The sequence below is a fragment of the Serratia proteamaculans genome (assembly GCF_949794035.1).
In the GTDB taxonomy this organism is placed as follows: Bacteria; Pseudomonadota; Gammaproteobacteria; order Enterobacterales; family Enterobacteriaceae; genus Serratia; species Serratia proteamaculans.
The window spans coordinates 916775-972182 of sequence record NZ_OX461105.1; the positions used below are offsets into that span (position 1 = coordinate 916775).

Annotated in this window: 56 protein-coding genes and 1 tRNA gene (2 of these 57 cut by a window edge); 36 read left to right on the forward strand and 21 right to left on the reverse strand. The window is 57.7% G+C overall.

Features of this window, described 5'->3' with window-relative positions; translation table 11 throughout:
• The 12 genes from QOT07_RS04215 to dkgB all read left to right on the forward strand — a co-directional run.
• Positions 1-910, forward strand: partial view of an AMP-binding protein gene (locus tag QOT07_RS04215; protein ID WP_283602605.1) — the 3' portion only. 464 nt of this gene lie to the left of the window's left edge; only the last 910 of its 1374 coding nucleotides appear in the window; its start codon lies off the left edge, out of view; the stop codon is at positions 908-910.
• Positions 907-1251, forward strand: a complete 345-nt coding sequence (locus tag QOT07_RS04220; protein WP_283602606.1) for a 3-hydroxyacyl-ACP dehydratase FabZ family protein — start codon at positions 907-909, stop codon at positions 1249-1251. The genes QOT07_RS04215 and QOT07_RS04220 overlap by 4 nt, the downstream gene beginning before the upstream one ends.
• A complete protein-coding gene (locus QOT07_RS04225; RefSeq protein ID WP_283602607.1) occupies positions 1242-2960 on the forward strand; it encodes a glycosyltransferase family 2 protein in 1719 nt (572 codons plus the stop codon). Before QOT07_RS04220 ends, QOT07_RS04225 begins: the two co-directional genes overlap by 10 nt.
• The gene (locus QOT07_RS04230) at positions 2957-3385 is read left to right on the forward strand and encodes an acyl-CoA thioesterase (RefSeq protein ID WP_099064977.1); all 429 of its coding nucleotides are present in this window, start codon (positions 2957-2959) and stop codon (positions 3383-3385) included. Before QOT07_RS04225 ends, QOT07_RS04230 begins: the two co-directional genes overlap by 4 nt.
• The gene (locus QOT07_RS04235) at positions 3382-3987 is read left to right on the forward strand and encodes a LolA family protein (protein WP_283602608.1); all 606 of its coding nucleotides are present in this window, start codon (positions 3382-3384) and stop codon (positions 3985-3987) included. Before QOT07_RS04230 ends, QOT07_RS04235 begins: the two co-directional genes overlap by 4 nt.
• The gene (locus QOT07_RS04240; protein WP_283602609.1) at positions 3977-6283 is read left to right on the forward strand and encodes an MMPL family transporter; all 2307 of its coding nucleotides are present in this window, start codon (positions 3977-3979) and stop codon (positions 6281-6283) included. Before QOT07_RS04235 ends, QOT07_RS04240 begins: the two co-directional genes overlap by 11 nt.
• Positions 6283-6855, forward strand: coding sequence for a DUF3261 domain-containing protein (locus QOT07_RS04245; RefSeq protein WP_099064974.1), 573 nt, complete (start codon positions 6283-6285; stop codon positions 6853-6855). The genes QOT07_RS04240 and QOT07_RS04245 overlap by 1 nt, the downstream gene beginning before the upstream one ends.
• Positions 6855-8021, forward strand: coding sequence for a beta-ketoacyl-[acyl-carrier-protein] synthase family protein (locus QOT07_RS04250; RefSeq protein WP_261415239.1), 1167 nt, complete (start codon positions 6855-6857; stop codon positions 8019-8021). The genes QOT07_RS04245 and QOT07_RS04250 overlap by 1 nt, the downstream gene beginning before the upstream one ends.
• Positions 8021-8494 carry a hotdog family protein gene (locus QOT07_RS04255; RefSeq protein ID WP_099064972.1) on the forward strand — a complete coding sequence of 158 codons (474 nt, stop codon included), beginning with the start codon at positions 8021-8023 and terminating at the stop codon, positions 8492-8494. The genes QOT07_RS04250 and QOT07_RS04255 overlap by 1 nt, the downstream gene beginning before the upstream one ends.
• Positions 8491-9222 carry a 3-ketoacyl-ACP reductase FabG2 gene (locus tag QOT07_RS04260; RefSeq protein ID WP_207976445.1) on the forward strand — a complete coding sequence of 244 codons (732 nt, stop codon included), beginning with the start codon at positions 8491-8493 and terminating at the stop codon, positions 9220-9222. Before QOT07_RS04255 ends, QOT07_RS04260 begins: the two co-directional genes overlap by 4 nt.
• A complete protein-coding gene (locus QOT07_RS04265; RefSeq protein ID WP_283602610.1) occupies positions 9219-10448 on the forward strand; it encodes a beta-ketoacyl-ACP synthase in 1230 nt (409 codons plus the stop codon). The genes QOT07_RS04260 and QOT07_RS04265 overlap by 4 nt, the downstream gene beginning before the upstream one ends.
• A 141-nt stretch (positions 10449-10589) precedes the next feature.
• Positions 10590-11393, forward strand: a complete 804-nt coding sequence (gene dkgB, locus QOT07_RS04270; protein WP_261427501.1) for a 2,5-didehydrogluconate reductase DkgB — start codon at positions 10590-10592, stop codon at positions 11391-11393.
• Positions 11394-11437: 44 nt separating this feature from the next.
• Here the strand turns inward: dkgB and yafC are convergent, their stop codons facing one another.
• Complete coding sequence (gene yafC, locus QOT07_RS04275; protein WP_099064969.1) at positions 11438-12325, reverse strand: DNA-binding transcriptional regulator YafC; 888 nt, start codon at positions 12323-12325, stop codon at positions 11438-11440.
• Between the two features lie 106 nt (positions 12326-12431).
• On the opposite strand from yafC, the gene QOT07_RS04280 reads away from it, so the two are divergent.
• Both QOT07_RS04280 and QOT07_RS04285 read left to right on the forward strand, forming a co-directional pair.
• Positions 12432-13607, forward strand: a complete 1176-nt coding sequence (locus QOT07_RS04280) for an MFS transporter (RefSeq protein ID WP_099064968.1) — start codon at positions 12432-12434, stop codon at positions 13605-13607.
• A 242-nt stretch (positions 13608-13849) separates the two neighbouring features.
• On the forward strand, positions 13850-14644 hold the full coding sequence (locus tag QOT07_RS04285; RefSeq protein WP_099064967.1) for an endonuclease/exonuclease/phosphatase family protein: 795 nt from the start codon (positions 13850-13852) through the stop codon (positions 14642-14644).
• Between the two features lie 76 nt (positions 14645-14720).
• On the opposite strand, the gene mltD is transcribed toward QOT07_RS04285, so the two are convergent.
• Both mltD and gloB read right to left on the reverse strand, forming a co-directional pair.
• Positions 14721-16109 carry a murein transglycosylase D gene (gene mltD, locus QOT07_RS04290; RefSeq protein WP_176979060.1) on the reverse strand — a complete coding sequence of 463 codons (1389 nt, stop codon included), beginning with the start codon at positions 16107-16109 and terminating at the stop codon, positions 14721-14723.
• A 71-nt stretch (positions 16110-16180) separates the two neighbouring features.
• The gene (gene gloB / locus QOT07_RS04295; RefSeq protein WP_283602612.1) at positions 16181-16936 is read right to left on the reverse strand and encodes a hydroxyacylglutathione hydrolase; all 756 of its coding nucleotides are present in this window, start codon (positions 16934-16936) and stop codon (positions 16181-16183) included.
• 44 nt (positions 16937-16980) lie between these two features.
• Here gloB and QOT07_RS04300 point away from each other — a divergent pair, with 44 nt between their 5' ends.
• Entirely contained in the window at positions 16981-17700 is a 720-nt protein-coding gene (locus tag QOT07_RS04300) for a class I SAM-dependent methyltransferase (protein ID WP_099064964.1), read from the forward strand.
• Here QOT07_RS04300 and rnhA read toward each other — a convergent pair.
• Positions 17697-18164 (reverse strand): ribonuclease HI, encoded by a 468-nt coding sequence (gene rnhA, locus QOT07_RS04305; RefSeq protein WP_099064963.1) that lies wholly within the window; start codon positions 18162-18164, stop codon positions 17697-17699. The genes QOT07_RS04300 and rnhA overlap by 4 nt on opposite strands.
• A gap of 72 nt (positions 18165-18236) precedes the next feature.
• On the opposite strand from rnhA, the gene dnaQ reads away from it, so the two are divergent.
• A complete protein-coding gene (dnaQ, locus tag QOT07_RS04310; RefSeq protein WP_099064962.1) occupies positions 18237-18977 on the forward strand; it encodes a DNA polymerase III subunit epsilon in 741 nt (246 codons plus the stop codon).
• Positions 18978-19123: 146 nt separating this feature from the next.
• A tRNA-Asp gene (locus QOT07_RS04315) sits at positions 19124-19200 on the forward strand.
• 46 nt (positions 19201-19246) lie between these two features.
• On the opposite strand, the gene QOT07_RS04320 is transcribed toward QOT07_RS04315, so the two are convergent.
• Complete coding sequence (locus tag QOT07_RS04320; protein WP_207976435.1) at positions 19247-20707, reverse strand: NCS1 family nucleobase:cation symporter-1; 1461 nt, start codon at positions 20705-20707, stop codon at positions 19247-19249.
• Between the two features lie 166 nt (positions 20708-20873).
• Between QOT07_RS04320 and QOT07_RS04325 the strand changes: the two genes are divergently transcribed.
• Genes QOT07_RS04325 through puuE form a run of 3 tightly spaced genes read left to right on the forward strand, consistent with a single transcriptional unit; the run spans position 20874 to position 23321 of the window.
• The gene (locus QOT07_RS04325) at positions 20874-21623 is read left to right on the forward strand and encodes a GntR family transcriptional regulator (RefSeq protein WP_283602613.1); all 750 of its coding nucleotides are present in this window, start codon (positions 20874-20876) and stop codon (positions 21621-21623) included.
• Positions 21620-22390, forward strand: coding sequence for an allantoin racemase (gene hpxA / locus QOT07_RS04330; protein ID WP_261415256.1), 771 nt, complete (start codon positions 21620-21622; stop codon positions 22388-22390). Before QOT07_RS04325 ends, hpxA begins: the two co-directional genes overlap by 4 nt.
• Entirely contained in the window at positions 22383-23321 is a 939-nt protein-coding gene (gene puuE, locus QOT07_RS04335; RefSeq protein ID WP_219015454.1) for an allantoinase PuuE, read from the forward strand. Before hpxA ends, puuE begins: the two co-directional genes overlap by 8 nt.
• A gap of 60 nt (positions 23322-23381) precedes the next feature.
• On the opposite strand, the gene QOT07_RS04340 is transcribed toward puuE, so the two are convergent.
• The 5 genes from QOT07_RS04340 to QOT07_RS04360 are packed head-to-tail and all read right to left on the reverse strand — an operon-like array spanning position 23382 to position 31418.
• Entirely contained in the window at positions 23382-25619 is a 2238-nt protein-coding gene (locus tag QOT07_RS04340; RefSeq protein ID WP_283604295.1) for a TonB-dependent siderophore receptor, read from the reverse strand.
• 36 nt (positions 25620-25655) lie between these two features.
• Positions 25656-26984, reverse strand: coding sequence for a lysine N(6)-hydroxylase/L-ornithine N(5)-oxygenase family protein (locus tag QOT07_RS04345; protein ID WP_283602614.1), 1329 nt, complete (start codon positions 26982-26984; stop codon positions 25656-25658).
• Positions 26981-28729 (reverse strand): aerobactin synthase IucC, encoded by a 1749-nt coding sequence (gene iucC / locus QOT07_RS04350; protein ID WP_283602615.1) that lies wholly within the window; start codon positions 28727-28729, stop codon positions 26981-26983. Before iucC ends, QOT07_RS04345 begins: the two co-directional genes overlap by 4 nt.
• The gene (locus QOT07_RS04355; protein ID WP_283602616.1) at positions 28726-29676 is read right to left on the reverse strand and encodes a GNAT family N-acetyltransferase; all 951 of its coding nucleotides are present in this window, start codon (positions 29674-29676) and stop codon (positions 28726-28728) included. Before QOT07_RS04355 ends, iucC begins: the two co-directional genes overlap by 4 nt.
• The gene (locus tag QOT07_RS04360) at positions 29673-31418 is read right to left on the reverse strand and encodes an IucA/IucC family protein (RefSeq protein WP_283602617.1); all 1746 of its coding nucleotides are present in this window, start codon (positions 31416-31418) and stop codon (positions 29673-29675) included. Before QOT07_RS04360 ends, QOT07_RS04355 begins: the two co-directional genes overlap by 4 nt.
• A gap of 137 nt (positions 31419-31555) precedes the next feature.
• Between QOT07_RS04360 and QOT07_RS04365 the strand changes: the two genes are divergently transcribed.
• Both QOT07_RS04365 and QOT07_RS04370 read left to right on the forward strand, forming a co-directional pair.
• Complete coding sequence (locus tag QOT07_RS04365) at positions 31556-32779, forward strand: MFS transporter (protein WP_283602618.1); 1224 nt, start codon at positions 31556-31558, stop codon at positions 32777-32779.
• 5 nt (positions 32780-32784) lie between these two features.
• Complete coding sequence (locus QOT07_RS04370; RefSeq protein ID WP_207976415.1) at positions 32785-33669, forward strand: siderophore-interacting protein; 885 nt, start codon at positions 32785-32787, stop codon at positions 33667-33669.
• A gap of 9 nt (positions 33670-33678) precedes the next feature.
• On the opposite strand, the gene QOT07_RS04375 is transcribed toward QOT07_RS04370, so the two are convergent.
• The 5 genes from QOT07_RS04375 to QOT07_RS04395 all read right to left on the reverse strand — a co-directional run bounded on the left by QOT07_RS04375 (position 33679) and on the right by QOT07_RS04395 (position 37789).
• On the reverse strand, positions 33679-33972 hold the full coding sequence (locus QOT07_RS04375; RefSeq protein WP_261283689.1) for a CopG family ribbon-helix-helix protein: 294 nt from the start codon (positions 33970-33972) through the stop codon (positions 33679-33681).
• Positions 33973-34199: 227 nt separating this feature from the next.
• Complete coding sequence (gene hpxZ, locus QOT07_RS04380) at positions 34200-34586, reverse strand: oxalurate catabolism protein HpxZ (RefSeq protein WP_261415267.1); 387 nt, start codon at positions 34584-34586, stop codon at positions 34200-34202.
• A gap of 2 nt (positions 34587-34588) precedes the next feature.
• Positions 34589-35989 carry an AtzE family amidohydrolase gene (locus QOT07_RS04385; protein WP_261415268.1) on the reverse strand — a complete coding sequence of 467 codons (1401 nt, stop codon included), beginning with the start codon at positions 35987-35989 and terminating at the stop codon, positions 34589-34591.
• The gene (gene hpxX, locus QOT07_RS04390; RefSeq protein ID WP_099064945.1) at positions 35986-36177 is read right to left on the reverse strand and encodes an oxalurate catabolism protein HpxX; all 192 of its coding nucleotides are present in this window, start codon (positions 36175-36177) and stop codon (positions 35986-35988) included. The genes QOT07_RS04385 and hpxX overlap by 4 nt, the downstream gene beginning before the upstream one ends.
• A gap of 25 nt (positions 36178-36202) precedes the next feature.
• The gene (locus QOT07_RS04395) at positions 36203-37789 is read right to left on the reverse strand and encodes a gamma-glutamyltransferase family protein (protein ID WP_283602619.1); all 1587 of its coding nucleotides are present in this window, start codon (positions 37787-37789) and stop codon (positions 36203-36205) included.
• A gap of 145 nt (positions 37790-37934) precedes the next feature.
• Here QOT07_RS04395 and QOT07_RS04400 point away from each other — a divergent pair, with 145 nt between their 5' ends.
• The 10 genes from QOT07_RS04400 (at position 37935) to QOT07_RS04445 (ending at position 46600) form a co-directional block, all read left to right on the forward strand.
• The gene (locus tag QOT07_RS04400; RefSeq protein ID WP_099064943.1) at positions 37935-38774 is read left to right on the forward strand and encodes a MurR/RpiR family transcriptional regulator; all 840 of its coding nucleotides are present in this window, start codon (positions 37935-37937) and stop codon (positions 38772-38774) included.
• Positions 38775-39060: 286 nt separating this feature from the next.
• Positions 39061-39783 carry a transporter substrate-binding domain-containing protein gene (locus tag QOT07_RS04405; protein ID WP_488175598.1) on the forward strand — a complete coding sequence of 241 codons (723 nt, stop codon included), beginning with the start codon at positions 39061-39063 and terminating at the stop codon, positions 39781-39783.
• A gap of 12 nt (positions 39784-39795) precedes the next feature.
• The gene (locus QOT07_RS04410) at positions 39796-40461 is read left to right on the forward strand and encodes an amino acid ABC transporter permease (protein ID WP_099064942.1); all 666 of its coding nucleotides are present in this window, start codon (positions 39796-39798) and stop codon (positions 40459-40461) included.
• Positions 40461-41117, forward strand: a complete 657-nt coding sequence (locus QOT07_RS04415) for an amino acid ABC transporter permease (RefSeq protein ID WP_085115321.1) — start codon at positions 40461-40463, stop codon at positions 41115-41117. The genes QOT07_RS04410 and QOT07_RS04415 overlap by 1 nt, the downstream gene beginning before the upstream one ends.
• Positions 41098-41841: an amino acid ABC transporter ATP-binding protein gene (locus QOT07_RS04420; protein WP_099064941.1), complete on the forward strand. Its 744-nt coding sequence runs from the start codon at positions 41098-41100 to the stop codon at positions 41839-41841. Before QOT07_RS04415 ends, QOT07_RS04420 begins: the two co-directional genes overlap by 20 nt.
• A 43-nt stretch (positions 41842-41884) precedes the next feature.
• Positions 41885-43126: a pyridoxal-phosphate-dependent aminotransferase family protein gene (locus QOT07_RS04425; protein WP_099064940.1), complete on the forward strand. Its 1242-nt coding sequence runs from the start codon at positions 41885-41887 to the stop codon at positions 43124-43126.
• Positions 43126-44382 (forward strand): allantoate amidohydrolase, encoded by a 1257-nt coding sequence (gene hpxK, locus QOT07_RS04430; RefSeq protein WP_283602620.1) that lies wholly within the window; start codon positions 43126-43128, stop codon positions 44380-44382. The genes QOT07_RS04425 and hpxK overlap by 1 nt, the downstream gene beginning before the upstream one ends.
• A complete protein-coding gene (uraD, locus tag QOT07_RS04435; RefSeq protein ID WP_283602621.1) occupies positions 44382-44882 on the forward strand; it encodes a 2-oxo-4-hydroxy-4-carboxy-5-ureidoimidazoline decarboxylase in 501 nt (166 codons plus the stop codon). The genes hpxK and uraD overlap by 1 nt, the downstream gene beginning before the upstream one ends.
• The gene (uraH, locus tag QOT07_RS04440; RefSeq protein ID WP_099064937.1) at positions 44875-45210 is read left to right on the forward strand and encodes a hydroxyisourate hydrolase; all 336 of its coding nucleotides are present in this window, start codon (positions 44875-44877) and stop codon (positions 45208-45210) included. Before uraD ends, uraH begins: the two co-directional genes overlap by 8 nt.
• Positions 45211-45247: 37 nt before the next feature.
• Complete coding sequence (locus tag QOT07_RS04445; RefSeq protein WP_283602622.1) at positions 45248-46600, forward strand: nucleobase:cation symporter-2 family protein; 1353 nt, start codon at positions 45248-45250, stop codon at positions 46598-46600.
• A 33-nt stretch (positions 46601-46633) separates the two neighbouring features.
• On the opposite strand, the gene QOT07_RS04450 is transcribed toward QOT07_RS04445, so the two are convergent.
• Both QOT07_RS04450 and QOT07_RS04455 read right to left on the reverse strand, forming a co-directional pair.
• The gene (locus tag QOT07_RS04450; RefSeq protein ID WP_099064935.1) at positions 46634-47407 is read right to left on the reverse strand and encodes an amidohydrolase; all 774 of its coding nucleotides are present in this window, start codon (positions 47405-47407) and stop codon (positions 46634-46636) included.
• A complete protein-coding gene (locus QOT07_RS04455) occupies positions 47395-48555 on the reverse strand; it encodes a pyridoxal phosphate-dependent aminotransferase (RefSeq protein ID WP_085115329.1) in 1161 nt (386 codons plus the stop codon). The genes QOT07_RS04450 and QOT07_RS04455 overlap by 13 nt, the downstream gene beginning before the upstream one ends.
• A 161-nt stretch (positions 48556-48716) precedes the next feature.
• Between QOT07_RS04455 and QOT07_RS04460 the strand changes: the two genes are divergently transcribed.
• Genes QOT07_RS04460 through QOT07_RS04470 form a run of 3 tightly spaced genes read left to right on the forward strand, consistent with a single transcriptional unit; the run spans position 48717 to position 50556 of the window.
• Positions 48717-49331: a methylthioribulose 1-phosphate dehydratase gene (locus tag QOT07_RS04460; RefSeq protein WP_207976401.1), complete on the forward strand. Its 615-nt coding sequence runs from the start codon at positions 48717-48719 to the stop codon at positions 49329-49331.
• Positions 49328-50017, forward strand: a complete 690-nt coding sequence (gene mtnC, locus QOT07_RS04465) for an acireductone synthase (RefSeq protein ID WP_099064933.1) — start codon at positions 49328-49330, stop codon at positions 50015-50017. The genes QOT07_RS04460 and mtnC overlap by 4 nt, the downstream gene beginning before the upstream one ends.
• Complete coding sequence (locus QOT07_RS04470) at positions 50014-50556, forward strand: 1,2-dihydroxy-3-keto-5-methylthiopentene dioxygenase (RefSeq protein ID WP_099064932.1); 543 nt, start codon at positions 50014-50016, stop codon at positions 50554-50556. Before mtnC ends, QOT07_RS04470 begins: the two co-directional genes overlap by 4 nt.
• Before the next feature lie 17 nt (positions 50557-50573).
• Here QOT07_RS04470 and mtnA read toward each other — a convergent pair whose 3' ends face one another.
• Positions 50574-51602, reverse strand: coding sequence for an S-methyl-5-thioribose-1-phosphate isomerase (gene mtnA, locus QOT07_RS04475; protein ID WP_099064931.1), 1029 nt, complete (start codon positions 51600-51602; stop codon positions 50574-50576).
• A gap of 144 nt (positions 51603-51746) precedes the next feature.
• On the opposite strand from mtnA, the gene mtnK reads away from it, so the two are divergent.
• Entirely contained in the window at positions 51747-52946 is a 1200-nt protein-coding gene (gene mtnK, locus QOT07_RS04480; protein WP_262261407.1) for an S-methyl-5-thioribose kinase, read from the forward strand.
• A gap of 84 nt (positions 52947-53030) precedes the next feature.
• Here mtnK and QOT07_RS04485 read toward each other — a convergent pair whose 3' ends face one another.
• From QOT07_RS04485 to fadE, 3 genes are all read right to left on the reverse strand, one after another.
• Entirely contained in the window at positions 53031-53183 is a 153-nt protein-coding gene (locus QOT07_RS04485) for a Hok/Gef family protein (protein ID WP_085115335.1), read from the reverse strand.
• A 344-nt stretch (positions 53184-53527) separates the two neighbouring features.
• On the reverse strand, positions 53528-53680 hold the full coding sequence (locus QOT07_RS04490) for a Hok/Gef family protein (protein ID WP_085115335.1): 153 nt from the start codon (positions 53678-53680) through the stop codon (positions 53528-53530).
• Positions 53681-53964: 284 nt separating this feature from the next.
• Positions 53965-55408 carry the 3' portion of an acyl-CoA dehydrogenase FadE gene (gene fadE, locus QOT07_RS04495; RefSeq protein ID WP_261415313.1) on the reverse strand. 1013 nt of this gene lie beyond the right edge of the window, so only the last 1444 of its 2457 coding nucleotides appear in the window; the start codon falls outside the window, past its right edge; the stop codon is at positions 53965-53967.

Here is a 55408-nt window from a genome sequence, read left to right on the forward strand (position 1 = left end):
TAAATCCGTTGCCTGTATGGACCATGAAAGCGAACTGCTGGCTGAAACCTGGCACGAGCCCTTGCAAGGTTGCTGCGTTATCGCGTCGGTGTCTCACCAGCATATGTATGGCCTGAGTTTTCGCCTGTTCCTGCCACTGGCTTTTGGCCTGCCGTTTGATGCGCAGTTAACGCAGTATCATGAACAGTTGATTGCCCGACACCAGGGCCGGCGTCTGGTTTTTGTCAGCAGCCCGGCGTGGCTTAAGCGTTTGGATAGCTGCCTGGCGCCGACCGAATGCGTTGAGGTATTTTCCGCCGGTGGCCCGCTATCTGGCGCCGAAGCCCAACTGTCGCAGCAGATGCTGGGCGGATTGCCGTTGGAAATATACGGCACGACGGAAACCGGCTCGCTGGCCTGGCGTAAGCAAGTTCGAGAGGCCGCACTGTGGCAGCTATTTGATGGCGTGACGCTAACGGTTAATGCAGACAGCAGTGTCAAGGTCGTGTCGCCACTGATCCCTGATAGCGGCGAACTGGTGTTGAGCGATATTATTCAGCTCGCCCCGGATGGCCGACAATTTCAATTAAACGGCCGCGCCGATCGTATTATCAAACTGGAAGAGAAACGCCTGTCGTTAAGCGAGATTGAGCGCCGGCTGACTTCGTTACCGGAGATCGCCGATGCCGCGGTGTTAACGCAGCAGCAAACAGGGCGCACGGTATTGGTAGCGGTGATCGTGTTGTCATCCTATGGCGAAACCCGCCGACAAAGCTTGTCCGAAGGGGCGTTAACCCGCGAACTGCATCAGGCGCTGCGGGGCTGGCTGGAGCCGGTGGCCCTGCCGCGCCGCTGGCGTATTATCGATGCCATTCCGCTGAATCCGCAGGGCAAGCGCGCCTATGCTGAACTACAGGAGCTGTTTTTATGATGCAACCTGAGGTGCTGCAACAGCAGGTGAGTGACGCCACCCATGCTAGCCTGCAGCTGCGTTTGCCCGCCGGGCTGTTTTGGTTTCACGGCCATTTCCCTGAACATCCGATCCTGCCGGGGGTCACGCAGTTGAACTGGGTGATGCAATATGCCCGGCAATTGCTGGCTATCGAGGCCGGGTTCAAAGGGATCGAAGTGATCAAATTTCAACAACCCCTGTTGCCGGAACAAACCGTACTGTTACAGCTTGAATGGCAGCCGGCGCGGCATAAACTGTTATTCAGCTACCGCGTGGGTGAAACGATCGCCAGCAGCGGTAAGATCTCATTATGTCAGTGAGCGCCCCCTTCACCCCCTGTCTCGTTATCCCTTGTTTCAATCACGGGCAGATGATGGCCGCGGTACTGAGTTCGTTAGCCGGTTATGGCCTGCCATGCCTGATCGTGGATGATGGTAGCGATATCGACACCGCCGGGGAACTCCAGCGGCTGGCTGCGGAGCTACCCTGGGTCAGGTTGCTGCGGCTGGAGAAAAACCAGGGGAAAGGGGCGGCGGTTATCGCCGGTCTGCAGTTGGCACAACGGCAGGGTTACAGCCACGCTTTACAGGTGGATGCCGACGGCCAGCATCAACTGAGTGATATCCCGGCCATGATCGACGAGGCGCGCGCTCATCCGGATTGTCTGATTTCCGGCCGACCCATTTACGACAGCTCGGTGCCAAAAGCTCGCCTGTATGGCCGCTATGTCACCCATGTCTGGGTATGGATAGAAACCCTGTCGCTGTCGTTGAAAGACAGCATGTGTGGTTTTCGCGTTTATCCGGTGGGACCGACGCTGGCGCTAACCACGCGCCATCCACTCGGCAAGCGCATGGATTTCGATACCGAAGTGATGGTCCGGCTGTACTGGCAGGGGGTCCCCAGCCGTTTTTTACCGACGCGGGTCACCTATCCGGCCGACGGCGTTTCTCATTTTGACGCGCTGCGCGATAATCTGCGTATCTCCTGGATGCATACGCGTTTGTTCTTTGGCATGTTGCCGCGTATTCCTCGCCTGCTGCGGCAACGCCAACGGTCGGCTAATTCACAACATTGGTCGGCGACCCAGGAGCGTCGTGGCCTGTGGGGCATCCGGCTGATGCTGCAGATCTACCGGCTGTTTGGCCGCCGGGTATTTCAATTATTGCTGTATCCGGTGATCGGTTATTTCTGGCTGACCGGGCGTCGCCAGCGCGAGGCATCGCGCGCTTACCTGCAGCGTCTGCGGCAGTTCGCCCAGAGTCGGCAGCAGCCGTTGCCTGCGCCGCTCAGCAGCTTCCATCACTTTATGCGTTTTGGCGAGGCGATGCTCGACAAGCTGGCGAGCTGGCGCGGGGAACTGAATGATATTCGGTTGGTGGATCGCGCTGGCTGTGAACGCCAGATAGCTTCCGGCAAAGGTACGCTGATCCTGGCTTCACACCTGGGGGATATCGAGTCCTGCCGTGCCCTGGGCGAGCTGGATTCCGGCGTAAAAGTGAATGCCCTGGTGTTTACCGAGCACGCCGAGCGCTTCAACCAGATGATGAAAGAAGTGAATCCGCGCGCCAATCTGAATTTGATCTCAGTGACGTCGCTGGGGCCGGAAACGGCCATGCGGCTGCAGGACAAGCTGGATGCCGGTGAATGGGTGGCGATCGTCGGCGATCGCACCTCTGCCGGTAAACATCAGCGAGGTGAGCAACCCCGCGTAGTATGGAGCCGTTTTCTCGGCCAACCAGCCCCTTTCCCGCAGGGACCCTTTGTCCTGGCTGCCGCACTGCGTTGCCCGGTATTTCTGATGTTCGGTCTCAAGCAGCAAGGGCGCCTGAACGTTTATTTTGAGCCGTTTGCCGATCCGCTGTTATTACCCCGTCAGCAGCGCCAGCAGGCGTTGCAAGACGCGGTGGATAGTTATGCCGCACGGCTGGAGCACTATTGCCTGTTGGCACCGCTCGACTGGTTTAATTTTTTCGATTTTTGGCAACTGGCGGCGCAGCCGTCAGCGCAACAGGGGCCTGAGACATGAAGCTAAAAGACGATCCGCGATTCTCCGTCAGTATTGAAATCGCTATCCCTTTCCATGATACCGATGCCATGGGCGTCGTGTGGCACGGCAACTACTTCCGTTATTTTGAGATCGCGCGCGAAGCGCTGCTCAAACAGTTCAGTTACGGTTATCGGCAGATGCAGGCTTCGGGCTATGTCTGGCCGATCGTGGATACGCGAGTGAAATACATCGCGCCGGTGCTGTTTGAACAGCGCATTATCGTTTGCGCCGAGCTGGAAGAATATGAAAACCGCCTGCGCATTGGCTACCGCATTCTGGATGCAGAGAGCGGCAAAACCACCACCCGCGGTCATACCATTCAGGTAGCGGTAGACGCTGACAGCAAAGAAATGTGTTTTGCCTCACCGCAGGTGCTGCTGGACAACATTGAGGGGGCGCAATGAAGTACGGGTTATGGGTTCTTATCGCCTTTTTCAGCCTGAGCGTCCAGGCGGTCACATTGCCGGAATTGCAACAGCGCTTTAGCCAGCAGCCGGTGTTGCGCGCCGAGTTTGAACAGCAGCGCAGCATCAGCGGCATGACGAAACCTTTGAGATCCAGCGGTGAGCTGCTGATTTCCCAGCAAAAAGGGCTTTGGTGGGCGCAACAGAAACCCTTCCCGCTGACCCTGCTGCTGGATGATAAGCGCATGGTACAAACCCTGGCAGGCCAGCCGCCGCAGGTGGTAACGGCGGACAACAATCCGCAAATGTTTCAGTTCAACCACCTGCTGACCGCGCTGTTTCACGCCGACAGCCAGGCGCTGGATCAAAATTTTGCTTTGCAGTTCAGCGAGTTGGGAAAAAACCAATGGCGACTGGTGCTGACACCCAAAACCACTCCTCTCGACAAGTTGTTCAAGCGAATTACCCTCAACGGTGCGCAATTCCTGGAAACCATTGATATCGATGATATGCAAAGTGATGCCACCCATATCCGCTTCTTTAACCAGCGTACGGCACCACAGACGCTGACCGCCGAGGAGCAACAGCGTTTTGCGTCCTGAATTGCACCGGCGGTTGGCGTTTGGCTGGCTGGCGATTTGCCTGCTGTTGCTGGCGGCTTTGTGCTGGCTGTTGCCGCGCAGCCAGATCAACAGCAGCGTATTGGCGTTATTACCGAAGCAGCAACTGGTGGGCGTGCCGGATGAGCTGGCCGAAGGTTTCAGCCGCCGGCTCGACCGCCAACTGATGTGGCTGGTCAGCCCGCCGCCGGGAGCAGATAGCGCTGCGGTGAACTGGTGGTGGCAACAATTACGCCAGATGCCGGAACTGCAGCAGGTTGGCGGGCCAATGGATGCGCAACGTCAGCAGCAGTGGGGGCGTTTTTTCTACCAGCACCGTAATGTGCTGCTGGACGATGCCACCCGGCAACGCTTGTTGCAGGGGGCGGATGCGCAAAGCCAGTGGATCCTTGGGCAACTCTATTCTGCTTTCGCCGGGGTTAGCGGCAAGGAGCTGGCTAACGATCCGCTGATGCTGGTGCGAGCCTCGCAGCTGGCACAGCAACAAAACGGTGGCTTGCTGAGCCTGTCCAATGGCTGGCTGGTGGCGCGTGATGCACAGGGTCGCAGTTGGTATCTGCTGCACGCTGAATTAAGTGCCTCTTCTTATGACATCAGCAGTGCCCGGCGCACGGTGGATAAACTTACGGCATTGCAGCAACAACTGCAGCAGCGCTGGCCGGGCGCAGAGGTGCTGAACCGCGGTACGCTGTATTACAGCAATTACGCCAGCCAACAGGCCGAACGGGATATTTCCACTATTGGCCTGGCGTCGGTGGTGGGGGTGTTTGTATTGGTGCTGTTGATGTTCCGTTCACCGTTGCCGCTGTTGCTGTGCGGGCTATCGGTGGGGATAGGCGCCTTGGCGGGCACCGTCGCCACGCTGTTGGTCTTTGGCGAAATACATTTGATGACGCTGGTGTTGAGCATCAGCATCGTCGGCATTTCGGCCGATTACACGCTCTATTTCCTGACCGAACGTATGGTGCATGGTGAGCAATCGACACCGTTGGCCAGTTTACAAAAGCTGTTGCCGGCGCTGTCGATGGCTTTGCTGACTACGGTGGTGGCTTATCTGGCGCTGTTGATTGCGCCGTTCCCGGGTTTGCAGCAGTTGGCGGTGTTTGCCGCTGCCGGGCTCAGCGCTGCCTGTCTTACCGTGATTTGCTGGTATCCCCGGTTGTCGCGTCGGCTGCCGGTGCGGCCGGCGCCGGGTTTGCCGCTTATCCTGCGTTGGCTGCATGCCTGGCGACATCGTCCCTTACTGCGCTATGGGTTGCCCGCAGCGGTATTGTTGCTGGTGGTGGCCGGTTTCAGCCAGTTGAAGGTCGACGACGATATTGGCCAATTGCAGGCGTTACCCACGGCGTTACAGCAACAGGAACAACGCATTGCGGCATTGACGGGTCAGCATAACGATCAGAAATGGCTGGTGGTCTACGGCGAAAATGCCGAACAGTTGTTGCAGCGCATCGAGTTGCTGCAGCCCAAGCTGGCGCAGGCAAAACGGCAGGGCGTGCTGGCGGATTATCGTCTGTTACCTCTGCCTTCACTCCAGCGCCAGCAGCAGAACATCGCTCTGTTGCAGCGGGTGGCACCGCAGGTGATGAAGCAATTACAGCAGGCGGACCTGACCCTGAAAGCCCCTGACTTGACCGCTGAATGGGTGAAACCGGATCAGTGGCTGGGTAGCGTGGTCAGCGAGGGTTGGCGACTGCTATGGCTGACGCTGCCCGATGGGCGCAGTGCAGCGCTGGTACCGGTCAACGGGGTGCAGAACAGCGCGGCGATGCAGGCATTGGCTGAACAGGTGCCGGGCACCGGTTGGATCGACCGTAAAACCGAATTCAGTGAACTCTTTGGCCAGTACCGGCTGTATCTTTCCTATCTGCTGATGCTGTCAGTGGCGGCGATCGCGCTGATTTATCTGTGGCGTTTTGGCCTGCGTCATGGCTTGCGTTGCATGGTGCCGACGCTGTTGTCGCTGGGCAGCGGTATTGCGGTATTGGCGTTGAGCGGCCATACGCTGAACCTGTTCTCGCTGCTGGCGTTGGTGCTGGTATTGGGGATCGGCATCAATTATACGCTGTTCTTTACCAATCCCCGGGGGACGCCGACTACCTCGATGTTTGCCATCTTTATGGCGGTATTCACCACACAATTGACCTTTGGCATGCTGGTGCTGAGCCATACTCAGGCCATCAGCAGTTTTGGCATTGTATTGAGCAGCGGCATCGCCGTCGCCTTTCTGTTAGCGCCGCTGACGTTAGCAACAAAAAGAAAAAGAGGAAAAGCCTGATGCGTGGCTTACGAATGATGCTGTTAACGCTGGTCGCGGTGCTGGCCGGTTGTGCCGGTTCGCAGGATCCAACCCTGCCGCAGGCGTGGCTGAAACCCGGTACACGGGTGACATTACCCGCACCGACGCTGGCGCAGCCGTTCAGCCAGCAGCAACTGCTGACCGCCGAAGTGAAAGGGCAGCAGCATTCGATGCTGGTATTGCTCAATGCCGACGGCCAGCGCTTGCAATTGGTTGGCATGTCGCCGCTCGGTATCCGGCTGTTCAACCTGACCTACGATCGTCAGGGGATCCATACCGAACAGTTGATTAAAGTGGGCGAATTGCCGCCCGCCAGCCAGGTGTTGGCCGACATCATGCTGAGCTATTGGCCGTTGGCGGACTGGCAACCTTTGCTGCCTGCCGGGTGGCGGCTGGAAGATCAACCGCAGGTGCGGCGTCTGTATGACGATCGTGGGACGATCATCAGTGAAATCCGTTATCAGCAGGGGGACGGGCGGCGTGAACCGCAGTCTATCACCCAATCCGCTTTCCATTACCGCATCACCATTCAGAACCTGGGGAGCGAATAATGATCTACTTCTCCGCCGTAGGGATGGTGAATGCGTTGGGTAACAGTTTGCCGCAGATAGCGGAAAATCTGGCGAGTGGCGTGTCGCCCGGCATGCAGCAGCAGACGCAGTGGCTGCTCGGGGGCGCGCCATCCTGGTTCGGAAATGTACAGGGCGAACTGCCTGCCATTCCTGAGCCCCTCAAAAAGCATAACTCTCGCAACAACCGCCTGCTGCTGGCAGCATTGGCGCAGATCGCCACGCCAGTGCGCGAGGCTATTGCCCGCTACGGCGCGGATCGTGTTGCGGTGATTATGGGCACCAGTACCTCCGGCATCCACGAAGGTGAGCTGGCGCTGCAACAGTATCAGGCGGGGCAGTGGCCGCAGGGTTATGATTATCAGCAGCAGGAGTTGGGCGATCCGGGCCTGTTTCTCAGCGCGTTTCTTGCTACCCGTGGCCCGGCTTATACCCTGTCTACCGCCTGTTCCTCCAGTGCGCGTGCCATTATCAGCGGTAAACGCCTGATTGAGGCCGGGCTGGTGGACGCGGCGATTGTTGGCGGTGCCGACAGCCTGTGCCAAATGCCGATTAACGGTTTCCACAGCCTGGAGTCACTGTCAGCGGAACGCTGTACGCCGTTCGCCACTGGGCGTAGTGGCATTAATATCGGTGAGGCGGCAGCGTTGATGTTGTTAACGCGGGAACCGGCACCGGTCGCACTGTTGGGCGTCGGTGAATCTTCCGATGCCTGGCATATGTCGGCACCGCATCCTGCCGGTGAAGGAGCCGAACGGGCCATCGGCATGGCGCTGCGGCAAGCCGGTCTGAACGCCGGGCAAATTGGTTATATTAATCTGCACGGTACCGCTACACGGCTTAACGATCAGGTTGAAGCGCAGGTGGTCAATCGCCTGTTCGGTAGCCAGACGCCGTGCAGTTCTACCAAGCATCTTACCGGCCACACGTTGGGTGCTGCCGGTGCGGTCGAGGCGGCGTTGAGCTGGCTGTTGCTGACTCAGCCGTTGCCGCTGCCGCAGCAAGATTTCAGTCGCGTGCCGCGTGATGCCGAATTGGCACCGATAGGCTTGGTTTACCAACCACAACCGCTGCGCCAGCGTGCGATTTTGTCCAATTCATTTGCCTTCGGCGGTAACAATGCTTGTCTGCTGTTGGGAGAAGCCTGATGAATCACTATCACACTGCCGAATACTATTTGCCTCATGCATCACCAATGGTGCTGTTGGAACAGGTGCTTGAAGTAGGTGAAGAGCATGCCCGCTGTGCCGTTACGGTCAGTGCCGACGGCGTGCTGGCGCCATTTCTTGACGCGCAAGGCGCACTGCCGGGCTGGTATGGCATTGAGCTGATGGCACAGGCGATTGGCGTCTGGAGTGGCTGGCATGGCCGTCAGAGCGCCCAGCCGCCGCAATTGGGCATGTTGCTGGGCGGACGTGCGATTCACTGCGAGTTACCGATCTTTCCTGCCGGCAGTAAACTGTTGGTTAGCGTGCAGCAACTGTTGAAAGACGAAAAGTTAGCCAGTTTTGAGTGTGAAATCAGTATCGATAATGTGCGCATCGCACAGGGCAGGCTGAATACTTACCAGCCTGATCAACAAGAAATCATTCAATTGACGACCTTAAGGGGAGACGCATGATGCGTTCCGTTTTAGTCACCGGCGCCAGTAAAGGGATCGGTCAGGCCATCGCCTGCCGCCTGGCTGCCGATGGCTTTTTGATGGTAGTTCACTACCACAGCGATAAGACCGGGGCAGAACAGACACTGCAGCAAATTACCAACGCCGGTGGGCAAGGGCGGTTGCTTCAGTTTGATATCAGCAACCGCAGCCAGTGCCGTGAGGTGCTGGAGCAGGATATTGAAACCCACGGCGCCTATTATGGCGTGGTGAACAATGCGGGCATTACCCGCGATGGTGCTTTCCCTGCGCTGAGTGAGGACGACTGGGATGGTGTGATCCATACCAATCTCGACAGCTTCTACAACGTACTGCACCCCTGCGTGATGCCGATGATTGGCCTGCGTAAGGGCGGGCGGATTATCGCGCTGTCGTCGGTTTCCGGCGTGATGGGTAACCGTGGGCAGGTCAACTACAGTGCGGCCAAGGCCGGGGTGATCGGTGCCTGCAAGGCGCTGGCAATCGAGCTGGCGAAACGCAAAATCACCGTTAACTGCATCGCGCCTGGCCTGATTGATACCGGCATGATCGACATGGAGCCGGCGGCGCTGGATGAAGCGATGCGCGTTATCCCGCTTAAACGCATGGGCTCGGCGGAAGAGGTGGCCGGGCTGGCCAGCTATCTGATGTCGGATATTGCCGGCTATGTGACGCGGCAGGTCATTTCCATTAACGGAGGAATGGTATGACGCAACGAGTGGTAGTAACCGGCATGGCAGGTGTGACAGCGTTCGGCAATAACTGGGCGGATGTCTCCAGCCGGCTGAAGCAGGGCCAGAATGCGGTGCGTTACATGACGCAATGGGAAGAATATCAGGGGCTGAATACCCACCTTGGCGCACCGATCGAGAATTTTGTATTGCCGGAGCACTATACCCGCAAGCGTATTCGTTCGATGGGCCGGGTTTCGCTGCTGGCCACGCGGGCAACCGAACTGGCACTTGAGCAGGCTGGGCTGCTGGGTGAGGCGGTACTGACCAACGGTGAGACCGGTATCGCTTACGGCTCATCGACCGGCAGCACCAAGCCGGTCAGCGAGTTCGCCACCATGCTGACCGAGAAGCACACCGGCAATATTACCGGTACCACCTATGTGCAGATGATGCCCCACACCGCGGCGGTGAATACCGGCCTGTTCTTTGGCCTGCGCGGCCGGGTGATCCCGACCTCCAGCGCCTGCACCTCAGGCAGTCAGGCCATTGGCTACGCCTACGAGAGCATTCGCCATGGGTATCAGACGGTGATGGTGGCGGGCGGAGCCGAAGAGCTGTGTCCTTCGGAGGCGGCGGTGTTCGACACGCTGTTCGCCACCAGCCAGCAGAACGATCACCCGGCGCTTTCGCCACGCCCGTTTGACCGTCAACGTGACGGGTTGGTGATTGGTGAAGGGGCGGGGACGCTGATTTTGGAGTCACTGGATCATGCGCTGGCGCGCGGTGCTACCATTTACGGCGAGATTGTCGGCTTTGCCACCAACTGCGATGCCGCGCATATTACCCAGCCGCAGCAGGAAACCATGCAGATCTGTATGCAGCAGGCACTGAAGGCCTCCGGGCTGGCGATCGGTGATATTGGTTATATTAGCGCTCACGGCACGGCGACCGATCGTGGTGATATCGCAGAAAGTCAGGCAACGGCGGCGATTTTTGGCAATAGCACGCCGATCTCCTCGTTGAAAAGCTACTTTGGCCATACGCTGGGTGCTTGCGGTGCATTGGAAGCCTGGATGGCGCTGGAGATGATGCGTGAAGGCAGCTTTGCGCCGACCATCAACCTCAGCGAACCGGACAGCGCCTGCGGCGATCTGGATTACATCATGGGCGGCTATCGCCAGATTGATACCGAGTTTGTGCAGTCGAACAACTTTGCGTTTGGCGGTATCAATACCTCGCTGATCCTGCGCCGCTGGGCGTAATCTTGCCTTGCCGGGGTGCTTACCCCGGCAATTGTTGTATTTTAATCAAAAGTCTTATGCACAATAGGGCGTTTTTGATCAACAAAACAGTTGCCATAATCCTCCCATATCGCTTCAACATCCTAATGAGAGAATAAAATTATGAGCATCCCTGCATTTGGTTTAGGTACCTTCCGTCTTCAGGACCAGGTCGTTATCGACTCGGTTAGCACCGCGCTGGCACTGGGGTATCGCGTCATTGATACCGCACAGATCTATGAAAACGAAGCGGCAGTGGGCCAGGCGATCGCCGCCAGCGGTATCCCGCGTGAAGAGCTGTTCATCACCACCAAGATTTGGATCGCCAACCTGGCGAAGGGCAAGTTGATCCCAAGCCTGCAAGAGAGCCTGAGCAAACTGCAAACCAGTTATGTTGATCTGACTCTGATCCACTGGCCGTCGCCGAATGACGAAGTCTCTGTCGCGGAGTTTATGGCTGAGTTGGCGGAAGCCAAAAAGCTGGGCCTGACCCGTCAGATTGGCGTGTCCAACTTCACTCTGGATCTGATGCAGCAGGCGATTGATGCGGTAGGCGCGGACCAGATCGCCACTAACCAGATCGAGCTGTCGCCGTATTTACAGAACCGCAAGGTGGTGGAGTTTGCCCAGCAGCACGGCATTGCCATCACCTCCTACATGACGCTGGCCTATGGCCAGGCGCTGCAGGATGAGACCATCAAAGCTATCGCGACAAGCCGCAACGCCACTCCGGCACAGGTTATCCTGGCCTGGGCGCTGCAATTGGGTTACACGGTGATCCCATCATCGACCAAACGTGAAAACCTGGCGAGCAACCTGTTGGCGCAGCAACTGACGCTGACTGCCGAGGAAATGGCGGCAATCGCCAGCCTGGAAAACAATGGCCGTCTGGTCAGCCCGGAAGGCCTGGCACCGAACTGGGATTGATTCTCTAGCATCTATACATCAGGGCGCCCAAACGGGCGCCTTTTTTATGGTGCCAAACGCTCACTGATAAAATCGATAAAGCTGCGCAGGCGGTTGCTGACTGCACTGTCGCTGTAATACACGGCATTGATCGGCATTGCTACCGGCAGGGTTTCAGCAACCAAAATCGGGACCAAATCGCCGCTATTGATATCTGCATCAATCATAAAATTCGACAGGCAGGCAATACCGTTGCCGTGCAGGCACAGGTGACGCTGGGTTTCACCACTGTTGGTGGTCAGGCCCGGGGTTATTTCCAATTGGCGGCCGTCGGCGCAGGCCAACGGCCAGCGGTTCAGACTGGGCAGGTCGTTAAAACCAATGCAGCAGTGCTGCTCTAATTCTTCTACCGTCTGTGGCGTGCCGTACTGCGCCAAATAGCGGGGGGAGGCGAGAACGCGCCGATAGCTGGTCATCAGCTTGCGTGCCTTCAGGCTGGAGTCGGTCAACTCACCGACGCGGATGGCAATATCTACCTTACGCTCGATCAGATTGATAAAGTTCTCCGATGACACCAGCGACAGCGTCATCTCCGGGTAGAGCGTCCGAAACTCCGCCACCAGCGGCGTCAATACATGCAGTACTACCGGTGTCGCGGCATCGACGCGTAACAGCCCTTGCGGACGCTGACGGCTTTCCATCAGCGCATTCTCCGCCGCCGCCATATCACTCAGTACCTTCTGCACCTGACGGAAATAGTTCTCCCCTTCCTGCGTCAGGCTGATCTGGCGTGTCGTGCGGTTAAGCAACGTCACGCCCAGCTTGGTTTCCAGCTTCTTGACCGTACGGCTGACTACCGAATTCGCCTGAGCAAGCTGTTCTGCCGCCCGGCTGAAGCTGCCGCTTTCTACCACGGTGACGAAGGTGATGAGTTCATCGGAGTTCGCTTTCACTATTGCTCCTTTGGCAAAATTAATTTGATATTTTGAGCATTTTTATCATTTAAGCATAGGCCGATAATAGCCGTCATCAACCTGAACGCTATTTGGAGTAAAAAAGATGCCTCTCGCATTACTTGCATTGACCATCAGTGCCTTTGCTATCGGTACGACGGAATTTGTGATTGTCGGACTGATCCCGACGATTGCAGAGCAGTTAGGGGTAACTGTGCCGTCCGCCGGGCTGCTGGTGACTATTTATGCTATCGGCGTGGCCATTGGCGCGCCGGTGCTGACGGCGTTAACCGGCCGTGTGCCGCGCAAGCTGCTGCTGATCAGCCTGATGGTGCTGTTCACCCTCGGTAACCTGTTGGCCTGGCAGTCGCCAGGCTATGAGTCGCTGGTGATAGCTCGTCTGCTGACCGGTCTGGCCCATGGGGTGTTCTTCTCAATCGGTTCTACCATTGCTACCAGCCTGGTCGCGAAAGAGAAAGCCGCCTCGGCGATCGCCATCATGTTTGGCGGCCTGACCGTGGCGCTGGTGACTGGGGTACCCTTGGGGACCTTTATCGGCCAGCACTTTGGCTGGCGTGAAACCTTCCTGGCAGTATCACTGATTGGCGTAATAGCCACCGTGGCCAGCGCTATTTTGGTGCCAAACAACATTAAAAATCAGGCCAGTGCCAGCATTAAGGACCAGTTTAAAGTGCTGACGCATCCTCGCCTGTTGCTGATTTACGCCATTACTGCACTGGGTTACGGTGGTGTGTTCACTACCTTCACCTTCCTGGCGCCGATGATGCAGGAGCTGGCGGGCTTCTCCGCTCCGGCAGTCAGTTGGATCCTGCTGGCCTACGGTATTGCGGTGGCGATTGGTAACATTTGGGGCGGAAAACTGGCGGATCGTCACGGTGCCGTGCGCGCATTGAGCTTTATTTTCGCCGCTCTGGCCGTTCTGTTGCTGGTGTTCCAGTTCACTGCCAGCCACAGCATTGCCGCGTTGCTGACGGTGATCGTCATGGGGGTGTTTGCCTTTGGTAACGTTCCGGGTCTGCAGGTGTATGTGGTACAAAAAGCCGAGCAGTACACGCCAAACGCGGTGGATGTGGCTTCCGGCCTGAACATTGCGGCCTTTAACGTGGGTATTGCCCTTGGCTCCGTGATTGGTGGCCAAACCGTGGCGACCTTGGGTCTGGCACAAACACCGTGGATAGGTGCGTTGATTGTGCTGGTGGCGCTGTTACTGGTGGGGGTCAGCGGCCGGCTGGATAAGAAGTACCGGCAGCAATTGGCCTGAACCTCATAGTTTTTTCTTCACTGGCCCGCATTTTGCGGGCCTTTTCGCATTTATGACACGCCGCCGCTAACCTTTACACACATATACTGTCAGAAGATTGAAATCCCTGTATCACGCCCCTATAACTGAAAGGGTATAACCCCTAAAAGCCATGCCGTCAGCCGAGGGCAGGCGTATAATCAATTCATTGTTGGTGGGAATGTCACCGCCAGTTTCATCCTAATGGGAAATAGGCGAATAGCGTGCCGAAACGAACTTATGCAATGAGGTATGTTGCAGGCCAGCCAGTTGAGCGAATTTTCCCTGGCGCCATCGACCAAGCGCTGCCGCCCGGGGCTGCATTGCCCACGTCCGGCGCGTTACGGGTCATGGTGTGGAATATCTTTAAACAGCAGCGGGCCGACTGGCTTTCGGTGCTGAAAAGCTATGGCAAGGATGCGCAACTGGTGCTGTTGCAGGAAGCGCAAACCACGCCTGAACTGGTGAGCTTTGCTACGTCAAACTATCTGGCAGCCGATCAGGTGCCGGCATTTGTGTTGCCGCAGCATCCTTCCGGCGTAATGACGCTGGCGGCGGCGCATCCGGTCTATTGTTGTCCGCTACGTGAACGTGAGCCTTTGCTGCGATTGGCCAAGTCGGCGTTGATCACCGTCTACCCGTTGTTTAACGGCCAGTTATTGATGGTAGTGAATATTCATGCGGTGAATTTCAGCCTGGGCGTGGACGTTTACAGTAAGCAACTGGGGCCGATTGGTGAGCAGATTGCCCATCACCATGGGCCGGTGATCATGGCCGGGGATTTTAATGCCTGGAGCCGTAAACGAATTAATGCGCTCTATCAGTTCGCCAGTGATATGGCGCTGCGTGAGGTGAATTTCACCGATGATCACCGTCGCAAGGCTTTTGGTCGCCCACTGGATTTTGTGTTTTATCGCAACATGGGGGTGGCAGAGGCTTCGGTTCTGGTGACCAGCGCGTCGGATCATAATCCGCTGTTGGTGGAGTTTCATCCAGAGGCCGACAAACCGCACTGGTAATGTTCACCCCTGTATTCAGGACGGGTCACAGACAATAAAAAAGCACCCCGAAGGGTGCTTTTTTTGTGCCGAAAATTTAGGTATCCGGCGACGTTTTATCGCTGACAAACAAGGTCAATTTCAGACCCGGTTGCAGGCTGCTGTTAGCCTTGGCAAGCGTTGAGTTCCAACGCATCACGTCGTTAATATCGACGCCGTGACGACGTGCAATACTGGCAAGCGAATCACCTTTACGAACCTGATAGGTGATACTGCTGTTACTGCCGGTGTTGCTGGCCACTTGCAGGGTTTGCCCAACTTTCAGCGTGCTCTTGGCACGTAAATTGTTCCAACTCTGCAAATCGCTGGACTTGATATTCAACCGCTTGGCAATGCCCGATACCGTATCGCCGGAGCGCACTTTATACGAGCTGCCACCAGTCAAACCGCTGTTCTTCGCCAACTGGGTAGTTGGTTGAGTCACTGCGATCTGGCCATCGGCCAACGAGTCTTTCAGCTGATCGGCATGACCTTTGGGAACCATAATGTAATGGGGCCCGTTGGGTGCCGTAACGCCTTTTTTGTAGCCTGGGTTGTAAGCTTTCATCTTGGTCAGTGAAAGCCCAGCCATCTCAGCCGCCTGAGTTAACTGTATTTGCTGCCCAACATCAATACGCGCCAGTGCACGGGTGTTATCAGTCTTAGGCAGATTGATACCGTACTTCTTGCTGTTTTTAATGATGTCGCTCAGCGCCAGCATTTTCGGGACATAAATTGACGTTTCACGTGGAAGCGACAATGCCCAGAAATTGGTTGGCTTACCCTGGCGTTTATTCGCCTTAACCGCCTGCATGACACGGCCTTCACCACTGTTATAAGCAGCAATGGTCAGTAACCAGTCACCCTTAAACATGCGGTTCAAATACTGCATCATATCAAGCGCAGCAGTTGTCGAGGCCACGACATCGCGTCGCCCGTCATACCACTGATTGTTTTTCAAACCATAATTCCGACCCGTTTGCGGCACGATTTGCCATAGCCCTGCGGCGTTGGCACTTGACGTGGCGTGGGGGTCAAAAGCGCTCTCCACTATGGGTAGCAGTACCAGTTCCATCGGCATATTGCGTTTCTTAATCTGCCCGACTATCCAGTACATGTACGGCTCTGCCCGTAATGTTACATCGTGGAGATAGCTCTTACTTTTTAGGTACTTTCTTTTTTGATCACGGATCCGGGAATTTTCCGGAACCTCCATCTTCAGCTCGTCGCTAATGAAGTTCCACAGGTTCTGTTGCGCGGCACCACTATTGTTATCTAGCCACCGCGCCGAGCTCGCTCGACCATTCGCTGTGTACTCTCCTGCTTCACCTTCTTGACCTGCCGAAGACAAACTCTGTGCATGCTGTTCTGGGGCCGGTGCGTCCTGCCTGGACGACTGGCACCCCACTAGCAAGACTGAGGCGAGAAATATCGCTTTAGCCTTCATGTGTGTGTCAATATAGTTGCTTAAAAGACGAGCAATCATACTTTGCTTCGCCAAACAACACAACTAAAAGCTCAGAAGTTGTCTTTTCGCAGGCGTAATTCGGAAAAAACTGAATGAAGGTGATTTGGTGGCGTATGAAAGCCTAATTTCTTTTGTAAATCAGTGTCATGGCAGCGTAAAAATAGGTTAATTTTACGCTCTAATTGTAGCAGAGTAGGGATGCTGGGTTGGCCTTTTGCCCGTAACGCCTCGACTTGTTGCTGATATGTTTCAATCTGTCGATCTTCCGGCAAAATAGCCCGTGCAAACTTAAGATTTGAAAGCGTATATTCATGCGCGCAACAAACTAACGTGTTATCGGGAAGTTGCGCGAGCTGTTGAAATGAGTCGTACATTTGCTCGGCGGTCCCTTCGAAAAGCCTGCCGCAGCCGGCAGAGAAAATAGTGTCTCCGCAGAACAGATAAGGTGCGCTATAGAAAGCCACATGACCCAATGTATGTCCGGGAACCGCGATGGTGGCGAATTTTTGTCCGTTAATTTCGATGGTGTCGCCGTCATGAACGATGTGGTTAGCACCTTTGTCGGCGGTTTCCTGTGGGCCATAGACTTTCAGCCCGGGATAGCGCGCTGCAATTTGTGCAACGCCGCCAACGTGATCGTGGTGATGGTGGGTCAGCAGGATCGCATCAGGCGTCAGGTTCAGGCGATCCAGCGCTGCCAACACCGGCTGCGCCTCGCCGGGATCGACGATAGTGCAATGCCCCTGCTGGTCATCCAATAACCAAATGTAATTGTCCTGGAAGGCGGGAATACTGATAAGATTCATGTTGGACCTCTCGTTGGCAACGGCTTGAAAGAAGATAATAAATCATGAAACCAGCCCATACTCTACAAAAGCTCACCGGCCCACAGTCCTGGGCGGAGTTGCCGTGGGGGGAATACTATCGTGAGGCGCTTGAGCGGCAGTTGCAACCCTGGTGGTCGAAGCTGTTTGGTTTCCACCTGCTAAAACTCGGTAATCTCAGTGCCTGTCTGGCAACCGACAAATGCGCCATTTCTCATCAGGTGAATGTGGGTCTGGAAGGGGATAACCTGCAGGTGATTGGCGATGCCTACCAGCTCCCCTTTGCCGCCAAGTCGGTGGATGCCTGCCTGTTGGCGCATACGCTGTCTTATGCTGACGATCCGCACCGCATGCTGCGTGAGGTTGATCGCGTGTTGATCGACGACGGCTGGCTGGTGATCAGCACCTTCAATCCGTTCAGTCTACTGGGGTTAGGCAAGCTGGTTCCCGGGTTACGCCAACGTCAGCCTTACGTCAGCCGGATGTTTACCCAGATGCGCCTGTTGGACTGGCTGAGCTTGCTGAATTATGAAGTCCTGCATCAGTCGCGTTTTCACGTGTTGCCGTGGCAGCGTAAAGGTGGGAAGTTTTTATGCACTCATTTACCGGCGCTGGGGTGCATGAGCGTGATTGTGGCGCGTAAACGCACCCTGCCGCTGACGCCAACACCGATGAAGTTCGGTGCCAGGAAGCCTGCTCTCAGCCGCGCCGTCGGCGCGACCAAGAGTTATCGCAAACTGCCTTAACTTTCCGGTTTATAACCGACGTCATCCTGGGTTGGATTACCGGCCGCATCGCGCGCCAGCACGTCGCAGCGTTCGTTTTCCGGATGGCCGGCATGGCCCTTGACCCATTCCCATTTGATGGTGTGGCGCTGAATGGCCAAATCCAATCGCTGCCATAAATCGACATTCTTGACCGGTTTTTTGTCGGCCGTTTTCCAGCCGCGCTTTTTCCAGTTGTGGATCCAAGTGGTAATGCCCTGGCGCACATACTGGCTGTCGGTGCTCAGAACCACTTCGCAAGGGGTGGTCAGAGCTTCCAGCGCGACAATCGCCGCCATCATCTCCATGCGGTTGTTGGTGGTCAGGCGGAAGCCCGCGCTGAAGGTTTTTTCAGTCTGCTTATAACGCAGTATTGCGCCATAACCACCGGGGCCCGGGTTGCCAAGGCAGGAGCCGTCAGTGAAAATTTCTACCTGTTTGAGCATCTCTGGTAGACTCTTCCTATCAGTTTTATAAAAGCCAAGTCTGACATAAACACGCGCTGCGAGCACTGCAATATGATCTCTACAACCACCAGACAGATTGTCCTCGATACCGAAACCACCGGTATGAATAAACTCGGGGTGCATTACGAAGGCCACCGCATCATTGAAATTGGTGCACTGGAAGTGATTAACCGCCGCCCGACCGGCCGTCACTACCACGTCTACATCAAGCCGGATCGGCTGGTGGATCCTGAGGCCTATGGGGTTCACGGCATCAGCGATGAGTTCCTGGCGGATAAACCGACCTTTGCCCAGATTGCCGATGAGTTTATCGACTTTATCCGCGGCGGTGAGTTAGTCATCCATAACGCGGCGTTCGACATCGGCTTTATGGATCACGAATTCCGCATGCTGCAGCAGGGCATCCCGAAGACCGATACCTTCTGTACCATCACCGACAGCCTGTTAATGGCGCGCCGCCTGTTCCCGGGCAAGCGCAACAACCTCGATGCTCTCTGTGGCCGCTACGAGATAGACAACAGCAAGCGTACGCTGCACGGCGCGTTGCTCGATGCCGAGATCCTGGCGGAAGTCTATCTGGCGATGACCGGCGGTCAGACGTCGATGGCATTCCAGATGGAAGGCGATACGCAGAATAATAATTCAACGCAGGACATTCAGCGCATTGTGCGTCCGGCGACGACGATGAAAGTGGTCTACGCCAGCGATGAAGAAGTGGTGGCTCACGAGGCACGTCTGGATTTGGTGGCGAAAAAGGGCGGCAGCTGCCTGTGGCGTACAGAAGTGGAATAACGCTGTTTTAATCTGGGCAGATAATCTTTTGCCCCTGTTAGCTGAAAAACTGTGCAAACGGTTCATTTGGTAAGAGAAAGGCATTGACGCCATAGTGGCTCAACCGTAATATGCGCCTCGTTCCTCTCGAAAGAGAAGAACGGCGCGGAGCGGTAGTTCAGTTGGTTAGAATACCTGCCTGTCACGCAGGGGGTCGCGGGTTCGAGCCCCGTCCGTTCCGCCAACATTCAGAAGCCCTGAGTTAGCAATAACTCAGGGCTTCGTTGTTTTTAATCTTTGCTTAATTCTGCCTTGGCAAAGGTCACTGCCTGATTGGCTGCCCATTCGCGGCGGGCAATGATTCGATAACCTCCCCCACCCAGTGCCGCACCGATAAACCAACTGAAGTTAGCCACCTGATGCAGGCCCGGCGTAAAGCTGATGGCCAGCCCGATCGCCACGGCCGGTACCAGCGCCCAAATCGCATTCGGATTGAAGCCGTTCTTGTACCAGTAACGGCCGTTTGGCGTGGCGTTATACAGGTCGTCGACGTGCAGTTCGCCGCGCTTGATGATGTAAAAGTCCACCAACAGAATACCGAACAGCGGGCCGATAAAGGCGGCCAGTACGTCCAGCGTGTAATGAATCAGCTCGGGTGACTGGAACAGGTTCCACGGCGTCAGCAGGAATGAGCCGACGGCGGCGATCATGCCACCAGTGCGGAAGCTGATCTTCTGTGGCGAACAGTTGGAGAAATCAAACGCCGGCGACACAAAGTTGGCCACGATATTGATGCCGATGGTAGCGACAATCATGGTCAGCAAACCCAGGGCGACGGCGATATCGCTGTCGAGGCGGGTGACGGTTTCGATCGGATCGGTGATGAGCTGCCCAAACAGCGGCAGGGTGCCGGAAACGATCACCACGGTCACCAGCGAGAACAGCAGATAGTTGAAGGGCAGGCCCCAGCGGTTACCGCGCTGCACTTCGGCAAAGCTTTTGCCATAGCGGGTAAAGTCACCGAAGTTAAGCAGCGGGCCGGAGAAGTAAGACACCACCAGCGCGGTAGCGGTCAACATCAGCCAACCCTGTTCACCGGTGCTCAGGGTTTTGCTCGACAGCGTGAGGGACAGGTTGGAAAAACCGACGCGGTAAACAATCCAGCCTGCCAGCGCGAACATCACCAGGTAAACGGCCGGTCCGGCGATATCGATAAAACGCTTAATGGCCTGCATGCCGTGCCAAAACACCATCGCCTGCAACAGCCACATGGTGATGTAACAGACCCAACCCAGTTGCGACAACCCGAGGAAATGCGGCTGGGTCATCGGCTCCAGCGACGGGAAGAATTTCAGCAGCGTCAGCATCAGTGCGTTGGAAGCCAGATAGGTTTGGATGCCGTACCAGGCGAAGGCGATCATGCCACGGATCACCGCCGGAATATTGGCACCGAACACGCCAAACGCCTGACGGCTTAAAACGGCGTAGGGCACGCCACCGAGCTGGCTGGGTTTAGCCACAAGGTTGGCGCAAAACTGCACGATGCAAATCCCCACCAGCAGACAAATCAAGACCTGCCAGCTCGACAACCCGAGGGCGAAGAAGCTGGCGGCCACCACATAGCCACCCATGCTGTGCACATCCGACATCCAGAAAGAAAAGATGTTGTACCAACTCCAGTTCTGGTCACGCGTGGGGGCCAGGTCGTCGTTACACAGCTTGGGACTGTAGTTTTCATTAGGGTTTGGCATAAATCGTGCTCCTCTCAAGAACGTCACCCGGATGTTGTTATCTGTTTTTTGGCAAAGATTGCTGAGAGGGCTTTTGCAGGATCCAGGCCAGACTGCTCATTTTTGTATACAAAATATATTATTCTTGTATACGATTTGATTATCTAAGGGGACGGGGAGCAGCAAAATGATCGGTACAGCGATCGGCACCAATGCCGCGTGGCATGGGCAGCAGGCCAGTTATTTCATTGAAGATAAAGACGATCATATTTACAACTCACTGGTGAAGGCGATTGTTGAGCATCGGTTGCTGCCCGGCAGCAAATTGCCGGAAGAAGCGTTGGCGGAGACCTTTGGTGTCAGCCGCACCGGTATCCGGCGGGTGCTGCAGCGCCTTGCCGCAGTGCAATTGGTTACCCAACTGCCCAAACGTGGTGCACAGGTCGCCACGCCGGGGCAGGGCGAAGCGGCGAATGTTTTCCAGACGCGAAAAATGCTGGAGTGCGCCAATCTGCCGCAGGTGATTGCCCACTGCCGTGAAGAGCAGCTGTTGGTGATGGAACAGATAGTGGCGCAGGAGCAGCAGGCCCACCGCGATCAGGACGGTGCGGCGGCGATCCGCCTGTCCGCCGCGTTTCACGTTCAACTGCAGGCGATCGCCGGTAATCAGGTGCTGACCGAGATGGTTTCACTGCTCACCCTGCGTTCATCGTTGGTGATAGCCGTTTACGGCTCTCCCTGGCAGCAGGGCTGTCGCTGCCACGATCACAGTGATTTGCTGATGTTGCTGCGCGACAAAGACAGCGCGGCGCTGGCGGATCATATGGCCCGTCATTTTGACGACATTGTGGCCAATCTGCGGTTTGACCAGGCTGTAAATGAAACGCCGGATTTCGCCCAAATCTTTGCCGAATCCGGCTCGCGGGAGTCGCTATGACCGCGGGCTGCATCATTCAGGTCATCAATCCGAACACCAGTCGGAGCATGACCGAAACCATTGCTGTGGCAGCCCGATCGGTGGCCGCACCCGATACCGAGATCCTGGCGGTCTGTCCGCAGGAAGGGGTGCCATCAATAGAAGGGCATTTTGACGAAGCCATTGCTGCCATCGGCGTATTGCAGCAGGTGAAGTTGGGACGTGAGGCGGGCGTCAGCGGCCATGTCATCGCCTGTTTTGGCGATCCGGGCCTGCTGGCGGCGCGGGAGTTGGCAAACCGGCCGGTGATTGGCATCGCCGAGGCAGCCATGCATATGGCGACGCTGGTGGCGACGCGTTTTTCCATTGTCACCACCCTGCCGCGTACGTTGGTTATTGCGCGGCATTTACTGCATCAATACGGCTTTGAGCGCCACTGCGCCGCACTGCATGCGATCGATCTGCCGGTATTGGCGCTGGAAGACGGCAGCGGTCTGGCGCAGCAAAAGGTGCGTGAACACTGTATTCAGGCAAAACAACAGGACGGCAGCGGGGCGATTGTGCTCGGGTGCGGCGGCATGGCCGATTTGGCGCGTGAGTTGACTCAGGAACTGGGGATCCCGGTGATCGACGGCGTCAGCGCCGCGGTAAAAATGATCGAGTCGTTGCATGCGCTCGGTCTGAACACCAGCAAACACGGCGATCTGGCTTTTCCGCAGGCCAAACCCCTGTCCGGTATGTTTGGCGGTTTTAACCGGTCATCAGTAAAGGGAAACAGCGATGAGTGACTACCAGTTCAACCAGGATTATCCCCGTGATTTGATCGGCTACGGTGGCCAGCCACCCCATGCCCGTTGGCCGGGACAGGCGCGGATCGCGGTGCAGTTTGTCCTCAACTACGAGGAAGGGGCGGAAAATAGCGTGCTGCACGGCGACGCCGGTTCTGAACAGTTTCTCTCCGATATTATCGGCGCGGCCAGCTACCCTGAACGGCATATGTCGATGGAGTCCCTGTACGAATACGGTTCTCGTGCCGGGTTCTGGCGTATCCATAATGAGTTTCAGCGCCGTGGCCTGCCGTTGACGGTGTTTGGTGTGGCGATGGCGCTGGCGCGTAATCCGTTGGTGGTTGAGGCAATTAAAAATGCCAATTATGACGTGGTTAGCCATGGCTGGCGCTGGATCCACTACCAGCACATGGACGAAGCGACCGAACGGCAGCATATGCAACAGGCGATCGCGGTATTGCGCGATCTGTTCGGCAAGGCACCGCTCGGCTGGTATACCGGCCGCGACAGCCCGAACACCCGCCGGTTGGTGGTGGAGCAAGGTGGACTGTTGTACGACAGCGATTATTACGGTGATGACCTGCCGTTCTGGACCGAGGTGCAGTGTGCCAACGGTGAGACGAAGCCGCATTTGATCGTGCCTTATACGCTCGAGGCTAATGACATGCGCTTTGCTTCGCCGCAGGGGTTTAACACCGGTGAGCAGTTCTTTACCTATCTGAAGGACAGCTTTGACGTGCTGTATGCCGAAGGGGCGGAGTCGCCGAAGATGTTGTCTATCGGCATGCATTGCCGTTTACTCGGGCGTCCGGGCAAGTTCCGCGCGTTGCAGCGTTTCCTGGACTATATCGAGCAGCACGATCGGGTCTGGGTATGTCGCCGGCAGGATATCGCCGACCATTGGCTGGCGCAGCACCCGTTCAAGCAATAAAGAAAGGGCCGATACGGCCCTTTCTTATGTTGTTCGAGTGCGGCAGCTCCGCCCAAAGGATCAGAACAGGACGGAGTAGTTCAGGCCAAAGGTGCGGCCGCGGCCTTTATAGCTGTAAAGCTCTGGCGAGCCGTAAGTTGGGCTATAAAGGATCGGTGCGCGCTGGCCCCAGACGGTGGTGTATTCCTTGTCCAGCAGGTTCTCCACGCTTAAGCTGACTTTACCCACCGGCAGGGCGTAACTGCCGAGGAAATCGATGGTGTTGTAGCCATCAATTTTGCGGCCCTGAGTGGAGCCGGCCTTGGTGTAGTCGCCGTCATCCGACACGTCGAAGCTCTGCTGTGACTGCAGGCGCAGGTTCCAGTCGCCCGGTGCCCAGCCAACATAGGCGGTGACTTTCGACGGGCTGGCGGTGTCCACCAGCAACTTTTTCCACTCGCCGTTGACCTTGGTCTCGGAGCGAATGAAATTGAAGTTGGTGCCCGCACTCCAGTCACTGTCTTCGAAGAAGTAATCGACCGCGCCTTCCACCCCGTAGATACGACGTTTATCCGAATTGACGTTAATGGTCATGTCGGTTTTGTTGATCGAAATACTCTTATCGGACAGAGAATAATAGCCGGCGATCTGCGTGCGCAGGTTGTCGCCGGTATAGCGCCAGCCGAGCTCATAGGAGTTAACCTTGATGCCTTCCAGCTTGGAGTCGCCGACGTTGACGCTTTTGTTCAGCTGATAGTGGCCGTTGTTCAGCGAATAAGTGCCGTTGCCGTAATATTTGCCCGGATCCGGAATTTCGTAGCCCTGTGAGAAGTTGACCCAGGTCTGTTGACGTTCGGTCAGGTGCGCCAGCAGGCCGGCGTTGAACAGGGCGTTGTTGTAGTCGGTTTTCCCGCCTGGGATCGCATCCGCTGAGGTTGCACCGCCGGTAGCGATGGCCTGCTGTTGGTTATAGCCGACAAAGTCATCAATCTTGTTTTCGGTGTACTGATAACGCACACCGCCGCTCAGGGTAAAGATCGGGTTGATGTCGTAACTGGCCTGCATAAAGGTGGCCAGATTGCTGGTGGTATAACCCGGATAGCGGCCGGTGTTATAGGCATTTTCCAGCGTCATACCGCCGGATTGCTGCGCCTTCGACAGATTGAAGAACTGCTGATTGGAGTTAAAGCTTTCATGCTCGGCGTCGATGCCGTAGGTCAGCGTCAGGGCGTCGATCGGTTTACTGTTCAGCGTCAGCTTGCCGCCGTAAAAATCGGTTTTCTGCTGTGAGGCACCGATGCTGCTGACATAGTAGTCCGGCGCTTTGCCCGCCAGCGTCGGGAACGGATAGAAGGTCAGCGACTCATCGCGATAATAAACCTGAGCGACCAGATCCTGCCCGAGGAAATCGGTGTTGGAGTATTGCAGGTTAATCAGGTGGCGTTCAGTGCCTGGAATACGATCCGAATTCAGGTCACCGCTGTTGTACGCCTTGGCGCTGCCGGTCACGGCCGCGAAATTCTCCCCCAGATACAGGCCGTGGTCACCATCGGACTGGCTTTTGTAATACTGGGTGGTCAGCTGCAACTGCTGGTGATCGTCAATATTAATGGTGCCGGTACCCATCACGTCGAGACGATCGGAATACTGCAGGCCGGTCTGGGTATTGTCGATCAGGACTTCATTGCCTTTGCCATCGTACCAGCCGCCGTAACGCTGGTAAGAGACCGACAAGCGGCCCGAGGCATTGTCGTTGCCACCGCTGACCGCCGCCGCCACGTTCTCATCGTGGTCGTTATGACCGCCAAAGCCGGTTTTGCCGCCGACCTGTAGCTCAACCTGCTGCTCTTTCTGGCCCTTTTTGGTGACGATGTTGATCAAACCGCCGGTGCTGCCGCCGCCGTACAGCGAGGTGGCACCGGAGATCACTTCAATGTGGTCGATGTTAAACGGGTCGATCGAGTCCAACTGGCGGCTGTCGCTGCGTGAAGAGTTCAAACGCACGCCGTCGATCATCACCATCATCGAACGGCCGCGCAGGTTCATGCCGTAGTTGGTACGGCCCTGACCGCTGACGTCCATCCCTGGGATCAACTGCGCCAGCATGTCCTTGATCTCTTTGCCACCCTGTACCTGTTGCTCAATTTCCTGGCTTTCAATCACCCAGGTGGTCTGCGCCATTTCTGCCACGGAACGGTGCGAGCGGCTGGCGGAAACCACCATTTGCTCTTCGCTTTTTTGTTCTTCTGCCCAGGCTGCTGCGGGTGCGATCATCGCCAGCAGACAAGGATTTAATACCCAGAGGTGTTTGCGCTTCATCATTATTTTCCAGTGGTTCCCATCATTGGTGTGTAGTTAAAACTCGGTGTAATTGAGCATGGCGTGATCGGGACGGGCTGGGGTGCCCGGCTGCCGACTGCGCCATTGGATCACCGCCGGGGTGGACGTTAAATCGAACTGGTCGCGTCCTAAAGCCCGGTTGAGAATACGAGCCGATCGCCAGGCCATCAGGCTGAGCTGGGGTTCGGCGATGCCGTGACTGTGCATGCCGGCGTTAACCGCAAACAGGCAGTTTTCCTTGGGGCCTTCCCATTCGAGGGTGAAGTCGGGGGCCACGCGATACTGGTCATCGGCCGTGGTCAACAGACGATCCGCCAGCGGCTCGAGGAAAGCCGGGCGATCCTGCTGATAGCCGGTAGCGAAGATCACCACGTCGGCATCGAAAGTTTCCTTACCCTGATCGAGATGGTGATGAGTCACCAACTGCCAGCCGTTGCCTGCGGCCTGGATCGCCGCCAGCGAGCGGCTTGGCAGCAAGTGCGCCCAGGGTTTTTCACGCAGCACTTCAAACTGGTGATACATCGCGCGGTAGATAGCCAGCAGCGAGTCGCTGGTGATGCCGTCGGAAGTCATCTTCTGCTCGGTCAGCATGCGCTGCTTGGCGCTGTCGTTCAGGCCATAGAAGCTGTCGACGTAGTCCGGCGTGAAGTACTCGTTGGCGAAGGCGGCTTCGTCCAGCGCGTTATAGTTGTTGCGACGTGAGATCCAGTTCAACTGCGCCGGCTGGCCCCATTCGGTGCGGAAGATGTTCAGGAACAGATCGGCACCGCTCTGGCCGCCGCCGACGATGGTGACGCGCTTGCCGGTCAGATCCGGGTTGCGCAGCGTCATCTCACTGGCGTGGAAGCAGCGGTCGTTCTGTTCGGTGACGCAGTCCGGCAGCTTGATGCGTTTGCCGATACCCAGACAGACATGGCGTGCCCGGTAGGTGGCTCGCGGGGTGGTGACGACAAATTGGCGCTGCTGGTCGTCAAAATCCACGCTTTCAATTCCCTGGCTGAACTCGAGCGATTTCAGGCCATTGGCGGCCCAGTCGAGGTAGTCGGCGAACTCTTCACGCGATACCGTGCGCAGTTCGGTGGTCAGGAAACGGTAAAATTTCTTCCGTTTCACCAGATAGTTAATAAAGCTGTAGGGATTGGTCGGCGATACCGCGCTGACCAGATCCTTCAGGAAACTGGTCTGCATATGGCAGTCCGGCACCATCATGCCGGGGTGCCAGGAAAAGTGCGGTTTGCGCTCGAGAAACTTCATGTTAAAACCGGCAACTTCACTGCCCAGTGCGGCAATGCTGAGGTTGAACGGGCCTACGCCAATGCCGATGAAATCCAGGGGCTGATTCATTGGGCAAACTCCTTGGTGACCAGGTAAAGAGGGTTATCCAGATCCTGCAGATAGTTTGGCAACATACGGCTGCCGCCATCCTGCTCCGAGTAAGTGAGTTTCACCGGGTTGAGCACCACGCGAATGATTTGCGGTTTAAACAAATCAAACAGGGCAAAACGTTCCGCCATCTCCGGGTGCTGTGCCATATAGCTTTCCAGCACCTGCGCCAGCAGTTGATAGAAACGCGGTTCACTGACCCCGCAGGCTTGCATCAACGGTGAGATAAAACGCAGCACGGTGACGAAATGCCCGGTTTGCAAATCATGGATCAGATAGTCGGCGGACAGACGCACAGTGACGTCTTTCACCACTTTCGGCAGCGAAGCCGCTTCGGGGAAGTCCTGATCCACCAGGCGCATATCCCCCTGGAAGTCTTTCAACAGCACGCGCTGCGGCACCTGGTCTTTCATCACCAGCGTGATGTTCTGCCCGTGGGCGATCAGCGCCACGCCGTAGCGGCACATCAGGTGGTACATCGGCAGCACCACCACGCGGAACATCTGTTGCAGCCAGGCTTCGGCGTCGAGAGCGGAATTGGCAATATAGGCGGCGATCAACGGTTGGCCGAGGTTGTCGGTTTCCATCAGCGTCGCCATCAAAATGGCCTGTTCGCCTTCCTGCAGATAACAAGAAGGGTTCTCGCGCCAGATCACCCCCAGCATTTCCTGATAGCGGTAGGGCGCCTTGGCCAGCGAAGCGTAGGTTGGATGAGTCATGTAACCTGCCGCCGGTTCGCCAAGGATCTCGGCGCCGCTGGTACGCAGCGTGCTGTCTTCGGCAAAAATCTGTTGTAGCCAGCGGGAAGCGGCCGGTCCGGCGCTGATATATTTGCCAGGAATGCCGCGATAACACGAGGTGTTGTAAATGGTCAGCGGCAGCTTGATGTCGAACGCGGAGCGGCGGCTGATGTTGGTCAGGGTGCGCAACGATTGCTGGGCCAGATAGCTGTCGCCGAACTCACCCAGCTCCACCAGTTCCCCTTCGGCCAGCTGCGGCAGGAAGTGCAGGGCGATTTTTTGCTGCCACTGCCACGGGTGCAGCGGCACCGGGATCCAGTCTTGGGTCAGTTTCAGCTCGCGCCAGCGGCGGTCAAAGCGCTGACGTTCGGAGCTATCCATGGCGCTATCCAGCAGATTGGCCAGCGGATAGGCTTCATCAGCACACCAGACGAAGCTGCCACGTTTGGCTGCCACCCAGTGCAGCCGGAACTGGCCCTGGTATTCCGGCGCATACTGCTGCAGCGCGGTCAGCCCCCAACCGCGACGGCCTTTGTTAAAGATAAACTTGGGATGTCCTGCCAGCAGACATTGCAGCGTATCGGCGTCCAGCGCGATCAGATCCTGTGCGCTCATGCCGTGGCGGGCAGACAGCAACTGCATATCGCCGCGCAGCGTGGCGTACAGGTCTTCCAGATGTTCGGCGACCTGTGCATCGTCCATCTTCAACACCTGTGCCAGTTGGCGCAGCGTTTGGTCGGCGGCTAACGGCGATTGATCGCAGACCAGCGTAGTCGGATCGATGTGCAGCCAACCCCAGATACCGCGTTCGGCGCTGAAGCGGTAGTGGGCATCGCCCAGCGCAATGCGCCATTGCCCATCCTGTTGTTCGGCCTGCAGCGTGCGTTCGTATTCCAGTTCGGCGAGGATCTTGGCGATCATCTGGCGGTTAACGCGCTGCCAGTCGGCGTAATCAGGGGTCATCATACGCAAGCCTCCCGGAAGAATTCATCACGCTGATTCATTATCAAACGCGAACGTTTATGTGGGAAATCAAACTCTTTAAGGGTGTGATAGCCGGCGGCAGGCAGGTGGCGGAACAGCCGCTGGTTGTCAGCACGCGGCTCGGCGACCACTCGCGTGGTGCGTGGCTCATCCAGATACAAATAATGCGTCAGGCCGCGTAGCCAACTGCGGATGTACTGTGCGCCGCGGCAGTCTTCCTCACCGACCAGCATATGCAGCCCGCGATCGAATGGCTGCCAACGGTAGTGACGGCCAATACGATCCTCCGGCGCCCAATAAACTTCGAAATAACCGAACGGGCGATCGTCAAAGCAACCCAGCAGCGGGTAGCAGTAGCTGGAGTCCAGTTGACGCTGCAGGTAGGTGGCCTGGGTTTCGAGCGGGCCGCTCATTTCCCAGAAGGCATCGACACGCGGCGAGTTCATCCAGCGGGTGAATTGTTCGGCATCGTGTTCCACTTCCGGCAGGCGGAAGCTCAGGGTCTTCTTCAATTGCGGATCGTAACGGCGATAGACCTCACCGCTGGGCCGTACCGGGCGCTGTGGAAACCACAGGCTGCGTTCGGCGTCATACTGCATCTGGCCAGAGGCACGGTTGCGTTCAGCAATCAGCCACAGCGGTAATTGATAAAAGGTTTCGCGCGCCAGATAGTCACTGCTGGCCAGGGCGAACAGTGCCTGCGCCTGCGGTTCTTCACGCCATTGCGCATAGGGCAAGGTGACACCGCTGAGCTGCGGTGCCGCTACCAATAACTGGTCCAGCGCCACTACCAGCCAGCCCTGCGGCAACGGGCCCGGATAGTGCAGCACGGCGCTGCCATCGAGACCGAAACCCAACTGCAACTCCTGTTCCAGCTGCTCACAGCGAAAACCGTCGCCGGCATGCATCAGTTTGGCGTGTGGCATCATTGGGCAGCCCCCTGGCGCAGCGGGTTAACGAAGTCGAAGTAAATCACCGCCGGATCGACAATGGTGTTTTCGTTATGGTCGTGCAGGTAACAGAAGAAGTTGCCTTTGCAATTCCAGTGGCTGTTGTCGAGCACGTAGTCCAGGCACAGGGTGTTTTTGGCGCTGGCTCGCAGGCCGCTCAGTGCGTCGCGAACCCGGGCCATCAGCTGTTCTTCACTGTCGAAACCGGCCGCGGCCAGCGCGGCGGTTACCGCCAGGCTGGAGTTCACCAGCAGGTAGTAAGGGAAGTAGCGCAGCAGTTGCTGTTCGCTGAAGCGGTTTTCCGCATCGGCTTCGCCAATTTCTTCCAGCCAGGGGCCGGCATCACGGGTAAAGCCGCTGCCCTGACAGTCGCGGTACAGCATGCCGATCGGCAAATCCTGCTGCATCTCAACCAAAATGTTTTGCTGGTGAGCCAGCAACACCAGGCCGTAATCGGCTTCGGTGCTGAATAACGGCAGCAAAACCTGTTGGCAGTAAGCGTCCAGCCAGATATGGGCGGCCTGTTGCAATGGCAGATTCAGACGGCTGGCCAAACGGCGTACCGCTGCAGCCAGCAGGCTGTCGCCGCCATCCGGCGCGGCCTGGGTCAGCGTCACCAACACGTTGGTCTGGCTTTGTGGCTGGTCGAACAGCAGGTTATCGCGCAGCGCCATCAGGCTTTCTTCCTGGATGGTGCCGTCCGCCGAACGCAGACCGGCCCAGCCGTCTTCCTGCATTACGCGGAAGGTCGGATAGCGCGCCTGCAACTGCTGCCAGCGTGATGTTTGCGCCAGACGTGCCAGGCGGATGCCGCGCTTCACTTCTTTTACTGACAGGGTGCGTACCGAGTTGGTCAGACGCACGCTGAGGGAAAACTTGATCATGTCGCGGTTGCTGGCGCTGTACAGCGAGCGCGAAGAGCTGGTTGGCAGCCAGCGTTCGCCGGCTTCGCCCAGATCGTGCAGCAGCCCCTGGGCCACCAGATCCTGACACCAACTCTGGGTCAGCAAATGGTCGGCCTGCCAGGGATGCATCGGCAGCAGCCAGACGTCATCGCTAAAATGGGCCAGCAGCTGCGGGGCGCTTTCGGCGGCAAAACGTTGCAGGCGTTGCTGCAGCGTCAGGTTCAGGCTGTCACCGCACAGTTGGCGTTTATCCACGGCGAACCAACGCAGCGGGAAGCTGGCGCCAAAGTCCGGCAGATAACGGCGTGCCTGCTGTTGGTTGAACGGCTCATGAGACTTCGGTGCCGGGTGGAAGGCGTGACCGACCAGCAGGCCCTGTTCCGCCTGGGCGAAGTTCAGCGGCTTGTCGCGCAGCGCAGGCCAGTCCAGACGGATATCGATCGCCTGTTGGGTATTACCATGACTCTCCAGCACACGCTGACGAAAACGAGCGACCACGTCATCCGACAGTTCGCCTCTCACCGCCGGTTTTTCCAATATCAAGGAGATAAGCTGTTCCACGCTCAGCGCAACGCCGGCACCGTCATCCTGCTGATGCAGGTAGGCGGGGAACCGATATTGGTGATGCTGTGTGGGAGAGATATGGCGTAAAGCGATGCGAATAGCCTGAGAAGGCGAAAGTGGAATGTGGAGCTGCGGATGCTGTTGGTCGTTGGCTGGCGGAATGATTTGCCAGTCCCGGGTTTCACGCATCAATGCGTTGAGAAAACATTGTGCAGCCACGTCGGTCGTCGCGGTTTCAAACTGGATTGTCATGATCCCATTTCACTGTTGAATCAATTGAGAATGATTCTTATATCAATAATATTTATTGTTATCAATCGTCCTATGATACAATTTTTCAATGAATTGAACATAACCTTATAATATTATTAACGGTAAATTTACGTTTGATGCATATTTCTTCTCCCCCAAAATCACCGACAATTGGGAATACGTCTCCTTCCAACTGGCCGCTGGCACTTTGCGCCGGGTTGTTGGGCATCGGGCAAAACGGCCTGCTGGTGGCGTTACCGGTGTTGGTCAGCATGACTCATCTGTCGCTTTCCGTCTGGGCCGGGCTACTAACGCTCGGCTCAATGCTGTTTCTGGTTGGCTCTCCCTGGTGGGGCAGACAGTCTGAAATTCGCGGCTGCAAGTTTGTAATAACCCTGGCCTTAACAGGGTATTTGTTCAGTTTTGCTTTACTGGCATTGGCGGTTTGGGGGCTGGCGGCCGGCTGGCTTTCGCCGATGCTGGGGCTGGGCGGCCTGATCGTGGCGCGGATTATTTATGGTTTGACGGTCTCCGGCATGGTACCGGCCAGCCAGACCTGGGCTTTGCAGCGTGCCGGTTACGAACAACGGATGTCGGCGCTGGCGACCATCAGCTCCGGGTTGAGCTGCGGGCGGCTGCTTGGCCCGCTGTGTGCGGCATTGGCGTTGTCGATTCATCCGATGGCGCCGCTGTGGCTGATGGCGATTGCGCCTTTAATCGCCTTGTTGGTGATATGCCGCCAACAAAAGGATCCGCCTTTACCGCCGGTGGCCCATCAGCAGAATCGTCTGCGTCTGAATATGGTGCCTTACCTGCTGTGCGCGGTGCTGTTGGCGGCTTCGGTCAGCCTGATGCAACTGGGATTGGCACCGCATTTGACCCATTTGTTCAGCCACTCGGCCACTGGCGTCAGCCATCATGTGGCGGTGTTGCTGAGTGTGGCGGCGGCCTGTACGTTGTTGGCACAGTTCCTGGTGGTGCGGCCACAGCGCTTTAGCGCGCCACAATTGCTGCTGATTGCGGCGGTGTTGATGGTCGTCGGCCTGGGCCTGATGTGTGCTCAGCCGCTGGCCTTGTTCTATGCAGGTTGTGCGCTGGCCTCCTTTGGCGCGGCCATGGCGACACCTGGCTATCAACTGATGTTGAACGATAAATTATCAACCGGCAAAGGATCGGGAGCTATCGCCACCAGCCACACGCTGGGTTACGGCCTGAGTGCGCTGATGGTGCCGGTGGTGGCCAGGTTTTATGGTGAGTCGCAGCTGATCGCGGCGGCTCTGATGATGGCGGTTCTGCTGGGCGGTATCAGCGGCTGGTTGTGGTGCCAGCACCGTATCCAGGTAAATTCTGCGGGAGAGTAACTGTTATGTCCGGCGCATCAAGCTACAGAATTTTTGATATCACACTGAAAGTAAAAGAAAACGTATCGCCTTCCTTGCTGCGCTGCGTATTCGAAGGACCGGACGTCCATCGCATGAAGTTAGAGGCGCCGGATCAGCGCATCAAACTGTTGTTCCCGGCCGAGAATGGCCAGCAGCCACTGTTGGAAAACAGCGACGACTGGTACCGCCACTATATGGCGATCCCGAAAGAGCAACGCCCGGTGATGCGGACTTATACGCTGCGTGCGTTGCGCACGGAACACAATCAGATGGACGTCGAGTTTGTGCTGCATGGCGTCAACGGCCCGGCTTCCGCCTGGGCGACCCAGGCCAAACCGGGGGATGTCCTTCAGGCAGTGGCACCCAATGCCGATTTTGACGGTGACAGCGGCGGTTATGAATGGGCACCGCCGAGCGTGCTGCAACATGCCTTGCTGATTGCTGATGAAACGGCGGTACCGGCGGCGGTAGGTATTTTGGAACAGCTGGCACAGCGGCCCAATCCACCGCAAGTGCAGGCGTTCTTTGAAGTACCGGTAGCGGGGGATTGCCTGAATATGGACCGTTTCCCGTTTGCCGAGGTGTATTGGTTACCGCGTGACGTTGGGCACCAGCAAATACATGGCACACTGCTGGTGGAGTCGGTACGCCAGCGGGTAAATATTCCAGAGTCGGCGCGTACGCAAGCACAGTCGCTGACGGAAAACAGCCTGGGCGGCGACCTGCTGTGGGAACGGGCGGAAGGGGCGAAAAGTTTCTACGCCTGGGTTGCGGCGGAGTCTTCAGCGGTGAAGGCATTACGCCGTTACCTGATTGGCGAACGCGATTTGGATCGTTCCACCGTGAACTTTATGGCCTATTGGTGCTGAGCTAATCCTTCAATAGCCGGCTTCACTTTGGTGGCGCACCGGGATCTCCGCGTCGTCACCTCTTTCCAGGTCGACGAGCCAATTATTGGTCTCTTCCTGAGACAGATGTCTACCATTTGCCTGATAGGCTTCCCATGCCTGTAACGCATCTTTGCGCAGCGCTTCGCGTTTTTCTTCTCGTTCGACATATTCACGGATCGCCTCACGCATTATCCAGTGCGCGCTGCGCTGACGTGTAGCCGCAATTTGCTGCACCCGCTGCTTCAGTTGTTCATCAATTTTAATCAATGTTGCACTCGTCATTGGTCTTCCCTGTTAGCTAAAAATAATACCTCAGACGGCTGACAAAGCCCGTTATTAGGGAGAGCGTGCCGAAGGGGTCGTAGCAGCCTTGGCTGCCGGAGCGCCCCTCGGTGCGCTAGGCCCGGGTATCTCGGGTTCAAAGACAACTTTTTCATCAAATTCAGATAGTACCTTTGGCTACTATACGGCGGGTTGAGTCGAGTTGTCCGAATTTCGTTCAGCCACGATTATTCCGCCATCAAACTCACATGCGCGGCGACGATACGCCAGCCGCAGGGCAGTTTGACCCAGGTTTGCATCTGGCGGCCGAGCCTATCGCTGCCCGAGCGGCGGAATTCGGTACTGGCCACCGCCATATCATCGCCGTAGGTGGTGATGACGGTGTTCTCCAGCAGACGATCCAGCCCTTTCGAGGGGCGCTGCTGGCGGAAGTCACGGATCTGATCGATGCCGTACAAATTTTCCGTCGCACCGTAACGGACAGTGCGCCCATCGTGCCAAAACAGCTCATCCAAAACTTCAATATCATTGCCAATCAGCGCCTGTTCATAGCGATAAAACGCGCTGTTCACTTCTGCCAATACCGCCGGTCGATCGATATATTCACTTTTCAAGGTTAATCCTGTTTTCCCGCTAAACCACAGAAGGCCACGCCGCGTTGCTCCAGCGCATAGGCGGCTCGCAGCGCCAGATCCTCACGCCACGGCGGCGCGATAAGCTGCAGGCCGATCGGCAGCCCGGCCGCAGTTTTCAGCGGCACCGTCACCACCGGCAGACCGAGGAAGGAGATCGGCTGTGTCAACATGCCCATGCTGGCGCGGATCGGCAGGTCGGTGCCGTTGATACGCATGGTTTCCTGACCAATCTCCGTTGCGCCGCACGGCGTGGCCGGGGCGATCAGAATGTCCCAGTGTTCAAACAGCGGCAATACCTGCTGCTGGAAATGAGAGCGGAAACGTTGCGCCTGCAGATACCAGGCGGCGGGCAGCATGGCACCGGCCAACAGCCGCTCGCGTGACAGCGGTTCAAAGCGTTCAGGCTGGCTGCGCAACTGCGGCAGATACTGGTTCCCCCCCTCGGCGGCGGTGAGAATGAACGCCGCCGAGCGTGCCAGTTCGGCCTGCGGCAGTTCGACTTCGGCGATGGCCTCCAACGCCTGAGCGACCTGTTGCACCGCCGCTTTGGCGTCGTCATTGCACCACTGCTGGAAATAACCGGCCAGTACCGCACAACGCAACCCCTGTTGACCGCGCGGCAGCAGTGATTCGGTTTGGGTGATTGGTTTTTCCGCCTGGAAGCGGTCTTCGACGTCGGTACCCTGCATCACGTCATACACCGCTGCCAGGTCGCGTACCCGACGGGCAAAGGGACCGACATGATCCAGACTGGCGACAAACGGCTGGCTGCCGCTGCGCGAAAGGCGGCCAAAGGTTGGTTTCAGGCCAAAGATGCCGCACAGCGAGGCGGGCACGCGTATTGAGCCGTTGGTATCGCTGCCGAGCGAAAATGTCACCAGTCCGGCGGCGACTGCAGCCGCTGATCCGCCAGAGGATCCACCGGCAATACGTGTGGTGTCGTGTGGGTTGCGCGTTGCACCGTAGTGGCTATTTTCGGTGGTAAAACCGTAGGCATAGGCGTCCATATTCAGCATGCCAGAGAGCAGCGCGCCTTGCGCCGCCAATTTGTTTACCACCCAGGCATCTTGTTTGGCAGGGGGGTTATCGCTGAACAGGCTGGCACCGGCCAGGGTGGTTTCCCCGGTGACGTCGAACAGGTTTTTCACCGCGTAAGGAATGGCTGCCAGGCTGGGTAGCGTTTGCCCCTGGGCACGGCTGCGATCGAGAAGATCGGCCTCACTCAACATACGTTCGCGGGTGACGTGGGTATAGGCGTTCAGCGAAGGATTTTGGCTGTCGATATTGTCCAGCGTTTGCTGGGCGATCTCGCGGGCGGAAATCGCGCCTTGTTTCAGGGCTGCGCGGATCTCGGCGATCGACAGTGCGCTTAATGGATTCATGCTCGATATACCCCGGCAATCTCCAGACGCTGATCGAGCGGCAGGGCCATCAGCGGTTCCGCCATCGCAGCGATGCGGTTGAATTGGATCAGCAGTTCCTGACGGCGCACGTCATTCAGCTCCAGGGCCAGCACGGCTTCCATCTGGCTGATATAGGTCGCCCAGTCGGTGGCAGGTGGGTGGTTCATCGGTGTCCCCTTTTTGAGAGATCGGTTAGAAGCCGGCGGCGCTGCCGTTGCTGCGTGGATCAAAAGCGCCTTCGAGCATGCCGTTAGTATGGCGAACAATGGCACCGGCGTGGCCGACCGCTTCGCTGAAGTCCGGCAACAGTTCCACGTCGTGGCCGCGTTGACGCAGGTAGGCAAGGGTTTCTTGGCTGAAACGTCCCTCCAGTTTTAGCGAATCGGAGCTATCGCCCCAGGTGCGGCCGAGTAGCCAGCGCGGCGCACTGATCGCCTGTTGCAGCGGCAGCCCCTGCACCACATGGCGGACAAATACCGCCGCCTGGGTTTGCGGCTGGCCATCACCCCCCATGGAGCCGTACACCAGGGTACGCCCGTCATACAGACGTGCCGCTGCCGGGTTCAACGTGTGGAAAGGTTGTTTGCCGGGTGCCAGTGCCAGCAGGTGCGCGGCATCCAGGCTGAAGGACGCACCCCGGTTTTGCCACAGTACGCCACTTTGCGGCAGTACCACGCCGCTGCCGAATTCGTGATAGATACTCTGGATAAAGGACACCGCCAGACCGCTGCTGTCCATCACGCCCATCCAGACGGTATCGCCTGGCCCTTTGCCTTTACCCCAGGCGGCGGCTTGTTCAGGATCGATGCGCCTGGCCAGGGTATCCAGATGTTCTGCCGTCAGTAGTTCTTGCGGATCCTGAGTCATTTGACGCGGGTCGGTGATGAATTGATCGCGCAGGCCGAAGGCCAGTTTGGTGGCCTCGACGATGCTGTGTACCACCGCGCCTTCGCTACGGCTGGCGAGCGGCAGGCGGTCGGTTAGCCCGAGGATTGCCAGCGAGACCAGGCCCTGAGTCGGTGGTGTCAGGTTAAAAATTTCCCCTTTCTGATGCTCCAGCCGCAGCGGGGTGCGGCGGCGCGGCCGATAATCTGCCAGATCCTGTGCGGTGAGCGGCATACCGAGCTTGGCCATATCCGCTGCCATGCCCTGTGCCAGCGGGCCGCGATAGAAGTTGTCCAGGCCCTGTTCGGCCAGAGCGATCAGAGTATCCGCTAACTGCGGCTGACAGAAACGTTGTCCGGCGTGAGGGATTTCCCCGTGCGGCAGGTAGGTGCGGGCAAAATGCTCCCGATCTGCCAACTCATGATATTTGCTGCGGGTAGCCGCCTCCTGCGAGGCAGTGACCGGAATGCCGTCTGCGGCATAGCGAATCGCATCTGCCAGCAGGCGCGACAGCGGCAACTGTTCGCCACCCAATTCAACGGAGTAGTCCAGTGCTTCCTGCCAGCCACCGACGGTACCGGCGACGGTCAGCGCGGCTTTTGGCCCCCGATGTGGAATGTGACTTTCACCAGCGTAAAAATCCAGAGTGGCCAGCGATCCGGCAGCGCCGCTGGCGTCGATCGCCACCGGATCACCCTGCGGCGGAACGATCAGCCAGAATCCGTCGCCCCCCAGGCCATTCATGTGCGGGTAGACCACGGCGATGGTCGCGGCGGCGGCGACCATGGCTTCAATCGCGTTGCCGCCTGCGCGCAGTACCGCCAGTGCACTTTCACTGGCGAGGTGATGTGGCGTGACGGCCATGCCCAATGGCGCGGTGTTGCTGTTAATCATTTCTTGGCCCTTGTTTGAGGTCAGCGTCTGCCTTAAACACAAGCAAGAGACGTTCCATGTTTTCTGCCAGGGCAATAATCGCTTGCCAGCGGGTGGATTGGCCGTGGTATGTTCCGCTGAAACAAAGGTTACAGCTGGAGTAGCAATGAAGCAGATTGATGAACGCCTGCGCGGGGACTATCCGCAGCTCACGCCGCAGGAACAGCGGGTGGCCGATTTTATTTTCGATCACTTTGATGACCTGATCAGCTACAACAGTGCCGAACTGGCGCGCCTGAGCGGCGTCTCCAAAGCCACCGTCAGCCGCTTGTTCAAACGCCTGGGTTACCCGAGCTACCGCGCTATGCGTGATGAATTGCGCACCCTGCGTCAGAGCGGTATGCCACTGACCGATAACCGTGATGCGGTGCAGGGCAATACCCTGCTGGCACGCCACTACAAGCAGGAAATGGCTAATCTCACCCAGTGGGTGAACCATATTGATGCCGAGCAGTTCAACGCGGTGATCGCTGCTTTGGTGCAGGCGCGGCGGGTGGTGCTGATGGGGTTTCGCAATAGCTATCCGGTGGCGATGCATCTGCGTCAACAACTGATGCAGGTGCGTGAGCAGGTGTTACTGGTGCCGCAGCCCGGCCAGACGCTGGCGGAGGAACTGGTCGATATTGATCGGCGGGATGTGGCGGTGGTGGTGGCATTTCGTCGTCGGCCCCGCCAGTTGCGGGCGTTATTGACGCAGTTACAGGTTCAACAGGTGCCGACTTTGCTGGTGTGTGAACCGCAGGCGCAGGCATTGATCCCGCTGGCCAACTGGCATCTGGCGGCGCCACTCGACAGCGTTTCTGCTTTCGACAGCTACTCTGCCGCCATGAGTCTGGCCAATCTGCTCAGCAATGCCTTGCTGCATGAGACGCTGGCGCAAGGGCGGCAACGTATTCACCAGATTGCCGATCTGTATAGCGATCTGGATGAGTTGGAACAGCGCTAAACTCAGCGCCATTTTGGTGCTTTCGCACTTAGATGGTGCGCTACTTGCCCGCTTAATAGATCCCCCTGCTATCACTTTGACAGGGGAGTTTCCTTCTTAATGCCCTAACTTACGGTCACTAAAGCCGATCGTTCCTGACACCCCGGATTGGCACATTAGTTGCAAAGTGATAATCAAAGAATCTTTTGTTTCATCATTTCACCATCGGGGATAATCTATGAACTTCAAGAAAATCGGGGTAGTGGCGTTAGGTGCGGTGCTGTTGCTGGCGCAGGCCGCTTCGGCGATGGCGGATCAACTGCAGGAAATCCAGCAGCGTGGCGTGCTGCGGGTGGCGGTACCCCAGGACTTCCCGCCATTCGGCTCCGTGGGCACCGATCTGCAGCCGCAGGGTTATGACATCGATATGGCGCAGTATCTGGCCGACAAGATGAAACTTAAGTTGCAGTTGGTGCCGGTCACCAGCGCCAATCGCGTACCTTATCTGCAAACCAACAAGGTCGATCTGGTGATTTCCAGCCTGGGCAAAAACGCGGAACGCGAGAAGGCGATCGCCTTCAGCCGTATCTATGCGCCGTTCTTCCTGGGCGTGTTTGGCCCGAAAGAGTCGGTACTGGCTGACGCCGCGCAGTTGGACGGTAAAACCATCGGCGTGACGCGCGGTGCGGTGGAAGACATGGTGCTGAGTGATACCGCGCCGAAGGGCGCACAAATCAAGCGCTATGAAGACAACAACACTACGTTGTCGGCCTATCTGTCCGGCCAGGTGCAATACATCGCCACCGGCAACCTGGTGGTGAGCGCCATAGCGCGGCAGAACCCGACCAAAGCGCCGGTGGCCAAATTTATGCTGAAAGATTCGCCCTGCTACGTAGGCCTGCGTCTGGGTGAGCCGGCGCTGAAAGCGAAAGTGGACGAACTGATTGAGCAGGCGTTAAAGGATAACACCCTTAATGGCCTGTCCGAGAAATGGCTGAAAGCGCCGCTGCCTGCCGACTTCGGCGCATAACGGGAGCGCCTGATGACCTATCAGCTGAACTTTCCTGCCCTGTGGCCTTACCTGCCCGAATTGCTGGCCGGTCTGCTGACCACCATCGAGCTGACGGCGCTGGCTACCTTGATGGGGGTGGCGCTGGGTATTTGCGGTGCGGCGATCCGCAGCGGCAAGGCCAACTTGCTCAGCCGCGTTTGGGGTATTTACGTTGAGGTGGTGCGCAATACGCCGTTCGTGGTGCAACTGTTCTTCATCGTCTTCGGCCTGCCGAGTCTGGGCTGGAAACTCACCGCCGGGCAGGCGGCGCTGCTGGCGATGGTGATTAACCTGGGGGCCTACAGCACCGAGATCATCCGTGCCGGCATTCAGGTGACGCCGAAAGGCCAGTGGGAAGCCGGTAGGGTGTTGGGTCTCAGCCGCAGCCAGACATTTTTGCGCATCGTGTTGCCGCCGTCGCTGCAACGGATTTATCCGGCGTTGGTCAGCCAGTGCATTATCGTCATGCTGGGGTCATCGGTGGTGTCACAGGTGTCGTTCGAAGAGTTGACCTTCGCCGCCAACCTGATCCAGTCACGGACCTTCCTCAGTTTTGAGGTCTATCTGGTGACGGCGCTGTTTTACCTGTTGTTATCCATATTGATGCGCCAGCTGTTGCTGGCCGCCGGACGCCGTTTTCTAGGGAGCCAGGGCTGATGCTGACTTTTACCGACTGGGACATTGTGCGCAACCTGCTGTTGGCGGCACGCTGGACCTTGCTGCTGTCGCTGACGGCGTTTTTTGGCGGCACCCTGGTGACGTTGCCGCTGTTATTGCTGCGCCTGAGCAAGCGTAAGTGGGCGTTGCGGTTTGTCCGCTGTTATTCCGAACTGTTTCAGGGCACGCCGCTGCTGATGCAGTTGTTCCTGGCCTTCTTTGGTCTGGCGCTGTTCGGCATTGATGTTAGCCCCTGGACCGCTGCCGCTTTGGCACTGACTTTGTTTACCAGCGCTTTTCTGGTGGATATCTGGTCCGGCAGTATTGCCGCGTTGCCGAAAGGCCAGTGGGAAGCGTCGCGCTGTCTGGGGCTGAGTTTTGGTCAGACCCTGGTGCGGGTGATTGTGCCGCAGGCGGTGCGTATCGCTATCGCCCCTACCGTCGGTTTTTCGGTGCAGGTGATCAAGGGCACCGCACTGGCGTCGATCATTGGTTTTATCGAACTGACCAAGGCCGGCACCATGCTGAACAATGTCACTTATCAACCGTTTAAAGTTTTCGGCCTGGTCGCGTTGGGCTATTTCCTGATGTGTTATCCGCTGTCGCGCTACAGTCATTATCTGGAGAAGAAATTCCATGCCGCTCATCACAATTAATCAGGTGCAGAAATATTACGGTCAGAACCATGTGCTGAAGGGCGTGGATTTGGATATCGATATGGGCGAGGTGATTTCGATCATCGGCCGCAGCGGCTCCGGCAAGAGCACCTTGTTACGCTGCATCAACGGGTTGGAAGGCTATCAGGAAGGCAGTATCAAGCTGGGTGGCATGACCGTCACCGATCGCGATTCACAGGCCCGTGAAATCAGCCGCTCCATTGGCATGGTGTTCCAGAACTTCAATTTATTCCCGCACATGACCGCGCTGGAGAACGTGATGCTGGCGCCGCGTCGGGTGCTGAAGAAAAGCCCGGCCGAATGCCGTGAACTGGCGGAAGAGATGTTGAACAAGGTCGGGCTGGCTGAGCGCATGCATTATTCACCGGCTAACCTTTCCGGCGGACAGCAGCAGCGGGTGGCGATTGCCCGGGCGCTGGCGATGAACCCGAAAGTCTTGCTGTGTGATGAAATTACCTCGGCGTTGGATCCTGAGCTGGTGGGCGAAGTGCTCAAGGTGCTGGAGCAACTGGCCAAAGAGGGCATGACGCTGATCCTGGTGACCCATGAAATGAACTTTGCCCGCGAGGTCGGCGACCGGGTGGTGTTTATGCACCAGGGCAAGGTATGGGAGCAGGGCGACAGTCGCACGCTGTTCGCCAATCCGCAAACGCAGGAATTAAAACAGTTTATTGCATCGGTTCGCGGCCTGTCTGAGCACTGATGCCACCAAGTCTATTAAGTTATTAAGCTGGCAAGGAATCAACATGTTAGATATCACCCAATTCGATCAGATTAATCCACCTGCCCGCCTGCTGATGGGGCCGGGGCCGATCAACGCGGATCCGCGCGTGCTGCGCGCCATGTCGAGCCAGTTGATTGGTCAGTACGATCCGGCGATGACCGGTTACATGAATCAGGTGATGGAGCTGTATCGCGCGCTGTTCCGCACCGAAAACCGCTGGACGCTGCTGGTAGACGGCACTTCCCGCTCCGGTATCGAAGCGATGCTGGTCTCTTCAATCCGCCCTGGCGACAAGGTGCTGGTACCGGTGTTTGGGCGTTTCGGTCATCTGCTGTGTGAGATAGCCCGCCGCTGCCGCGCCGAAGTGCACACCATAGAGGTGCCCTGGGGCGAGGTATTCACTGCCGACCAGATTGAAGACGCGATCAAGAAGGTACGCCCGCGCCTGCTGTTGACGGTGCAAGGCGACACCTCTACCACTATGCTGCAGCCGCTGGCGGAATTGGGGGATATCTGCCGCCGCCATGGCGTGCTGTTTTACACCGATGCCACCGCTTCGTTTGCCGGCAACCCGCTGGAAACCGATGCCTGGGGGCTGGATGCGGTCTCTGCCGGCCTGCAGAAATGTCTGGGTGGCCCGTCGGGCAGTTCGCCGGTCACTCTCAGCCCGCAGTTTGAAGAGATCGTTCGCCGCCGCAAATGCGTAGAGCAGGGCATTCGCACCCTCGACCACGCGGATGGTGACGACGAAATGATCTACTCCAACTACTTCGATCTCGGCATGATCATGGATTATTGGGGCCCGGAGCGTCTGAATCACCATACCGAAGCCACCAGCATGCTGTTTGCCGCACGCGAATGCGCCCGGGTGATCCTGGAAGAAGGGCTGGATAACACCATCGCCCGGCATAAATTGCACGGTGCGGCGATGCTGGCCGGCATTCAGGGCATGGGGCTGGAAGTGTTCGGCGATCTTGATAACCGCATGAATAACGTGCTCGGCGTGGTGATCCCGCAACAGGTGCACGGCGAGCAGGTCCGTCAGATGATGCTGAACGATTTCGCCATTGAGATCGGCACCTCGTTCGGCCCGCTGCAGGGCAAGATCTGGCGCATCGGTACCATGGGTTACAACGCGCGTAAAGACTGCGTGCTGCAGACCCTCACCGCGCTGGAAGCGGTGCTGAACCGGCTGGGTTTCGCCAGCAAACAGGGTGAAGCGCTGCAGGCGGCCTGGAATACCTACGACGACGGGAGTCGTTGATGGTGGCGCTGTTAACCGCCCAGGAGGCGGAGCAGGCTGCGGCTCGGGTGATGGCCCGCTGCGATGCGCTGGCGGCGATCAGCGCTACGCCGGGCCAGTTGACGCGGGTTTACCTGTCGCCGGAACATCAACGCGCCAACCAACTGGTGGGTGACTGGATGCGCACTATTGGCATGAAGGTCTGGCAGGATAGCGTCGGTAACCTTTGTGGCCGCTATGAAGGCCAAACGCCAGATGCGCCTGCGTTGCTGCTGGGTTCACATCTGGACACGGTGCGCAACGCCGGGCGCTATGACGGCATGCTCGGCGTGTTGACCGCGCTGGAAGTGGTGGCGCATTTGCATCGACAGCAGCGGCGTTTGCCGGTGGCGGTTGAGGTGATTGGCTTTGCAGATGAAGAAGGCACGCGTTTTAGTATCGCGCTGCTGGGCAGCCGGGGCATTACCGGACAGTGGCCGGCGGATTGGCTGGAACGCACCGATGCTGATGGCATGAGCGTGGCACAGGCGTTACGTGAGTTTGGGCTGGATCCGGCGGCGGTTGGCGAAGCGCGACGCGCGCAAAGTGATATCTGCGGCTATCTGGAACTGCATATTGAGCAAGGGCCCTGCCTGGAGGCGACCGATCTGGCTTTGGGCGTGGTGACGGCGATTAACGGCGCCCGTCGGCTTAACTGTACCTTTACCGGCCAGGCAGGCCATGCCGGTACCGTGCCGATGGGGCAACGTAAAGACGCGCTGGCGGCGGCGGCGGAATGGATGGTGGCAGTAGAGGCAATGACCTCGGCCAGCGATCGGCACCTGGTGGCTACCGTTGGCCGAATTGAAAGCCTGCCGGGGGCGGTCAATGTGATCCCCGGTGAAGTCAAACTGACCCTCGATGTACGCGGGCCGGAAGATGGCCCGCTGGCAGCGCTGTTGACGCAGTTGCTGGAGCAGGCGCAGGCGATCTGTACCCGTCGGGGACTGCGTTTTGACAGTGAAGAGTTTTACCGCATAAATGCAACGGCCTGTGATGCAAATTTGCAACAGCGCTGGCAGCAGAGCGTGATGGCGGTACAGGGGCGCAGTATGGCGTTGCCGAGCGGCGCCGGGCACGATGCGATTGCCGTAGCGGCCTGTTGGCCGGTGGGGATGCTGTTTGTCCGCTGCGATCGCGGCATTAGCCACCATCCGGCCGAAGCCGTCAGCCAGTCCGATGTGGCGCTGGCGATCCAGGCTTACTGCCAGACGGTTAGCGGTTGGGAGGAGGCCTGATGAGTCTGCAACGATTTAATCAATTGCCGCAGGCGGAAGCGGAGCGTTTACTGCGGCCCTGCGTGGATATTGCGGCCTGGATCGCGGCGGTGATAGTAGCGCGGCCCTTCAGCAGCATCGACGCCGCGCTGGCGGTGGCCTGGCAAGCGGCACTGCGCTGGCAGCCGGAAGAGATCAGCCAGGCATTGGCGCAGCACCCGCGTATCGGTGAACGTGCCAAGGGCCAGGGGCAAGAGGCGCAATTTTCACAGCGTGAGCAAGCGGCGGTCAACGCGCAGGATGCTGGGCTGACCGAAGTGCTGTGGGACGGGAATCGACGCTATGAACAGCAATTTGGTCAGGTATTTTTGATCCGTGCCGCCGGTCGCGATGGTCAGAGTATTTTACGTGAGTTACAACGGCGATTGAATAACAGTGCGGAGCAGGAACGGCAGGAAACCGCCGAACAACTGCGTGAAATCGTGATGCTGCGTTTTAAGGAGTTACTGAGCGATGAGTAATATCAGCACCCATATTCTGGACACCTCACTCGGTAAACCCGCTGCGGGCGTGCGGGTGTGGCTGGAGCAGCAACAGGACGGGCAGTGGCGAACCCTGGCAGAAAGCCATACCGATGCCGACGGCCGTGCGCGTGACCTAACCCCTGACAGCCTGCCTGCCGGGCATTACCGTCTGTCTGCCGATCTCGGCGCTTACTTTGCCGCTGACCGGCGTGCAACCTTGTATGCCACGGCAATTATCGATTTTGTCATCAATGATGCGGCGCAGCATTACCATTTACCGCTGCTCATCAGCCCGTATTCCTACTCAACCTACCGGGGCAGTTAAACGCCCTTAGCGGTTAACCCGCATTGACGAGGTACCTATGGCTCTGTCTCAGGATAAGGGCGCGGCTTCGTGCTGCCCGGAAGATGAAAAACTGCCGCTGGCAAAGACCTTCGCCTACGGCTTGCAGCATATTCTGACCATGTACGGCGGGATTATCGCACCGCCGCTGATCATCGGGTCGGCCGCAGGGTTAGGCGCGCCGCAGATTGGCATGCTGGTGACGGCAGCCCTGTTTGTCAGCGGGTTGGCGACGCTGTTGCAAACCCTTGGGGCACCCGGCTTCGGTTCGCGTCTGCCGCTGGTACAGGGCGTGTCCTTTGCCGGGGTGGCGACCATGGTGACGATTGTGACCGGCGATGGCGGGTTGCCGGCGGTGTTCGGTGCGGTGATTGCCGCCTCGCTGATTGGGTTGTTGATCGCGCCGTTCTTCTCACAAATTATCCGCTTCTTCCCGCCGGTGGTCACCGGTACCGTGGTGACGGTGATCGGGCTGTCGCTGATGCCGGTGGCGGTGCGCTGGGCCATGGGCGGCAACGCCAGGGCGGCAGACTGGGGATCAACCGGAAATATTGGCCTGGCGGCTTTCACGCTGGTGGTGATTCTGCTGCTGAACAAGGTCGGCTCTCCGGCGCTAAAACGGCTGTCGGTGTTGCTGGCGATGGCGGTCGGCTGCGTGGTCGCCGTGCTGGCGGGTAAAGTAAGCTTTACCGCCGTAAGCAGCGGGCCATGGCTGGCATTCCCCGAGCCTTTCGCCTACGGTTGGCCGACCTTCGAACTGAGCGCGATCCTCTCCATGCTGTTGATCGTGTTGGTGTTGCTGACGGAAACCACCGCCGGGTTGATGGCGGTTGGCGAGATCGTCGGTTCGCCGGTGAATGCGCGCCGCATAGCCAATGGCCTGCGCGCTGATATGCTGTCCAGCGCGCTGTCGCCAGTGTTCAACTCATTCCCACAAAGCTCGTTTGCCCAGAACATTGGATTGGTGGCGATCACCGGCGTGAAGAGCCGCTTTGTGGTCAGCGCCGGAGGGGCCATTTTGGTGCTGCTGGGGTTACTGCCGGTACTGGGGCGGCTGGTGGCCTGTATTCCGTTGCCGGTTTTGGGGGGCGCAGGCGTGGTGCTGTTCGGTTCGGTGGCTGCCAGCGGGATCCGCACCCTGGCAAAGGTGGATTACAAGGACAATATGAATCTGGTGGTGGTGGCGACGGCGATTGCCTTCGGTATGATCCCGATCGTGATGCCGACCTTTTACGATCAGTTCCCGAACTGGGTGCGTACCTTATTGCATTCCGGTATCAGCGCTTCCTGCCTGGTGGCGTTGCTGCTGAACCTGCTGTTTAACCCTATTGGTGCCAAAGAAGAAAACGCGGTGGAAGAGGAGCTTTCCTGAAACAACGGGCGCAGCGGACCGCGCCCGGAAGGATTAATCGTGGCGCAGGAAGCTGTCGGCATCACGCCAGGCCGGGAAGGCGCTGCGGTAACTTTGCAGGTTTTCCAGCGACAGTTCGGCGTCCAGCCGTGCGGCGGCACCGGGTTCTGCCTGGGCCAATGTTTCCCCCTGTGGGCTGAGGATCAGGCTGTCACCGCTGTAGTTCAGGCCGTTGCCGTCTTCGCCGACGCGGTTGCAGCCGGCCACGAACACCTGGTTCTCAATGGCGCGTGCTGCCAGCAGCGTTTGCCAGTGTTTGCTGCGCGGTGCCGGCCAGTTGGCGACGTACAGTGCCAGATCGTAATCCTGTTGATAGCGGGACCACACCGGGAAACGCAGGTCATAACAGATCTGCGGCAGGATTCGCCAACCGCGCCACTCGAAAATTTCACGCCGTTTGCCAGCCTGATAGTGCAGGTGCTCGCCGGCCATGCGGAACAGATGGCGTTTATCGTAGGCATGCACCCGGCCGTTCGGCTCGACCAGCAGGAAACGGTTAACCGCGCCCTCGGCAGTTTTCAGCGCTACGCTGCCGCCGACCAGGGCGTTACTTTTACTTGCCCAGCCGTGCAACCAGTCGACGACCTGCTGTTCCGGCAGTGCGCTTTCCCCGGCATCCATAGCAAAGCCGGTGGTAAACATCTCCGGCAGCACGATCAGGTCTCGGCCGCTTAACGGCGCCAGCAGCGCATCAAAATGACGCAGGTTGGCTTCGCCATCGCGCCAAACCAAAGGTTGCTGCAACAGGGTAATTTTTAAAGTCGACATAACCGCTCCGCAGCCGCATCCAGCGTGGCATCCTGTTTAGCGAAGCACAGCCGGATCAATTTATGAGGGAAAGGATCGGCACAGAAGACCGACAGCGGGATCGCCGCCACGCCAACGTGCTCGGTTAACCAATGGCAGAATGCCACGTCGTCCAAATCGGAAACGGCGCTGTAATCGGCCAGTAAGAAGTATGTACCCTCGCAGGGCAAAATTTCCAGTCGACTGTTGGACAGCGCCTGCACAAAACGATCGCGCTTGGCGCGATAAAATGCCGACAATTGCTGCCAGTGTTCCGGCTCGCTGCGCAGCATGTCCGCCAGCGCCAACTGGGCCGGGGTGTTGACCGAGAAGGTCAGGTACTGGTGCACCTTGCGCACTTCCGCACTCAGCGCGGCCGGAGCCACGCAGTAACCCACTTTCCAGCCGGTCATGTGGAAGGTTTTGCCGAAGGAAGACACGGCGATGGCGCGCTGACGCAACTGTGGGTGCGCCAATACGCTGGTGTGGCCGCCCTTGGCGAAACAAATGTGCTCGTAGACTTCATCGCTCAGCACGTAGATCTCGTGATCGCCAATGGCATGCCACAGTTGCTGCATATCTTCCGCCTGCCAGGCCGTGGCGGAAGGGTTGTGCGGCGTATTGAGGATCACCAGCCGGGTGCGGGGTGACAGCAACTCAGCAAACTGTTGCCAGTCGACGCTGAACGCCGGGGGTTGCAGCGCAATACGTTTTAGCGTGCCGCCGGATAAGGTCACCGCCGGCGCATAGCTGTCGTAGCTGGGATCAAAGCAGATCACTTCATCGCCAGGGCGTACCAGCGCGCTGATAGCGGCGAACAGCGCCTCGGTGGCACCCGCGGTGACGGTGACTTCGTTAGTGGCGTCCGGCAGCCAGCCGTACAGGGCGGCGGTTTTCTCGGCGATGGCCTCACGCAGTGGGGCGACACCGGTCATCGGAGCATATTGGTTCGCGCCCTGGCTGACATGCCAGGCCAGACGTTCTTTCAGGTAGTCCGGGCCATCGAAATCGGGGAAGCCCTGCGACAGGTTGATCGCCTGATGCTGCGCCGCCAGCGCACTCATCTGGGTGAAAATGGTGGTGCCCAGCGCGGGCAGTTTACTTTCGGGAATCAATGCTGAAGTGCTCATAGCAGGCTAATACTCCTGGCGCTTATGTTGCCGTCAATATAACACGATGTTAGTATTTGGCAATCAAGACGCTTAGATGGCTAAATGAAGAAAAAATCTAACCATTAATCAAATCATTCTAAGCTTCACCTGCAGATGACCTTACAGACCGGGAAACGATAATGACCGAAAATCCGCAACTTACAGCGCTATTGTCTGCCTGTCACTGGATTGGTGAAAAGGGCTGGTGCCCGGCGACCGGTGGCAATATGTCGCTGCGTCTCGATGACCAGCATTGTCTGGTGACCGAATCCGGTAAGGATAAAGGCAGCCTGACCGAAACTGACTTCCTGCTGGTGGAAACCGCCAGCAACCATGTGCCGAGCGGCCGCACGCCGTCGGCGGAAACCGGTCTGCATACCCTGATTTACCGGCTATATCCGCAGATTGGTGCGGTGCTGCATACGCATTCGGTGAATGCGACCGTGCTGTCGCGGGTTGAACGCAGCGATGGACTGGTGTTGCAGGGCTATGAGATGCAAAAATCCCTCGGCGGCCAGAGTTCGCATCTGGACAGCGTGGTGATCCCGATTTTCGATAACGACCAGGATATCCCGCGTTTAGCGGCGCGCGTGGCGGCCCATGCCGAAGTCACGCCGCTGCAGTACGGTTTTCTGGTGCGCGGCCACGGTTTGTATTGCTGGGGCCACCAGGTCGCGGAAGCACGTCGTCATCTTGAAGGGCTGGAATTCCTGTTCCAGTGCGAACTACAACGCCGTTTACTGGAGGCAAAATGATCCGCGCCATTGTTACCGACATTGAAGGCACGACCAGCGATATCCGTTTCGTCCATCAGGTGCTGTTCCCCTATGCACGCGAACGCCTGGCGACCTTTCTCCGTCAGCACGCTGGAGAGGCCGAAGTCGCCGCCCCGCTGGCCGCTTTGCGCCAGGAACTTGAGCAGCCGCAGGCGGATATCGAGCAACTGATTACCGCGTTGTACCGCTTTATGGATGAAGACCGTAAATCTACCGCGCTGAAGGCGCTGCAAGGCATCATCTGGCGCAGCGGCTACCAGAACGGCGATTTTCGCGGGCATTTGTACCCGGAGGTGGCTGAGCAACTGGCCGCCTGGCAATTGCAGGGGCTGAAGCTGTACGTCTATTCTTCCGGCTCGGTGGAGGCGCAGAAACTGCTGTTCGGCTACAGCGACGCCGGGGATTTACAGCCGCTGTTCAGCGGTTATTTCGATACCCACGTCGGTGCCAAGCGTGAAACCGCTTCGTACCGCAATATCGCCAGTGAAATCGGTATCGTCCCTGACCAGCTGTTATTCCTTTCCGACATTCATCAAGAGCTGGACGCCGCTCGTGCCGCAGGTTGGCATACCTGCCAACTGATCCGCGATGACGCCGATAACCAGAGTCAACATCCGCAGGTTAACCGTTTTGATCATATCGATTTAGGGGAGTTTGCCTCATGAGTGGATTGACTATTTTCAGTGATAAAGAGCCGCAGCAGCCACTGTGGCAGAGCCGCGACGCGCAGGCCATCCAGCAGCAACTGGCGCAAATTGGCGTTCGTTTTGAGCGCTGGCAGGCGGACCGTGAACTGGGTGAAAACCCGGAGCCGGCGACGGTGATTGCCGCCTATCAGCAGCAAATCGATCGGCTGGTGGCGGAGAAGGGCTACCAGAGTTGGGATGTGATCAGCATGCGTCCGGATAATGCCCAGCGTGAAGTGCTGCGCAGCAAGTTTTTATCCGAACACACGCACGGCGAAGATGAAGTACGTTTCTTTGTTGAAGGGGCCGGGCTGTTCTGCCTGCATCTGGATGGCAAGATCTTCCAGATCCTGTGTGAGAAGAACGATCTGATCTCGGTGCCGGCTGATACCCGCCATTGGTTCGATATGGGTTCGGCACCGAATTTCACTGCTATCAGGGTGTTCGATAACCCGGAAGGCTGGGTAGCGCATTTCACCGGCGATAACATCGCCGATGCCTACCCGCGCCTAGACTGACCGCTACGATGCGGGTGTTAACCTAACGCCCGCTGGAAAATCCCTTCATTGACCTGCTGTGGCGTGATCACGCCGCTGTCGAACACCCAACCGCTAATCAACGCCGCGGGCGTCACGTCAAACGCCGGGTTATAAACCTGGGCATCGGCAGGGGCCCACTGGCAAGAGCCAAAACTGCCGGACACACCGGTCACTTCAGTTGCGGCACGCTGCTCGATAGGGATTGCGGCACCATTCGGACAGTGCGGATCGTGCGTAGTGTGCGGGGCCGCGACGTAGAACGGAATGCGGTGATAGTGCGCCAGTACTGCCAGGCTATAAGTGCCAATCTTGTTGGCGACGTCACCGTTAGCGGCGATGCGGTCTGCACCCACCCACACCGCATCCACCTGGCCTTGCGCCATCAGGCTGGCTGCCATGGAGTCACAAATCAGCCGGTAGGGGATGCCCAGCTCACCCAGTTCCCAGGCGGTCAATCGGCCACCCTGCAATAACGGGCGGGTTTCATCGACCCACACCTGCTGCACCTTGCCCTGCTGATGAGCGCGCAACAGCACGCCGATAGCGGTACCAATGCCGGCGGTTGCCAGACCCCCGGTATTGCAGTGGGTCAGCAGGCGGCTGCCGGGTTTCACCAGCTCGGCGCCGTGATCGGCAATGCGATCGCACAATTGACGATCTTCTTCCACCAGGCGTAGCGCTTCTTCCACCATTGCCGGCACCCAGTGCGGTTGTGCCAGTGCCAGCTTCATGCGGTCCAGGTTGTTCATCAGGTTGACCGCCGTCGGTCGTGAGGCGCGCAGGGTGATCAGCGCCTGCTCCAGTTCCTCACGCGGTAAGCCGCGCTCTGCCAGCAGAGCCAGTAACAGGCTGGCAGACAGGCCGATCAGCGGCGCACCCCGCACCCGCAAGGTGAGAATATGATCAACCAGCTGTTCCACGCTGTCGCAGGTCCGCCACTGTTTTTCCTGCGGCAAAGCCTGCTGGTCGAGGATCCAAAGTCGGTTGTCGCTCAGGGTCAAACTGGTGGTGTTAAGCGCTTGCATCGGCGGTTAATTCCTTGTTGCGTAGTTATTGCATCTGGAAAGCTATTCTGCCAACATGACTTCCGGATGTATAGACGTCCAAATGCTTTTACGTCTAAAAAAATATAATCGCTGGGTCAGTGAGAAAGTTCAGAGGGGTTGGGAATGTCGCATTATCGTACGTTTACTGCTGCTGATGCCGTTGAGTATGCCCGTCAATATGGGCAGTTAGCCGATCCCCAGGCGTTGGTGAGCGCTGACGAGATTGGTGACGGTAATCTGAACCTGGTGTTCAAGATCCGCGATCGTGATGGTGTGAGCCGGGTGATAGTCAAACAGGCGCTGCCGTATGTTCGATGCGTGGGCGAATCCTGGCCGTTAACCCTGGATCGCGCACGTATTGAAGCGGAAACCCTGTTGATCCATGGCGGTTTTTGTCCAAGGCATACGGTAAAGGTGTTGTATCACGATCCTGAACTGGCGGTGATGGTGCAGGAAGATCTTTCTGATCACCATATCTGGCGCAGTGAGTTACTCAAGGGGCACTATTACCCGTTGGCTGCCGGGCAACTGGCGGAGTATTTGGCGCAAACCCTGTTCCATACTTCTGACTTTTATCAGACCGCGCAGGAGAAAAAAGCGGAGGTTAGTCGCTTTAGTAACCCCGAACTGTGCCAGATCACCGAAGATCTGTTCTTTACCGATCCCTATATTGACCATGAGCGTAATCAGTTTGAGCCGGTGCTGTTGCCGCAGGTCCTTGAGCTGCGTGACGATGCGGCACTGAGGCTGGCGGTCGCCGGATTGAAGCATCGTTTCCTGAGCAAGGCGGAAGCGCTGTTGCACGGTGATATCCACAGCGGCTCGGTTTTTGTCGCGGAAGGCAAGCTGAAGGCGATAGACGCCGAGTTTGGTTTCTATGGCCCGATCGGTTTCGACGTCGGCAGCGTATTGGGCAATTTGTTACTGAACTATTGCGGTCTGCCAGGGCTTTTGGGGCCGCGTGACGCCGCTGCCGGGCGCGAGCAGCGCTTGCAGGATGTTCGCGAACTCTGGCTGATTTTTGCCGATCGTTTCCTGGCATTGTGTCACCAACAGACACGAGAACTGGCGCTGGCAGTTCCGGGCTACGCCGAACAGTTTCTGCAACAGGTGTGGACCGATGCGGTTGGTTACTGTGGTAGTGAGTTGATCCGTCGCACCATAGGTCTGGCGCACGTTGCCGATCTGGACAGCATCAGCGATGACGATATGCGTGCCGAATGCCAGCGCAGTGCGTTGAGTCTGGGCCGCGCGCTGATCGTCAACGCGTCGCAAATCGAACATATCGACGCGTTGTTGGCGCGCATCCGCCAGAACGGCTAAGCCTCCTGGATATGGTGAAAAGGGTGCTCGTGGATCCGTCGCTAACAACCAACAGGCGGGGGCGAACCCCGCCGTTGGGTTGCCTTACCCTTCGGGTTCGTAAGCCAAAATGGCGGCTACCTCCGTGTCTCCCAGTGTGATGCGCAGTTCACATAGCGAACCGCGGGTGATCCACATCAGCGCTATCAGCGTGATGCAGATAATCATCAGCCTCAGAACGACCCGTTCCTGCTGCATTTTTGACCTCCTTATCCTTGCCTTGCGGCGGGGAAGAGGCTAACCTGACGTTGCTAGGCGTTCAGAGTGGCCTCGGGTTGATTACATCGACTCGGGGCCTTTCTCTTTCTATCCGTAACCAAGGCTCCGGACAGAAAGATCCAGAGCACCCATCCGCAGTCTATCCGATAGTCCCCAGGGTTAAATTAGCCGTTCTGATAAGGTGCGGAGCACCGCGCAGTTTTGAACGGAATGCCGGTGAAAGGGGGCGATGATGCAAATCCGTAAGTCTGGCAGGGGGAAGGGTGCTCATGGATCCGTCGCTAACAACCAACAGGCGGGGCAAGCCCCGCCGTTGGGTTGCCTTACCCTTCGGGTTCGTAAGCCAAAATGGCGGCAACCTCCGTGTCTCCCAGTGTGATGCGCAGTTCACATAGCGAACCGCGAGTGATCCACATCAGCGCTATCAGCGTGATGCAGATAATCATCAGCCTCAGAACGACCCGTTCCTGCTGCATTTTTGACCTCCTTATCCTTGCCTTGCGGCGGGTAAGAGGCTAACCTGATGTTGTTTGGACATACAGAGTGGCCTCGGGTTGATAATATCGACTCGGGGCCTTTCTCTTTCTATCCGTTACCAAGGCTCCGGACAGAAAGATCCAGAGCACCCATCCGCAGTCTATCCGATTATCCCCAGGGTTAAATTAGCCGTTCTGATAACGTTGCGAAGCTCTGCGCATTTATGGGGATAAATAGAAAAGGGGCGATGATTATCGCCCCTGGGTAAGTCAGTTTATTGCAGTTACGCGGCTTCGGTGTGTTTCTGGCGCTTATCCTGCTTGAGCAACTTTTCCGGCTTACTGGCCGCCAGCGCATCCGGCTCAAAGTCATCCACGTTGATGGAACGCAAACGGCTCTCTTCGGCTTTCACCAGGATCTTCGCTTCGTCGGCGTTAATCTTGCCTTCTTCCAGCGCACGCTGCGCCAGACGATCCAGTCGGGTGAACGGCAGGTTCTTGCCAGCCGCCTTGCACAGACGATCGTGGATCGGCTCGGCGGCGATCACGTCAACCAGTGCGGCTTCCAGCAGACCGACCGGGTTATGCTCGCTTGGCGTCAGATACTGACCACGACCCAGACGGCTACGGGTGGCGGACGGCTGTTGGATAATCTTGGCCAACTGGTGATCCAGACGGTCAGACGGTGCAGTATGCACACGGCCTAACGGGAAGATAACCAGACGCATCACGCCGGCGATAAAGCGGTTCGGGAAGTTGCGCAGCAGATCGTCCAGCGCCTGTTCTGCCTGATGCAGACTGTCCTGTACGGCCCAATGTACCAGCGGCAAATCTTCTTTCTGACGACCTTCATCTTCAAAGCGTTTTAGCGAAGCGGAAGCCAGGTACATTTGGCTGAGAATATCCCCCAGACGGGCGGAGATACGCTCACGGCGCTTCAGGCTGCCGCCCAGTACGCCCATGGAAACGTCCGACAGCAGCGCCAGGTTAGCGCTCAGGCGGTTCAACTGCTGGTAGTAACGACGAGTTGCATCTTTGGTCGGTGTACTGCTGGTGCGGCCGTTGGTTAGACCCAGCCAGAAGCTGCGTACCTTGTTGCTGCCCACGTGGCCCAGATGGCCGAACAGCAATTTGTCATAGGCGTTCAGGTCGTTATTCTGCGCTGCCGCCATTTCGTCCAGCACATAAGGATGGCAACGGATCGCACCCTGACCGAAGATCATCATGGTACGGGTCAGGATGTTGGCGCCTTCTACCGTGATAGCGATAGGCGCGCCCTGATAGGCACGGGCCAGGAAGTTGGATTTACCCAGCATGATGCCTTTACCGCCGGCGATATCCATTGCATCAATGATTGCCTGCTGGCCGCGGTGGGTACAGTGGTATTTCACGATGGCCGACAGCACGGCCGGTTTCTCGCCCAGCATCAGACCACTGGTGATAAGCGTAGCCGCTGCATCCATCACATAGGTGTTACCGGCGATACGCGCCAGTGGCTCTTCGATACCTTCCATCTTGCCGATCGACAGTTTGAACTGACGGCGGATATGGGCGTATGCGCCTATTCCCAGCGCCATGGATTTCACGCTACCGGTAGAGTTGGAAGGCAGGGTGATACCGCGACCTACCGACAGGCACTCAACCAGCATACGCCAGCCCTGACCGGCCATTTTTGGCCCGCCGATGATGTAATCAATCGGGACGAACACGTCATTGCCGCGAGTCGGA

What these genes read in the sequence shown, in the direction of transcription:
- QOT07_RS04220 (WP_283602606.1), top strand. Translation starts at nt 907, where the DNA reads ATGATGCAACCTGAGGTGCTGCAACAGCAGGTGAGTGACGCCACCCAT.
- QOT07_RS04225 (WP_283602607.1), top strand. Translation starts at nt 1,242, where the DNA reads ATGTCAGTGAGCGCCCCCTTCACCCCCTGTCTCGTTATCCCTTGTTTC.
- QOT07_RS04230 (WP_099064977.1), top strand. Translation starts at nt 2,957, where the DNA reads ATGAAGCTAAAAGACGATCCGCGATTCTCCGTCAGTATTGAAATCGCT.
- QOT07_RS04235 (WP_283602608.1), top strand. Translation starts at nt 3,382, where the DNA reads ATGAAGTACGGGTTATGGGTTCTTATCGCCTTTTTCAGCCTGAGCGTC.
- QOT07_RS04245 (WP_099064974.1), top strand. Translation starts at nt 6,283, where the DNA reads ATGCGTGGCTTACGAATGATGCTGTTAACGCTGGTCGCGGTGCTGGCC.
- QOT07_RS04250 (WP_261415239.1), top strand. Translation starts at nt 6,855, where the DNA reads ATGATCTACTTCTCCGCCGTAGGGATGGTGAATGCGTTGGGTAACAGT.
- QOT07_RS04255 (WP_099064972.1), top strand. Translation starts at nt 8,021, where the DNA reads ATGAATCACTATCACACTGCCGAATACTATTTGCCTCATGCATCACCA.
- QOT07_RS04260 (WP_207976445.1), top strand. Translation starts at nt 8,491, where the DNA reads ATGATGCGTTCCGTTTTAGTCACCGGCGCCAGTAAAGGGATCGGTCAG.
- QOT07_RS04265 (WP_283602610.1), top strand. Translation starts at nt 9,219, where the DNA reads ATGACGCAACGAGTGGTAGTAACCGGCATGGCAGGTGTGACAGCGTTC.
- dkgB (WP_261427501.1), top strand. Translation starts at nt 10,590, where the DNA reads ATGAGCATCCCTGCATTTGGTTTAGGTACCTTCCGTCTTCAGGACCAG.
- QOT07_RS04280 (WP_099064968.1), top strand. Translation starts at nt 12,432, where the DNA reads ATGCCTCTCGCATTACTTGCATTGACCATCAGTGCCTTTGCTATCGGT.
- mltD (WP_176979060.1), bottom strand. Translation starts at nt 16,109, where the DNA reads ATGAAGGCTAAAGCGATATTTCTCGCCTCAGTCTTGCTAGTGGGGTGC.
- gloB (WP_283602612.1), bottom strand. Translation starts at nt 16,936, where the DNA reads ATGAATCTTATCAGTATTCCCGCCTTCCAGGACAATTACATTTGGTTA.
- QOT07_RS04300 (WP_099064964.1), top strand. Translation starts at nt 16,981, where the DNA reads ATGAAACCAGCCCATACTCTACAAAAGCTCACCGGCCCACAGTCCTGG.
- rnhA (WP_099064963.1), bottom strand. Translation starts at nt 18,164, where the DNA reads ATGCTCAAACAGGTAGAAATTTTCACTGACGGCTCCTGCCTTGGCAAC.
- dnaQ (WP_099064962.1), top strand. Translation starts at nt 18,237, where the DNA reads ATGATCTCTACAACCACCAGACAGATTGTCCTCGATACCGAAACCACC.
- QOT07_RS04320 (WP_207976435.1), bottom strand. Translation starts at nt 20,707, where the DNA reads ATGCCAAACCCTAATGAAAACTACAGTCCCAAGCTGTGTAACGACGAC.
- QOT07_RS04325 (WP_283602613.1), top strand. Translation starts at nt 20,874, where the DNA reads ATGATCGGTACAGCGATCGGCACCAATGCCGCGTGGCATGGGCAGCAG.
- hpxA (WP_261415256.1), top strand. Translation starts at nt 21,620, where the DNA reads ATGACCGCGGGCTGCATCATTCAGGTCATCAATCCGAACACCAGTCGG.
- puuE (WP_219015454.1), top strand. Translation starts at nt 22,383, where the DNA reads ATGAGTGACTACCAGTTCAACCAGGATTATCCCCGTGATTTGATCGGC.
- QOT07_RS04340 (WP_283604295.1), bottom strand. Translation starts at nt 25,619, where the DNA reads ATGAAGCGCAAACACCTCTGGGTATTAAATCCTTGTCTGCTGGCGATG.
- QOT07_RS04345 (WP_283602614.1), bottom strand. Translation starts at nt 26,984, where the DNA reads ATGAATCAGCCCCTGGATTTCATCGGCATTGGCGTAGGCCCGTTCAAC.
- iucC (WP_283602615.1), bottom strand. Translation starts at nt 28,729, where the DNA reads ATGATGACCCCTGATTACGCCGACTGGCAGCGCGTTAACCGCCAGATG.
- QOT07_RS04355 (WP_283602616.1), bottom strand. Translation starts at nt 29,676, where the DNA reads ATGATGCCACACGCCAAACTGATGCATGCCGGCGACGGTTTTCGCTGT.
- QOT07_RS04360 (WP_283602617.1), bottom strand. Translation starts at nt 31,418, where the DNA reads ATGACAATCCAGTTTGAAACCGCGACGACCGACGTGGCTGCACAATGT.
- QOT07_RS04365 (WP_283602618.1), top strand. Translation starts at nt 31,556, where the DNA reads ATGCATATTTCTTCTCCCCCAAAATCACCGACAATTGGGAATACGTCT.
- QOT07_RS04370 (WP_207976415.1), top strand. Translation starts at nt 32,785, where the DNA reads ATGTCCGGCGCATCAAGCTACAGAATTTTTGATATCACACTGAAAGTA.
- QOT07_RS04375 (WP_261283689.1), bottom strand. Translation starts at nt 33,972, where the DNA reads ATGACGAGTGCAACATTGATTAAAATTGATGAACAACTGAAGCAGCGG.
- QOT07_RS04385 (WP_261415268.1), bottom strand. Translation starts at nt 35,989, where the DNA reads ATGAATCCATTAAGCGCACTGTCGATCGCCGAGATCCGCGCAGCCCTG.
- hpxX (WP_099064945.1), bottom strand. Translation starts at nt 36,177, where the DNA reads ATGAACCACCCACCTGCCACCGACTGGGCGACCTATATCAGCCAGATG.
- QOT07_RS04395 (WP_283602619.1), bottom strand. Translation starts at nt 37,789, where the DNA reads ATGATTAACAGCAACACCGCGCCATTGGGCATGGCCGTCACGCCACAT.
- QOT07_RS04400 (WP_099064943.1), top strand. Translation starts at nt 37,935, where the DNA reads ATGAAGCAGATTGATGAACGCCTGCGCGGGGACTATCCGCAGCTCACG.
- QOT07_RS04405 (WP_488175598.1), top strand. Translation starts at nt 39,061, where the DNA reads ATGGCGGATCAACTGCAGGAAATCCAGCAGCGTGGCGTGCTGCGGGTG.
- QOT07_RS04410 (WP_099064942.1), top strand. Translation starts at nt 39,796, where the DNA reads ATGACCTATCAGCTGAACTTTCCTGCCCTGTGGCCTTACCTGCCCGAA.
- QOT07_RS04415 (WP_085115321.1), top strand. Translation starts at nt 40,461, where the DNA reads ATGCTGACTTTTACCGACTGGGACATTGTGCGCAACCTGCTGTTGGCG.
- QOT07_RS04420 (WP_099064941.1), top strand. Translation starts at nt 41,098, where the DNA reads ATGCCGCTCATCACAATTAATCAGGTGCAGAAATATTACGGTCAGAAC.
- QOT07_RS04425 (WP_099064940.1), top strand. Translation starts at nt 41,885, where the DNA reads ATGTTAGATATCACCCAATTCGATCAGATTAATCCACCTGCCCGCCTG.
- hpxK (WP_283602620.1), top strand. Translation starts at nt 43,126, where the DNA reads ATGGTGGCGCTGTTAACCGCCCAGGAGGCGGAGCAGGCTGCGGCTCGG.
- uraD (WP_283602621.1), top strand. Translation starts at nt 44,382, where the DNA reads ATGAGTCTGCAACGATTTAATCAATTGCCGCAGGCGGAAGCGGAGCGT.
- uraH (WP_099064937.1), top strand. Translation starts at nt 44,875, where the DNA reads ATGAGTAATATCAGCACCCATATTCTGGACACCTCACTCGGTAAACCC.
- QOT07_RS04445 (WP_283602622.1), top strand. Translation starts at nt 45,248, where the DNA reads ATGGCTCTGTCTCAGGATAAGGGCGCGGCTTCGTGCTGCCCGGAAGAT.
- QOT07_RS04450 (WP_099064935.1), bottom strand. Translation starts at nt 47,407, where the DNA reads ATGTCGACTTTAAAAATTACCCTGTTGCAGCAACCTTTGGTTTGGCGC.
- QOT07_RS04455 (WP_085115329.1), bottom strand. Translation starts at nt 48,555, where the DNA reads ATGAGCACTTCAGCATTGATTCCCGAAAGTAAACTGCCCGCGCTGGGC.
- QOT07_RS04460 (WP_207976401.1), top strand. Translation starts at nt 48,717, where the DNA reads ATGACCGAAAATCCGCAACTTACAGCGCTATTGTCTGCCTGTCACTGG.
- mtnC (WP_099064933.1), top strand. Translation starts at nt 49,328, where the DNA reads ATGATCCGCGCCATTGTTACCGACATTGAAGGCACGACCAGCGATATC.
- QOT07_RS04470 (WP_099064932.1), top strand. Translation starts at nt 50,014, where the DNA reads ATGAGTGGATTGACTATTTTCAGTGATAAAGAGCCGCAGCAGCCACTG.
- mtnA (WP_099064931.1), bottom strand. Translation starts at nt 51,602, where the DNA reads ATGCAAGCGCTTAACACCACCAGTTTGACCCTGAGCGACAACCGACTT.
- mtnK (WP_262261407.1), top strand. Translation starts at nt 51,747, where the DNA reads ATGTCGCATTATCGTACGTTTACTGCTGCTGATGCCGTTGAGTATGCC.
- QOT07_RS04485 (WP_085115335.1), bottom strand. Translation starts at nt 53,183, where the DNA reads ATGCAGCAGGAACGGGTCGTTCTGAGGCTGATGATTATCTGCATCACG.
- QOT07_RS04490 (WP_085115335.1), bottom strand. Translation starts at nt 53,680, where the DNA reads ATGCAGCAGGAACGGGTCGTTCTGAGGCTGATGATTATCTGCATCACG.